This window comes from Streptomyces sp. NBC_01092 (assembly GCF_045039535.1).
Lineage (GTDB): Bacteria > Actinomycetota > Actinomycetes > Streptomycetales > Streptomycetaceae > Streptomyces.
On sequence record NZ_CP108659.1, the window covers coordinates 1,717,858 to 1,772,328 of the forward strand.

The 54,471-nt window shown below is 71.6% G+C and carries 57 protein-coding genes and 1 riboswitch (1 of these 58 only partly in view); of the genes, 32 read left to right on the forward strand and 25 right to left on the reverse strand.

The genetic code is table 11. The annotated features are described in order from the left end of the window. The first annotated feature begins 57 nt into the window (after positions 1–57). Together OG254_RS07445 and OG254_RS07450 are read left to right on the forward strand one after the other, a co-directional pair. The gene (locus OG254_RS07445; RefSeq protein ID WP_405578620.1) at positions 58–417 is read left to right on the forward strand and encodes a DUF779 domain-containing protein; all 360 of its coding nucleotides are present in this window, start codon (positions 58–60) and stop codon (positions 415–417) included. A gap of 76 nt (positions 418–493) precedes the next feature. Then, the gene (locus OG254_RS07450) at positions 494–1,729 is read left to right on the forward strand and encodes a phosphodiester glycosidase family protein (protein WP_405578623.1); all 1,236 of its coding nucleotides are present in this window, start codon (positions 494–496) and stop codon (positions 1,727–1,729) included. A gap of 3 nt (positions 1,730–1,732) precedes the next feature. On the opposite strand, the gene OG254_RS07455 is transcribed toward OG254_RS07450, so the two are convergent. From OG254_RS07455 to OG254_RS07480, 6 genes are all read right to left on the reverse strand, one after another. Next, positions 1,733–1,927 carry a hypothetical protein gene (locus tag OG254_RS07455; RefSeq protein WP_351194149.1) on the reverse strand — a complete coding sequence of 65 codons (195 nt, stop codon included), beginning with the start codon at positions 1,925–1,927 and terminating at the stop codon, positions 1,733–1,735. Positions 1,928–2,053: 126 nt separating this feature from the next. Beyond that, complete coding sequence (locus tag OG254_RS07460) at positions 2,054–2,917, reverse strand: phosphatidylinositol-specific phospholipase C/glycerophosphodiester phosphodiesterase family protein (protein ID WP_405578626.1); 864 nt, start codon at positions 2,915–2,917, stop codon at positions 2,054–2,056. 186 nt (positions 2,918–3,103) lie between these two features. After that, positions 3,104–4,180: an acyl-CoA dehydrogenase family protein gene (locus tag OG254_RS07465; protein ID WP_405578628.1), complete on the reverse strand. Its 1,077-nt coding sequence runs from the start codon at positions 4,178–4,180 to the stop codon at positions 3,104–3,106. Continuing rightward, a complete protein-coding gene (locus OG254_RS07470) occupies positions 4,177–5,361 on the reverse strand; it encodes an acyl-CoA dehydrogenase family protein (protein ID WP_405578630.1) in 1,185 nt (394 codons plus the stop codon). Before OG254_RS07470 ends, OG254_RS07465 begins: the two co-directional genes overlap by 4 nt. Then, positions 5,358–6,335, reverse strand: a complete 978-nt coding sequence (locus OG254_RS07475) for an NADPH:quinone oxidoreductase family protein (RefSeq protein WP_405578632.1) — start codon at positions 6,333–6,335, stop codon at positions 5,358–5,360. Before OG254_RS07475 ends, OG254_RS07470 begins: the two co-directional genes overlap by 4 nt. 89 nt (positions 6,336–6,424) lie before the next feature. Further along, entirely contained in the window at positions 6,425–7,015 is a 591-nt protein-coding gene (locus OG254_RS07480) for a helix-turn-helix domain-containing protein (protein ID WP_405578634.1), read from the reverse strand. A gap of 69 nt (positions 7,016–7,084) precedes the next feature. On the opposite strand from OG254_RS07480, the gene OG254_RS07485 reads away from it, so the two are divergent. From OG254_RS07485 to OG254_RS07505, 5 genes are all read left to right on the forward strand, one after another. After that, positions 7,085–8,020 (forward strand): NAD(P)/FAD-dependent oxidoreductase, encoded by a 936-nt coding sequence (locus tag OG254_RS07485; RefSeq protein ID WP_405578636.1) that lies wholly within the window; start codon positions 7,085–7,087, stop codon positions 8,018–8,020. A 125-nt stretch (positions 8,021–8,145) separates the two neighbouring features. Beyond that, on the forward strand, positions 8,146–9,684 hold the full coding sequence (locus tag OG254_RS07490) for an ATP-dependent DNA ligase (protein ID WP_405578638.1): 1,539 nt from the start codon (positions 8,146–8,148) through the stop codon (positions 9,682–9,684). Further along, positions 9,681–10,163, forward strand: a complete 483-nt coding sequence (locus OG254_RS07495) for an NUDIX domain-containing protein (protein WP_405578640.1) — start codon at positions 9,681–9,683, stop codon at positions 10,161–10,163. The genes OG254_RS07490 and OG254_RS07495 overlap by 4 nt, the downstream gene beginning before the upstream one ends. Before the next feature lie 76 nt (positions 10,164–10,239). After that, the gene (locus tag OG254_RS07500) at positions 10,240–11,634 is read left to right on the forward strand and encodes an NADP-dependent succinic semialdehyde dehydrogenase (protein ID WP_405578642.1); all 1,395 of its coding nucleotides are present in this window, start codon (positions 10,240–10,242) and stop codon (positions 11,632–11,634) included. A 25-nt stretch (positions 11,635–11,659) separates the two neighbouring features. Beyond that, positions 11,660–11,896, forward strand: coding sequence for a DUF6213 family protein (locus OG254_RS07505; RefSeq protein WP_030041549.1), 237 nt, complete (start codon positions 11,660–11,662; stop codon positions 11,894–11,896). Here the strand turns inward: OG254_RS07505 and OG254_RS07510 are convergent. Together OG254_RS07510 and OG254_RS07515 are read right to left on the reverse strand one after the other, a co-directional pair. Continuing rightward, positions 11,893–12,507 (reverse strand): transcriptional regulator, encoded by a 615-nt coding sequence (locus OG254_RS07510; RefSeq protein WP_405578645.1) that lies wholly within the window; start codon positions 12,505–12,507, stop codon positions 11,893–11,895. The two genes, OG254_RS07505 and OG254_RS07510, sit on opposite strands and share 4 nt — an antisense overlap. Before the next feature lie 110 nt (positions 12,508–12,617). After that, positions 12,618–13,847, reverse strand: coding sequence for an acyl-CoA dehydrogenase family protein (locus OG254_RS07515; protein ID WP_405578647.1), 1,230 nt, complete (start codon positions 13,845–13,847; stop codon positions 12,618–12,620). A 172-nt stretch (positions 13,848–14,019) separates the two neighbouring features. Between OG254_RS07515 and OG254_RS07520 the strand changes: the two genes are divergently transcribed. Further along, positions 14,020–14,664: a TetR family transcriptional regulator gene (locus tag OG254_RS07520; protein WP_405578649.1), complete on the forward strand. Its 645-nt coding sequence runs from the start codon at positions 14,020–14,022 to the stop codon at positions 14,662–14,664. Between the two features lie 8 nt (positions 14,665–14,672). On the opposite strand, the gene def is transcribed toward OG254_RS07520, so the two are convergent. Next, a complete protein-coding gene (gene def / locus OG254_RS07525; RefSeq protein ID WP_405578651.1) occupies positions 14,673–15,218 on the reverse strand; it encodes a peptide deformylase in 546 nt (181 codons plus the stop codon). A gap of 112 nt (positions 15,219–15,330) precedes the next feature. Here def and OG254_RS07530 point away from each other — a divergent pair, with 112 nt between their 5' ends. The 7 genes from OG254_RS07530 (at position 15,331) to OG254_RS07560 (ending at position 23,358) form a co-directional block, all read left to right on the forward strand. Further along, the gene (locus tag OG254_RS07530) at positions 15,331–16,569 is read left to right on the forward strand and encodes a MurT ligase domain-containing protein (RefSeq protein WP_405578653.1); all 1,239 of its coding nucleotides are present in this window, start codon (positions 15,331–15,333) and stop codon (positions 16,567–16,569) included. 34 nt (positions 16,570–16,603) lie between these two features. Further along, a complete protein-coding gene (locus tag OG254_RS07535; RefSeq protein ID WP_405578655.1) occupies positions 16,604–17,332 on the forward strand; it encodes a type 1 glutamine amidotransferase in 729 nt (242 codons plus the stop codon). Positions 17,333–17,520: 188 nt separating this feature from the next. After that, the gene (locus tag OG254_RS07540) at positions 17,521–18,546 is read left to right on the forward strand and encodes a 6-phosphofructokinase (protein ID WP_147997431.1); all 1,026 of its coding nucleotides are present in this window, start codon (positions 17,521–17,523) and stop codon (positions 18,544–18,546) included. 176 nt (positions 18,547–18,722) lie between these two features. Beyond that, on the forward strand, positions 18,723–19,673 hold the full coding sequence (locus OG254_RS07545; protein WP_405578659.1) for a cytochrome c oxidase assembly protein: 951 nt from the start codon (positions 18,723–18,725) through the stop codon (positions 19,671–19,673). A 175-nt stretch (positions 19,674–19,848) separates the two neighbouring features. Continuing rightward, positions 19,849–21,183 (forward strand): DUF6777 domain-containing protein, encoded by a 1,335-nt coding sequence (locus tag OG254_RS07550; protein ID WP_405578663.1) that lies wholly within the window; start codon positions 19,849–19,851, stop codon positions 21,181–21,183. A gap of 33 nt (positions 21,184–21,216) precedes the next feature. Then, complete coding sequence (locus tag OG254_RS07555) at positions 21,217–23,175, forward strand: protein kinase domain-containing protein (protein ID WP_405578665.1); 1,959 nt, start codon at positions 21,217–21,219, stop codon at positions 23,173–23,175. A gap of 45 nt (positions 23,176–23,220) precedes the next feature. Next, positions 23,221–23,358, forward strand: a complete 138-nt coding sequence (locus OG254_RS07560) for a hypothetical protein (protein ID WP_187284623.1) — start codon at positions 23,221–23,223, stop codon at positions 23,356–23,358. A gap of 3 nt (positions 23,359–23,361) precedes the next feature. Here the strand turns inward: OG254_RS07560 and OG254_RS07565 are convergent, their stop codons facing one another. From OG254_RS07565 to OG254_RS07580, 4 genes are read right to left on the reverse strand one after another with little or no spacing between them, the layout of a single operon-like run. Beyond that, positions 23,362–24,567: a sensor histidine kinase gene (locus OG254_RS07565; RefSeq protein WP_405578667.1), complete on the reverse strand. Its 1,206-nt coding sequence runs from the start codon at positions 24,565–24,567 to the stop codon at positions 23,362–23,364. 37 nt (positions 24,568–24,604) lie between these two features. Further along, positions 24,605–26,317 carry a cation acetate symporter gene (locus OG254_RS07570; RefSeq protein ID WP_405578669.1) on the reverse strand — a complete coding sequence of 571 codons (1,713 nt, stop codon included), beginning with the start codon at positions 26,315–26,317 and terminating at the stop codon, positions 24,605–24,607. 21 nt (positions 26,318–26,338) lie between these two features. Beyond that, positions 26,339–26,701, reverse strand: a complete 363-nt coding sequence (locus OG254_RS07575) for a hypothetical protein (RefSeq protein ID WP_405578671.1) — start codon at positions 26,699–26,701, stop codon at positions 26,339–26,341. A gap of 2 nt (positions 26,702–26,703) precedes the next feature. Then, positions 26,704–27,453, reverse strand: a complete 750-nt coding sequence (locus tag OG254_RS07580; RefSeq protein WP_405578676.1) for a LytR/AlgR family response regulator transcription factor — start codon at positions 27,451–27,453, stop codon at positions 26,704–26,706. Between the two features lie 88 nt (positions 27,454–27,541). Between OG254_RS07580 and OG254_RS07585 the strand changes: the two genes are divergently transcribed. From OG254_RS07585 to OG254_RS07610, 6 genes are all read left to right on the forward strand, one after another. Beyond that, positions 27,542–28,051, forward strand: coding sequence for an Lrp/AsnC family transcriptional regulator (locus OG254_RS07585; protein ID WP_351194114.1), 510 nt, complete (start codon positions 27,542–27,544; stop codon positions 28,049–28,051). 142 nt (positions 28,052–28,193) lie between these two features. Next, positions 28,194–29,006 (forward strand): dimethylargininase, encoded by an 813-nt coding sequence (gene ddaH, locus OG254_RS07590; protein ID WP_351194112.1) that lies wholly within the window; start codon positions 28,194–28,196, stop codon positions 29,004–29,006. Continuing rightward, the gene (gene rocD, locus OG254_RS07595) at positions 29,003–30,220 is read left to right on the forward strand and encodes an ornithine--oxo-acid transaminase (protein ID WP_405578680.1); all 1,218 of its coding nucleotides are present in this window, start codon (positions 29,003–29,005) and stop codon (positions 30,218–30,220) included. Before ddaH ends, rocD begins: the two co-directional genes overlap by 4 nt. Before the next feature lie 186 nt (positions 30,221–30,406). Beyond that, positions 30,407–32,881 (forward strand): SpoIIE family protein phosphatase, encoded by a 2,475-nt coding sequence (locus tag OG254_RS07600; protein ID WP_405578683.1) that lies wholly within the window; start codon positions 30,407–30,409, stop codon positions 32,879–32,881. 76 nt (positions 32,882–32,957) lie between these two features. Then, entirely contained in the window at positions 32,958–34,190 is a 1,233-nt protein-coding gene (locus OG254_RS07605) for a PP2C family protein-serine/threonine phosphatase (protein WP_405578686.1), read from the forward strand. A 322-nt stretch (positions 34,191–34,512) separates the two neighbouring features. Next, the gene (locus tag OG254_RS07610; RefSeq protein WP_147997417.1) at positions 34,513–35,250 is read left to right on the forward strand and encodes a 1-acyl-sn-glycerol-3-phosphate acyltransferase; all 738 of its coding nucleotides are present in this window, start codon (positions 34,513–34,515) and stop codon (positions 35,248–35,250) included. A gap of 25 nt (positions 35,251–35,275) precedes the next feature. On the opposite strand, the gene OG254_RS07615 is transcribed toward OG254_RS07610, so the two are convergent. The 7 genes from OG254_RS07615 to OG254_RS07645 form a co-directional block, all read right to left on the reverse strand. After that, positions 35,276–36,040, reverse strand: a complete 765-nt coding sequence (locus OG254_RS07615; RefSeq protein ID WP_405578688.1) for an urease accessory protein UreD — start codon at positions 36,038–36,040, stop codon at positions 35,276–35,278. Next, positions 36,037–36,714 carry an urease accessory protein UreG gene (ureG, locus tag OG254_RS07620; RefSeq protein ID WP_405578691.1) on the reverse strand — a complete coding sequence of 226 codons (678 nt, stop codon included), beginning with the start codon at positions 36,712–36,714 and terminating at the stop codon, positions 36,037–36,039. The genes OG254_RS07615 and ureG overlap by 4 nt, the downstream gene beginning before the upstream one ends. A gap of 170 nt (positions 36,715–36,884) precedes the next feature. Further along, positions 36,885–37,559, reverse strand: coding sequence for an urease accessory protein UreF (locus tag OG254_RS07625; RefSeq protein ID WP_405578694.1), 675 nt, complete (start codon positions 37,557–37,559; stop codon positions 36,885–36,887). A gap of 13 nt (positions 37,560–37,572) precedes the next feature. Then, on the reverse strand, positions 37,573–39,294 hold the full coding sequence (locus tag OG254_RS07630) for an urease subunit alpha (RefSeq protein WP_405578696.1): 1,722 nt from the start codon (positions 39,292–39,294) through the stop codon (positions 37,573–37,575). After that, entirely contained in the window at positions 39,287–39,598 is a 312-nt protein-coding gene (locus OG254_RS07635; RefSeq protein WP_405578699.1) for an urease subunit beta, read from the reverse strand. The genes OG254_RS07630 and OG254_RS07635 overlap by 8 nt, the downstream gene beginning before the upstream one ends. Before the next feature lie 11 nt (positions 39,599–39,609). Then, on the reverse strand, positions 39,610–39,912 hold the full coding sequence (locus tag OG254_RS07640) for an urease subunit gamma (protein ID WP_147997413.1): 303 nt from the start codon (positions 39,910–39,912) through the stop codon (positions 39,610–39,612). Positions 39,913–40,026: 114 nt separating this feature from the next. Continuing rightward, positions 40,027–40,674 (reverse strand): TetR/AcrR family transcriptional regulator, encoded by a 648-nt coding sequence (locus OG254_RS07645; protein ID WP_405578703.1) that lies wholly within the window; start codon positions 40,672–40,674, stop codon positions 40,027–40,029. Positions 40,675–40,782: 108 nt separating this feature from the next. On the opposite strand from OG254_RS07645, the gene OG254_RS07650 reads away from it, so the two are divergent. After that, positions 40,783–41,799, forward strand: coding sequence for an ABC transporter permease (locus OG254_RS07650; RefSeq protein WP_405578706.1), 1,017 nt, complete (start codon positions 40,783–40,785; stop codon positions 41,797–41,799). 81 nt (positions 41,800–41,880) lie between these two features. On the opposite strand, the gene OG254_RS07655 is transcribed toward OG254_RS07650, so the two are convergent. Continuing rightward, positions 41,881–42,159, reverse strand: a complete 279-nt coding sequence (locus OG254_RS07655; protein ID WP_405578709.1) for a type II toxin-antitoxin system Phd/YefM family antitoxin — start codon at positions 42,157–42,159, stop codon at positions 41,881–41,883. A gap of 69 nt (positions 42,160–42,228) precedes the next feature. Between OG254_RS07655 and OG254_RS07660 the strand changes: the two genes are divergently transcribed. From OG254_RS07660 to OG254_RS07670, 3 genes are all read left to right on the forward strand, one after another. After that, complete coding sequence (locus tag OG254_RS07660; RefSeq protein ID WP_405578711.1) at positions 42,229–42,864, forward strand: ATP-dependent Clp protease proteolytic subunit; 636 nt, start codon at positions 42,229–42,231, stop codon at positions 42,862–42,864. Between the two features lie 7 nt (positions 42,865–42,871). Then, positions 42,872–43,180, forward strand: coding sequence for a hypothetical protein (locus tag OG254_RS07665; RefSeq protein WP_405578714.1), 309 nt, complete (start codon positions 42,872–42,874; stop codon positions 43,178–43,180). A 342-nt stretch (positions 43,181–43,522) separates the two neighbouring features. Next, a riboswitch (cyclic di-AMP (ydaO/yuaA leader) is annotated at positions 43,523–43,732 on the forward strand. Between the two features lie 3 nt (positions 43,733–43,735). Continuing rightward, complete coding sequence (locus OG254_RS07670) at positions 43,736–44,209, forward strand: C40 family peptidase (RefSeq protein ID WP_351195544.1); 474 nt, start codon at positions 43,736–43,738, stop codon at positions 44,207–44,209. Positions 44,210–44,262: 53 nt separating this feature from the next. Here OG254_RS07670 and OG254_RS07675 read toward each other — a convergent pair whose 3' ends face one another. Next, complete coding sequence (locus tag OG254_RS07675) at positions 44,263–44,877, reverse strand: LysE family translocator (protein ID WP_405578717.1); 615 nt, start codon at positions 44,875–44,877, stop codon at positions 44,263–44,265. Between the two features lie 103 nt (positions 44,878–44,980). Here OG254_RS07675 and OG254_RS07680 point away from each other — a divergent pair, with 103 nt between their 5' ends. Further along, positions 44,981–45,907, forward strand: a complete 927-nt coding sequence (locus OG254_RS07680) for a LysR family transcriptional regulator (RefSeq protein ID WP_351195548.1) — start codon at positions 44,981–44,983, stop codon at positions 45,905–45,907. A 4-nt stretch (positions 45,908–45,911) separates the two neighbouring features. On the opposite strand, the gene OG254_RS07685 is transcribed toward OG254_RS07680, so the two are convergent. Continuing rightward, on the reverse strand, positions 45,912–46,370 hold the full coding sequence (locus OG254_RS07685) for an ATP-binding protein (protein ID WP_351195549.1): 459 nt from the start codon (positions 46,368–46,370) through the stop codon (positions 45,912–45,914). A gap of 213 nt (positions 46,371–46,583) precedes the next feature. Between OG254_RS07685 and OG254_RS07690 the strand changes: the two genes are divergently transcribed. Next, complete coding sequence (locus tag OG254_RS07690; protein ID WP_351195551.1) at positions 46,584–47,453, forward strand: helix-turn-helix transcriptional regulator; 870 nt, start codon at positions 46,584–46,586, stop codon at positions 47,451–47,453. Between the two features lie 9 nt (positions 47,454–47,462). After that, complete coding sequence (locus OG254_RS07695; RefSeq protein ID WP_405578720.1) at positions 47,463–47,699, forward strand: DUF397 domain-containing protein; 237 nt, start codon at positions 47,463–47,465, stop codon at positions 47,697–47,699. 71 nt (positions 47,700–47,770) lie between these two features. Here OG254_RS07695 and OG254_RS07700 read toward each other — a convergent pair whose 3' ends face one another. Continuing rightward, entirely contained in the window at positions 47,771–48,898 is a 1,128-nt protein-coding gene (locus OG254_RS07700) for an 8-amino-7-oxononanoate synthase (RefSeq protein WP_405578723.1), read from the reverse strand. A 146-nt stretch (positions 48,899–49,044) separates the two neighbouring features. On the opposite strand from OG254_RS07700, the gene bioB reads away from it, so the two are divergent. Genes bioB through OG254_RS07720 form a run of 4 tightly spaced genes read left to right on the forward strand, consistent with a single transcriptional unit; the run spans position 49,045 to position 52,851 of the window. Further along, positions 49,045–50,268 carry a biotin synthase BioB gene (bioB, locus tag OG254_RS07705; RefSeq protein WP_405578725.1) on the forward strand — a complete coding sequence of 408 codons (1,224 nt, stop codon included), beginning with the start codon at positions 49,045–49,047 and terminating at the stop codon, positions 50,266–50,268. Further along, positions 50,261–51,559, forward strand: coding sequence for an adenosylmethionine--8-amino-7-oxononanoate transaminase (locus OG254_RS07710; protein WP_405578728.1), 1,299 nt, complete (start codon positions 50,261–50,263; stop codon positions 51,557–51,559). The genes bioB and OG254_RS07710 overlap by 8 nt, the downstream gene beginning before the upstream one ends. A gap of 1 nt (position 51,560) precedes the next feature. Next, the gene (gene bioD, locus OG254_RS07715) at positions 51,561–52,277 is read left to right on the forward strand and encodes a dethiobiotin synthase (protein WP_405578730.1); all 717 of its coding nucleotides are present in this window, start codon (positions 51,561–51,563) and stop codon (positions 52,275–52,277) included. A 37-nt stretch (positions 52,278–52,314) separates the two neighbouring features. Then, positions 52,315–52,851, forward strand: coding sequence for a hypothetical protein (locus tag OG254_RS07720; protein ID WP_405578733.1), 537 nt, complete (start codon positions 52,315–52,317; stop codon positions 52,849–52,851). Here OG254_RS07720 and OG254_RS07725 read toward each other — a convergent pair. Beyond that, on the reverse strand, positions 52,848–54,471 hold the 3' portion of the coding sequence (locus OG254_RS07725; protein WP_405594883.1) for a LuxR C-terminal-related transcriptional regulator. It continues 650 nt past the right edge of the window; 1,624 of the gene's 2,274 nt are visible here — the last part of the coding sequence; its start codon lies off the right edge, out of view; it ends in the stop codon at positions 52,848–52,850. The two genes, OG254_RS07720 and OG254_RS07725, sit on opposite strands and share 4 nt — an antisense overlap.

Genomic DNA, 54,471 nt, shown 5'->3' on the forward strand with positions numbered 1-54,471 from the left:
GGGGTGGTCGCAGGGCTGCAACCCTCTCGCAACGTTCCTCGTGCTGCCCTTGCTGCCATGTATGAGGAGACCCCGCGCGTCGAACTCACCCCCGCGGCCGCCGACCTGTTGCGCCGTCTGCGCGCGACGCACGGCCCGCTGATGTTCCACCAGTCCGGCGGCTGCTGCGACGGGAGCGCGCCGATGTGCTACCCGGAGGGCGAGTTCCGCACGGGCAACTCGGACATCCTGCTCGCGGAGCTGTATGTCGAGGGGGTGACGGAGCCCGTGACGTTCTGGATGTCGCGCAGTCAGTACGAGGCGTGGAGCCACACCCGGCTGATCGTCGACGTGGTCGAGGGCCGGGGCAGCGGCTTCTCTCTGGAGGCACCCGAGGGGGTGCGTTTCCTCACCCGTTCTCGCGTCGTCGGCACCTAGAAACCCCTTTGGTCATCGCCGTCTGGTGCACTTCCCCCGAGTCCTGGGACATTTGACGAGACCTCAGGGGGAAATCGTGACGCTCCGTCAGAAACGATTCGCGTCAGCGAGAGCGGCCCTCACGCTGCTCACGGCACTCGGCGCGCTGGCCGGTGCGGCCCTGTCGGGGGCGGCACCGGCCGGCGCCGCGCAGGGCACTCCGATCGCGCCGGGTGTCACCTACGACGAGTTCGACATCGCGGCGGCGAAGGGCACGGCACACGCCCATGTGCTCACCGTCGACCTGCGCGATCCGCGCGTACGTCTCGATCTTCTGTACCCGGGAGCGGCGGCGGCGCGGGCCACCGTCTCCCAGCAGGCCACCGCACAGGGCGCGGTGGCCGGCGTGAACGGCGACTTCTTCAACATCAGCGAGACCCAGCACCCCGGCGTCGAGGCGACCGGCGCGAGCGTGGGACCGGTGATCGCGCGCAGCCGGGCGCTGAAGGCGGCGGTCCCGAACGGCCAGCGCTTCGGCCCCGCGCTGCCGCCCGGCACGAGCACCGAGGACGTGTTCGGCGTGGGCGTGGACCGCCGGGCCCGGCTGGACGACCTGAGCCTCGACGGCTCGATCCGCACGCCCGAGGGCCGCCTTCCGCTCGGCGGGCTCAACCAGTACGCGCTGCCGGTGGGCACCATCGGCGCGTTCACCTCCAAGTGGGGCAGCGTCTCCCGGGTGCGCGCGACCTGCGGCACGGACACGGACCGGGCGGCTCCGTGCAGCACGGACACCTATGAGGTGACGGTCCGGGGCGGGAAGGTCGTGTCGAGCGCCGACACCCCCGGCAGTGGCCCGATCGCCGCGGGCACCACCGTCCTGGTGGGCCGGGAGGCGGGCGCGCAGCAGCTGCGGAAGTTCTTCGCGGGCGAGCCGGTGACGGTGCGGCAGCGGCTGGTGGCGTCGTCGTCCCGGATCCCGTACCGCTTCGCCCTCGGCGGCTACCCGGTCCTCGACGACGGGCAGCCGCTTCCCGGCCTGGACAACAGGGCCTCGGCGGTGCGGACCGCCGTGGGCATCGCGGACCGCGGCCGGCGCCTGGTGCTGCTCGCGTTGGACGGCGCGCCCGAATACCGCACCGGCCTGACCATCGCGGAGGTCGCCTCCGTGATGCGGGACCTGGGTTCGGTCGACGCCTTCAGCCTGGACGGCGGCGGCTCCTCGACGCTGGTCGCGCGGGAGCCGGGAGCGGCAACGGTGTCCGTGCGCAACCACCCGTCCGACGGCAGGGAGCGCGCCGTGCCCAACGGCATCGGAGTCTTCTCGACCCCCTGACGGTCACGGTCTGAGGCTGCTCACGATGTCCGCCGTGGCCGTCAGACCGCTGCTGATGGTGGGCGCCATGCTCGTGCTGGCCAGGTAGAAGCCGAGCAGCAGACACACCAGCGCGTGGGTGATCTTCAGCCCGCCGTTGCGTACGAAGATCACCGCCAGGACGAACAGCAGCAACACCACAGAGATGGAAATGGCCATCGTCTAGCTCCTCCGCCACGCCGCCTTGCCCGGTTCAGGGCGTTCGGCCGCAAGTGTGGCGTAGCGGAGGGTTCGTCCGGGCGGCTGACCTGTACTCCGAACGAGTGGTGTATCCGCCAGGCGCGGCTAGACCGTCCGGTGGGCGTCGAGGAACGCCTCCAGACCGGCGAGATCATCGGTGTTGAGGAAGTCGACGTCGGCGGCGAGCAGCTCGCCCCACAGGGCGTCCCGCGCGGGGCCCGCCACGTCCGGGGTGGCCCAGAACCGCACCTTCTGTCCACGGGAGTGCGCCGCCTGGACGATGGTCCGCAGCTTCTGCCGCTCGGCGTCCGGGAAGGCGCCCACGCCGAGCCAGGTGAAGTTGAGCGTCCAGTTGTCGCTGATCAGCGGGACGAAGGAGGCGGGCGCGGAGGTGCCGAGGTCGGCGAGGCGGCCGTCGTAGAAGGCGCGGCGGACCTTCTGGGCCTCCATCGGCGCACGGGCGGCACGGTCGCCGGAGATCACGGCGGTCACCGGGCCCGCGTGCACCCGGCCGTGGGCGTACGTCGTGAACAGGTGCTTGTAGCGCCCCAGGTGCTTGTCGAGTTCGAGGTACGTCGAGGAGCCCTCGGTCTTGATGTCGATGAGCAGCTGGATCGGCTTGCGGTAGCCGCGGTAGACCGAACCGTGGTGGGCCTTCACGCGTGCGGCCAGCGGGTCGAGGTAGAGCGACTCCAGGGTGCGGCGGGGGTCGAGGTCCTCGGGGTCGTGGGCGACCAGGAGCTGGTCGCCGACCAGGTAGATGTCGGCTTCGAGGCTGCCGAAGCGGTGGTCGAGGGCGTCGAGGAGCGGACGCGGGTGCTCGTAGTCGTTGTGCGCGTGCGCCCGCCACAACGGGCGCTTGCCGTGCTTGCTCTGGCCTGCCAGCGCCTGGGTGGCGGGCAGGGCGACCGCGCCCGCGAGGGCGGCGCCGAGGGTGGTGAGGGCTCTGCGACGGGTGGTGAGGGCCATGCTCTGCCTCCCTGATAGGGCCGGATGGAACCGCTGCGAGTATGCGATTCCGAACGGCCCGAACAGCAGTGCCTGGGCGGGGAGTTGGCTGGACCGCCGTCCCTCGTTCACTTCCTCCGTGCAGCGCACACGAAAAAGCCCGCCCCAGGTGGGGCGGGCTTTTCGCGGGCTTCGCTCAGGTGTACGTCAGGGAGCGGCGAGGTCGACGAGTTCGGCCAGTGCCTCGCGGTGTGCGCCCGCGGTGCCGTAGGCGATCGAATCGGCCTTGGCCCGCTTCAGATACAGATGCGCCGGGTGCTCCCAGGTCATCCCGAGACCGCCGTGCAGCTGGACGGCCTCCTCGGCGGCGTGCACGGCGACCTGCGCCGCGTAGGCCTGGGCGACCGCGACCGCCACCTCGACGTCCTCGCCGGTCGCGAGCGCGTCGGCGGCGCCCCGGGCGGCAGCGCGCAGGTTGACGACCTCCAGCCAGAGCTGGGCGAGCCGGTGCTTGAGCGCCTGGAAGCCGCCGACGGGCCGGTTGAACTGCTTGCGTTCCTTCAGATAGCGGACCGTCTCGGTCAACGTCCATTCGGCGAGCCCGAATTGCTCGGAGGCGAGCAGTCCGGCGCCGGCACGCAGGGCGCGTCGCACGGCGGGCTCGGCATCCCCCAGCAGCCGGCCGGGCGCACCGTCCAGGGCGACCTTCGCGACGGGCCGCGTCAGGTCCAGGGACGCCTGCGCGGTGACGGTCACGGCGTCGGCGTCCACCGCGTACAGCCCGCCGTCGTCCGCGGGCACGAGCAGCACATCGGCGACGACCGCGTCCGCGATGCCGGTCAACTCCCCGTGCAGGGCGCCGTCCTGATGCCGTACGACCTTGTAGGCGCCGCCGGGAGGGACGTTCAGCGCGACGGCGAGCGCGCCGATGCGCCGCCCGGACGCCAGCTCGGACAACAGGCCCTCTTCGGCCTCGCAGGCCAACAGCGCCTCCGTGGCGACCACGGCACTCGTCAGGTAGGGCACGGGAGCGACCGCGCGGCCCAACTCCTCCAGCACCACGGCGACTTCGCGGTGTGTGGCGCCCTGGCCGCCCTTGCCCTCCGGGACCAGGAGCCCGGCCAGGCCCATGCCGTCGGCGAGCGCCTTCCACGCCTCCAGGTCGTGCGGGGTGTCCGACTCGGTGCGCGCGATGACTCCGGGCGCGTCGCAGTGGTCGGTGAGCAGGTCCCGTACGGCGGCCCGCAGCGCCTCTTCCTCCTCCGTGTACAACAAGTCGCTCATCGGGCCAGGTCCTTCCATGCGACGTCCTTGTCGGTGCGCGGCTCGGCGGGCAGGCCCAGGACGCGCTCGGCGACGATGTTCAGCAGGACCTCGCTGGTCCCGCCCTCGATGCTGTTGCCCTTGGAGCGCAGGTAGCGGTATCCGGCGTCGCGGCCGGTGAAGTCCACGAGCTCCGGGCGGCGCATGGTCCAGTCGTCGTACAACAGGCCCTCCTCGCCGCGCAGTTCGACCTCCAGGCCGCTGATCTCCTGGTTGAGCCGGGCGAAGGCGAGCTTCATGCCGGCGCCCTCGGGTCCCGGCTGGCCGGCGACGAGCTGCTGGCGCAGCCGCTCGGCGGTGAGACGGGAGACCTCGGACTCCACCCACAGCTTCAGCAGCCGCTGGTGCAGATCGTGGGTGCGCAGCTCGGGGCGCTCGCGCCAGGTCTTCGCGACCGGGCCGATCATGCCGCCTTCGCGGGGCAGCCGCATGCCGCCGATGGCGACGCGCTCGTTGTTGAGCGTGGTCTGCGCGACCTTCCAGCCGTCGCCGATCTCGCCGAGGCGACGCGAGTCCGGGATGCGGACGTCGGTCAGGAACACCTCGTTGAACTCGGCCTCACCGGTGATCTGGCGCAGCGGCCGCACCTCGACGCCGGGGTCGGTCATGTCGCACAGGAAGTAGGTGATGCCGGCGTGCTTGGGCACGTCCGGGTCGGTGCGGGCGATGAGGATGGCCCAGCGGGCGATGTGGGCGCTGGACGTCCACACCTTCTGCCCGTTGACGACCCATGCGTCGCCCTCCCTGACCGCCCGCGTGCCGAGCGCCGCGAGGTCGGATCCGGCGCCGGGCTCGCTGAAGAGCTGGCACCAGACCTCCTCGCCGGTCCACAGGGGCCGCAGAAAGCGCTGCTTCTGCTCCTCGGTGCCGTACTTGAGGATCGTCGGCGCGGCCATGCCCAGGCCGATGCCGATGCGCCGCGGCTCGTTGTCGGGGGCGCCCGCGGCCTCCAGTTCGGCGTCGACGACGGCCTGGAGCGAGCGCGGCACGCCGAGTCCGCCGAGGCCCTCGGGGTAGTGCACCCACGCGAGGCCGGCGTCGAAGCGGGCGCGCAGGAAGTCCAGGCGGTCGGTGCCGGCCGGCGGGTGGGCGGCCAGCAACTCGCCTGTGCGGCGCCGGAGTTCGGCTGCGTCGATCGTCATACGGTGGCTCCGTTCTCCAGCGACGGGACCACGGCGATACGGCCGGTGGTGACGCCGTCGGCCACCCGCTGCACGGCGGCCGCCGCCCCGCCCAGCGGGACGCGCTCGCTCACCAGCGGCTTGATGGCGCCCCGGGCGGCCAGCTCGGTGAGCTGCTCGTGGCAGTGCATGATCAGCTTCGGGTTCTTGGTGTTGTACAGGCCCCAGTGCAGGCCCAGGATCGAGTAGTTCTTCACCAGGGCGTGGTTGAGCGCCGGGCTGGGAATGCTGCCGCTCGCAAAGCCGACGACCACGATCCGGCCCTCGAAGGCGACGACCTTGGCGGACTGGGTGTAGGCCTCACCGCCGACGGGGTCGTAGATGACGTCGGCGCCCCGGCCGCCGGTGGCCTCCTTCACGGCCCCGATCACGTCCTCGGCGCGCCGGTCGATGACGACGTCGCAGCCCAGGTCCCTGGCCACGGCCGCCTTGTCGGCGCCGCCCACGACACCGATGACCCGCGCCCCGGCCGCCTTGCCGAGCTGCACGGCCGCGCTGCCGACCCCTCCTGCGGCAGCGTGGACCAGCAGCGTCTCCCCGGCTTCAAGACCGGCCCGGCGGTGCAGCCCGAACCAGCCGGTCTGGTAGCCGATGTGCAGGGCGGCGGCCTCGGCGTCGTCCAGCGCCTCGGGCGCGGGCAGGAGAGCGGCGGCGTCCGCGACGGCGTACTCGGCGAAGCCGCCGTACGGCAGCGCGGGGTTGGCGAGGACACGGCGCCCGTCCTCGGTCTCGCCGCAGATCTCCACGCCCGGCGTGAACGGCAGCGGCGGCCGGACCTGGTAGTGCCCCCGGCACATCAGCGCGTCCGGGAAGTTGATGTTCGCGGCGCGCACCCTCAGCAGGACCTGGCCGTCACCGGGCGTGGGCGTCTCGACGTCCTCCAGGCGCATCACCTCGCCCGGCTCGCCGTTCTCGTGCACTTGCCATGCCTGCATGCGGGGCCTCCACGGGGGACTGCTTCGTCTGACCGGGGTCGCTTCGCATACTAAGCGGTCGCTTGCCGATCAGGGAACAGTCAGATGCGTCACGACTGCTTGGGTCGCGCCCGCACATGCATACGCTCCCCCTGCGGCCCGAACAGACTGAGGAATTCCACCGGCCCCTCCCCCGTCGAGCCGAACCAGTGCGGAACCCGCGTGTCGAACTCGACGGCCTCCCCCGCGGTCAGCACGATGTCGTGATCGCCGAGGACCATCCTCAGCCTCCCCGCCATCACATACAGCCACTCATAGCCCTCATGGGTCCGCGGCTCCGGCTCGACACTCTCCTGCGGCACCAGGACCTTGAAGGCCTGCAGACCACCGGGCTGCCGGGTCAGCGGCCAGTACGTACGCCCGTGCCGCCTGATCGGCTCAGACCGTACCCGGGGATCGCGCACCGCGGGCGCGGCCACCAGTTCGTCCAGCGCCACCTCGTGCGCTCGCGCGATCGGCAGCAGCAGTTCGAGACTGGGCTTGCGCAGCCCCGACTCGAGCCTGGAGAGCGTGCTCACCGAGATGCCGGTCGCCTCGGACAGACCGGCCAGCGTCGCACCCCGCTCCTTGCGGATCCGCCGCAGCCGCGGACCGACCTCCGCGAGCACGGAGTCCATGTCGTCGTCACTCATGAAGACCATTGCAGTTTCGGCAAACACATTTGTCAATGCGGTAGCGGCCGCGCGACCGTCGCGGTGGAGGTGGTCACCATGACCGAGAAGAACACCGGCTCGTACGAAGTGATCGTCATCGGAGGCGGCCCTGCCGGCCTGTCCGCCGCCCTCGTCCTGGGCCGCGCCCGACGCCGCACACTGGTCGTGGACGCCGGCGAGCCGCGCAACGCGCCCGCCGCCCATATGCAGGGCTATCTGTCCCGGGACGGCATGCCGCCCGGCGAGTTGCTGGCCGTCGGACGGGAGGAGATCGCGCGCTACGGCGTCGAGCTGGTCAGGGACCGCGCGGTGGACGTCTCGCGGGGTACGGACTTCGCCGTCGCGCTGGCGAGTGGACGGCACGTGCACGCCCGGCGGCTCGTCATCGCCACCGGCCTCAAGGACGAGCTGCCGGAGGTCCCCGGCGTCGCCGAGCGCTTCGGCAGGGATGTGCTGCACTGCCCGTACTGCCACGGCTGGGAGGTCCGCGACCAGGCCTTCGGCGTGCTGGCGACCACCGCGCTGAGCGTGCACCAGGCGCTCATGGTGTCGCAGTGGTCGAAGGACGTGACCTTCTTCCTGCACGAGGTCGCCGAGTCGGACCTCTCCGACGACGACCTGCGCAGGCTGGCGGCGGCCGGCGTGAAGGTCGTCCCGGGTGGGGTGGCCGGCCTGGTGATCGAGGACGACCGCCTCACGGGCGTACGCCTGGCGGACGGGACGCTGCACGCACGCGAGGCGCTGTTCGTCGCACCACGCGCGGTACCGCAGACCGGCCTGCTGGAGAAACTCGGCGCCGACCTCCAGGAGACCCCCTTCGGGGCGTACCCGGTGGTCGACCCGACGGGCCTCACGTCCGTGCCGGGCGTCTGGGCGGTCGGCAACGCAATGGGCTTCTCCGAACAGGTCATCAACGCGGCGGCAGGCGGCTACCGCGCAGGGGCCTTCATCAACGGAGAGCTGCTCATGGCGGACCTCGACGCAACCCCCTAGGGGCGCGTGGCTGTATCGACGTGCGGCTCCGCCGCGTGGGCGCGACCAGCCACAACGGCGCCGCAGACGAAACACGACCCGTCTATCGGGGTGTAAACCAGCGGAGCGCGTCGCACGATGGCTGCATGCTGCTGACCCGGCTGGCCCAGGTGTCCCAGGAGGTCGCCGCGACCTCGGCGCGCTCCCGGAAGATCGCTCTGCTGGCGGAGCTCTTCCGGGACGCCGAGGCGGACGACGCCCCGATCGTCATCCCGTATCTGGCGGGCCGCCTGCCCCAGGGCCGGCTCGGCATCGGCTGGAAGGCGCTGAGCCGGCCGGTCCCGCCGGCCGCCGAGCCGACCCTCACCGTGCGCGAGGTGGACGCCCGTCTCACCGAACTCGGCAAGGTGTCCGGAACCGGCTCACAAGCCGAACGGGCGCGCCTGGTGGGCGAGTTGATGGGTGCGGCCACCGAGGACGAGCAGCGCTTCCTGTTCGGGCTGATCACCGGCGAGGTCAGGCAGGGCGCGCTGGACGCCGTGGCGGTGGAGGGCCTGGCCCAGGCGACCGGGGCGCCGCCGGCGGACGTACGGCGGGCGGTGATGCTCGCGGGCTCCCTCCAGGACGTCGCCCGGGCGCTCCTCGCGGACGGACCGGAGTCCCTGGCCCGCTTCCGGCTCACCGTGGGCCGCCCGGTCCTGCCGATGCTGGCGCACACCGCCACCTCGGTGTCCGAGGCGGTCGACAAGCTGGGCGCGTGCGCGGTCGAGGAGAAGCTGGACGGCATCCGCGTCCAGGTCCACCGCGAGGGCGACACGGTACGGCTGTACACCCGCACCCTCGACGACATCACCGACCGACTGCCCGAACTGACTGCCGCGGCCCTGGAATTGAGAGGGGAGCGCTTCATCCTGGACGGCGAGGTCATCGCCTTCGACGCCGCGGGCCGCCCCCGCTCGTTCCAGGAGACGGCGGGCCGCGTCGGCTCCCGCGCGGACGTGGCGACGGCGGCCAAGGAGGTCCCCGTCTCACCGGTCTTCTTCGACGCCCTGTCCGTCGACGGCCGAGACCTGCTCGACCTGCCGTTCACCGAACGCCACGCGGAGCTGGCCCGGCTGGTCCCCGAGCCGATGCGGGTGCGCCGCGCGCTGGTGTCCGGCCCCGAGGACCTCCCGCGGGCGGAGGCCTTCCTCGCCGAGACCCTGGAGCGCGGCCACGAGGGCGTGGTCGTCAAGGCCCTCGACGCCCCCTACAGCGCGGGCCGGCGCGGCGCTGCCTGGCTGAAGGTCAAGCCCGTCCACACCCTCGACCTGGTGGTGCTGGCCGCCGAATGGGGCCACGGCCGCCGGACCGGCAAGCTGTCCAACCTGCACCTCGGGGCGCGCACGGCGGACGGCGGTTTCGCGATGCTCGGCAAGACGTTCAAGGGCATGACGGACGCGATGCTGACCTGGCAGACCGAGCGCCTCCAGGAGCTCGCCGTGGAGAGCGGCGACTGGGTGGTGACGGTACGCCCCGAGCTGGTCGTCGAGGTCGCCTACGACGGCCTGCAGCGCTCCGCCCGTTACCCGGCCGGCGTAACCCTGCGCTTCGCCCGCGTGGTCCGCTACCGCGAGGACAAGCGGCCGGAGGAGGCCGACACGGTCGGGACCCTGCTCGCCGCCCACCCGGAGGTGAAGCCGTGACGCCGGCTGCCGAGAAGCGCGAGAAGCGGAGCGCGGGCCTGCTGCTCTTCCGCCACACCGATGACGGCCTGGAAGTGTTGCTCGGCCATATGGGCGGCCCGTTCTTCGCCAAGCGCGACGCCGGGGCGTGGACGGTCCCCAAGGGCGAGTACGAACCCGACGAGACCGCCTGGGACGCCGCTCGCCGCGAGTTCCAGGAGGAGCTGGGGCTGCCTGCGCCCGACGGGGAGGCCGTACCGCTCGGCGAGGTCAAGCAGTCGGGCGGCAAGATCGTCACGGTGTGGGCGATCGAGGCCGACCTCGACCCGGCGACGGTCGTCCCCGGCACCTTCCGGATGGAGTGGCCGCCGCGCTCGGGCCGCACCCAGGAGTTCCCGGAACTGGACCGGGTGCGCTGGCTGGCCGTCGACCGGGCGCGCGAGGTCATCGTCACGGCCCAGGCCGCGTTTCTCGACCGGCTGGCGGAGCACTCGGCCTGAGCAGCCGTGCACGCGTTGCGGTACCCACCGCCGCGCGGGAATCTCGAAGCATCAGTCCGCTTCCAGGAGGTCGGTCATGCCCATCGCGACGGTCAACCCTGCGAACGGCGAGACGCTCAAGACGTACGAGGCCATGGGCACCGAGGAGATCGAGCGCAGGCTCCAGCTCGCCGAGGCCACCTTCCGCACCTACCGGACGACGAGCTTCGTCGACCGCGGGCGTCTGCTGATCCAGGCCGCGAACCTCCTGGACGGCGATCAGGAGGACATCGCCCGGGTGATGACCACCGAGATGGGCAAGCCCATCAAGCAGGCCCGGGCGGAGGCCGCCAAGTGCGCCAAGGCGATGCGCTGGTACGCCGAACGCGCCGAGGGGCTGCTCGCCGACGAGGAGCCGGCCGACTCCGACGTGAAGGATTCGGGTGCCTCGCGCGTACGGGTGCGCTACCGCCCGCTCGGGCCGGTCCTCGCGGTCATGCCGTGGAACTTCCCGCTCTGGCAGGTGATGCGCTTCGCGGCGCCCGCTCTGATGTCGGGCAATGTCGGCCTGCTGAAGCACGCCTCGAACGTCCCCCAGACCGCCCTCTACATCGAGGACCTGTTCCACCGTGCGGGCTACACCGAGGGCTGCTTCCAGACGCTGCTGATCGGCGCCGGGCAGGTCGACGAGGTCCTGCGCGACGAACGTGTCAGGGCGGCGACCCTGACCGGCAGCGAGCCCGCGGGCCGGGCGGTCGCCTCCACCGCCGGGGAGATGATCAAGAAGACGGTGCTGGAACTGGGCGGCAGCGACCCGTACGTCGTCATGCCGTCGGCCGACATCGACCGCGCCGCGCGGATCGCGGTGACCGCGCGGGTGCAGAACAACGGGCAGTCGTGCATCGCCGCCAAACGGTTCATCGTGCACGCGGACGTCTACGACGCCTTCGCCGAACGCTTCGTCGAGGGCATGAAGGCGCTGGTGGTCGGCGACCCGATGCAGGAGGAGACGGAGGTCGGCCCGCTGTCGAGCGAGCAGGGCCGGGCGGACCTGGAGGAACTGGTCGACGATGCCACCCGCAGCGGCGCGACGGCCCTGTGCGGCGGCCACCGGCTGCGGCGGCCCGAGCTGCCCGGCTGGTACTACCCGCCCACGGTCCTCTCCGGCATCACCCGCGAGATGCGGATCCACCGGGAGGAGGCGTTCGGCCCGGTCGCCACGCTGTACCGGGCGGCCGATCTGGACGAGGCGGTACTGATCGCCAACGACTCACCCTTCGGACTGAGTTCGAACGTATGGACGCGCGACGAGGCCGAGGTCGACCGGTTCGTACACGACCTGGAGGCCGGAAGCGTGTATGTCAACGGGATGACGGCGTCGCATCCGGCGTTCCCGTTCGGCGGAGTGAAGCGGTCCGGATTCGGCCGTGAGCTGTCGGGGCACGGAATCCGCGAGTTCTGCAACATCACTACGGTTTGGCAGGGTGCGTGAGCGCCGCGCGGTTACGATCCCGGGTGTGAACCGCGAAGTTACTCTGCCGCTGATCGTCGATGACCGCGGGACCTTGCAGGTGGCTGCCGCCGATGTGAGCAAGCTGCTGCGTACGGTGGGTGGTCGGTGGCTGCACCTTGTCGAGGCCGGGGAGGACGGGCTCGATGAGGACACGGTGGCCGCGTTGACCATCGAGCTGGCGAAGCTTGCGGATCGTATTGATGTGGCGTGCATCGCGCACAGCAGTGGGAGTACGCCCTAGGGGGCTGAACCACGCAGCGTCGACCAGAACTGGTCCTCGTAGGTCTGGAGCAAGCGGGTGTAGTCCTGTGCGCGTGCCTCGTCGACCTGGCAGGCATCCCGCCCCTCCTGGATCGCGGCCGTCGCCGCCTGCTCCAGCTCTGCGGAAGGCTCCGCGAAGAAGTCGAAGAATGCACAGGCCTCGTCCGTGAAGCCGTAGTGGCTGCGCAGCGCCTCGGCGATCGTCGCGCAATAGCCGCCCCAGGCCGCGAAGTTGGCCGTGAGCGCGAGCACGGCCTCCGCGGGTGACGCATTGAGGGCAAGCCAGGCCACGTATGCGGGGTAGGCCTGGCAGCCGGGCAGGGGCTTGTACTCCCGGCTGCGGGCCTCGTCCACATCACATGCCTTCGCGAAGGCACCCAGTCGCTCCCCCGCCAGCACCTCGCCCTCGGCCAGCAGGGTGAAGAAGGCGGCGGATTCGGGGGCGCCGGTGGCCGCCCGTTGGGCCAGATGGAGGAAGGCGAGGCGGTCGGCGGGGATCACCCAGCCCTGTTCGAGGGCGAGGGCGGCGAGGGTGGTGGTGCGGTCGGCCTCGCCACGGGCGATGAGCGGTACGAGGGGATGGTCCGTCATCAGGTTCCTCCATCGATTCGGGTACGACAGCGCCCCGTAAGGGGCGCGGGGAACTGCGCGACCAGCCACCGACCACCCGCGGACCGCGTCGCGCAGAAGCCCCCACGGCGCTACCGAATGGGCATACCCGACAACGTACGGGCGATCACCAGCCGCTGGATCTCGCTCGTCCCCTCGAAGATCGTGTAGATCGCGCTGTCCCGGTGCATCCGCTCCACGGGGTACTCCCGCGTGTAGCCGTTGCCGCCCAGGATCTGTATCGCCTGAGCCGTGACCTTCTTCGCCGTCTCGCTCGCGAACAGCTTCGACATCGACCCCTCGGCGGCCTTGAACGGCTTGCCGTTGACCGCCATCCAGGAGGCCCGCCACACCAGCAGCCGTGCCGCGTCGACCTGCGTCGCCATCTCGGCCAGCTGGAACGCCACACCCTGGTTGTCGATGATCGGCCGCCCGAACTGCTCACGCGTCATCGCGTAGTCCAGGGCGACTTCGTACGCGGCACGGGCCGTACCGACGGCCATCGCGCCAACGGCCGGCCGCGAAGCCTCGAACGTGGCCATCGCCGCGTTCTTCACCCGCTCGCCGCCGCCCGCCTTGGCCCGCTCGCGGGCCCGCGCCAGCCGCTCGTCCAGCTTCTGCTTGCCGCCCAGCAGGCAGGAGCCCGGCACGCGCACGTGGTCCAGGACGACCTCGGCGGTGTGCGAGGCGCGGATGCCGTGCTTCTTGAACTTCTGGCCCTGGGACAGGCCCGGCGTGCTCGGCGGGATGATGAAGGACGCGTGGCCCTTGGAGCCGAGATCCGGGTCGACGACCGCGACGACCACGTGGACGTTGGCGATGCCGCCATTGGTCGCCCAGGTCTTCGTGCCGTTGATCACCCACTCGTCCTTGGCCTCGTCGTAGACGGCACGCGTGCGCATCGAGGCCACGTCGGACCCGGCGTCGGGCTCGGAGGAGCAGAACGCGGCGAGCTTGACGTCATTGGCGTCGCCGTACATCTGCGGCACCCACGTACCGATCTGCTCCTCGGTGCCGTTGGCGAGGACGCCGACGGCGGCGAGACCGGTGCCGACGATCGACAGGGCGATGCCCGCGTCGCCCCAGAACAGCTCCTCCATCGCCATGGGGATGCCGAGGCCGGTCTGGTCGAAGTACTGCTGGGCGTAGAAGTCGAGTGAGTAGATGCCGACCTTGGCGGCCTCCTGGATGACCGGCCAGGGAGTCTCCTCACGCTCGTCCCATTCGGCGGCCGCGGGGCGGATCACATCGGCGGCGAAGCCGTGCAGCCAGTCCCGGACCTCCTTCTGTTCGTCGTTGAGCTCCATGGTGAACTCGGCCATGTCCCCTCCAGCGGCGGTACGTGTGCGTGTTACTAGCGGTAACCCTAGTTTGTTACTCGCTAGTAGATAAAGTCAACTCCCGATGACTCATCGACAGCCCATTCGATGGAGGGAGCATGGTGAGTGTTACTTTGCGCAGGCGTCATCGATAGAGCACGGGTGGGGAGAGCGAATGGACACCACACAGCGGACCGATCAGCAACGATCCGCCGACCGCCGTCGGCGCGAGCTGCTGGAGGCCGCGGACCGGGTGGTGCTGCGCGACGGACCACAGGCCTCGATGAACGCCATCGCGGCGGAAGCGGGCATTACGAAGCCGATTCTGTACCGGCACTTCGGCGACAAGGGCGGACTTTACGCGGCGTTGGCCACGCGGCACACCGACGCTCTGCTGGACTCGCTCAGGGCGGCGTTGGATGCCCCCGCGGACCGGCGTGAGCGGGTCGAGGCCACGTTGGACACGTATCTCGCGGCGATCGAGGCCCGCCCTCAGGTGTACCGGTTCCTGATGCATCCGGCGGAGGGCGGGCAGACGGCGGACCAAGGGTTCGACGTCGGCAAGCATTCCGTGCCGTTGCTCCGCAGGATGGGCGAGGAGCTGGCCACGGTGATCGAGGAGCGGTTGGATCTCGGCCCCGGTGGTCAGCAGCTGGCCCGGGTGTGGGGGCACGGCATCGTCGGCATGATGCATGCGGCCGGGGACTGGTGGCTGGGGGAACGGCCGTGTTCGCGCGCCGAGTTGGTGCGGAGTCTGGCCGACCTGTTGTGGGGTCGCCTCGCGGCGGCGGGCGACAAGATCGGGGGTCCGGGGTTCTGACCCCTGGGTCACTCCGGCCGGTGCCAGGAGGCTCGGGTCACCTGGCGCATCAGGCGTCTGTGGCGCCAGCCCGTTACACGGTCCGCGTACACGCCGCCGTCCAAGTGGTCGCACTCGTGCTGGAGGCAGCGGGCGAAGAAACCCGTGCCGTGGATCGTGACCGGCTCCCCCGCCATCGTGAAGCCCTCGACCACCGCGTGGTCGTAGCGCTCCGTCCCCGCCTCCAGGCCCGGCAGGGACAGGCAGCCCTCCGGGCCGCGGAGCACGATCCCGTCCGTCTCCACCAAGCGGGGGTTCACCACATGGCCGAGGTGCCGGACCTCCTCGTCGTCGGGGCAGTCGAACACGAAGACCCGCAGCGACTCCCCCACCTGGTTGGCGGCGAGGCCCACGCCCTGCGCGGCGTACATCGTCGCGAACAAGTCGTCCACGAGCGTCGCCAGTTCCGGACCGAAGTCGGTGACCTGCTCGCAGGGTGCGTGGAGTACCGGGTTTCCGAGCAGAGTGAGGGGCCGGACACGTCCATGAGTGCCCGGAATGGAGACGTTGCGCATGGCGGCAAGGGTACGGCGATTCGGGAGTGCGAATGGATCTCGATAGGCTGACCACCACCACGTTGCCGTAGGGCTTCAGGCACGGCGCGTACGCAAGGAGGATCGAGAACTGATGGCAGGCAACTCGGACCCGCTCACGCCGCGGGCCAAGATCGCCGTGACCGCGGGCAAGGCGGTCGCGGCGGCATCACGCGCCGCAGGGCGCGGCAGCGGTTCGGTGATCGGCGGCCGGGTGGCGCTCAAACTCGACCCCGACCTCCTCGCCCGGCTCGCCCAGAACCTGGACGTCGTCCTGGTCTCGGCGACGAACGGCAAGACCACGACGACCCGGCTGATCGCGGAGGCCCTGCGGGCCGCCGGGCCGGTCGTCTCCAACGCCCTCGGCGCCAACATGCCCGCGGGCATCACCTCGGCGCTGGCCGGCGGCTCTGAGGCGCGCTATGGCGTCATCGAGGTCGACGAGAAGTACCTCGCCGGGGTCGCCCGGGACACCGACCCGAAGTGCATCGCGCTGCTCAACCTCTCGCGCGACCAGCTGGACCGGGCCGCCGAGACCCGCATGCTCGCGGAGAACTGGCGCGAGGGGCTGGCGGGTTCGAAGGCCGTGATCGTGGCCAACGCGGACGACCCGCTGGTCGTGTGGGCCGCCTCGTCGTCGCCCAACGTGATCTGGGTGGCCGCCGGGCAGATGTGGAAGGACGACGCCTGGTCGTGCCCGTCGTGCGGTGGCGTGATGCAGCGTCCGGGCGACGACTGGTTCTGCGGTGAGTGCGGATTCCGGCGGCCGACGCCGAGCTGGGCGCTGTCCGGGGACCATGTCCTCGATCCGCACGGCTCCGCCTGGCCCATTCATCTGCAGTTGCCCGGGCGCGCCAACCAGGCCAACGCCACCTCCTCGGCGGCCGTCGCCGCCGTGTTCGGGGTGCCGCCGCAGGTCGCCCTGGAGCGCATGTACCAGGTGCAGGCCGTGGCCGGGCGCTATGACGTCGTGCAGTTCGAGGGGCGGGATCTGCGGCTGCTGCTGGCCAAGAACCCGGCCGGCTGGCTGGAGACGTTCTCCCTGATCGATCCGCCGCCGACCCCGGTGATCCTTTCCGTCAACGCCCGTGGCGCCGACGGCACCGACACCTCGTGGCTGTGGGACGTCGACTACACGCGGCTGTCCGGGCACCCGATCTGTGTCATCGGTGACCGCAAGCTCGACCTCGCGGTGCGGCTGGAGGTCGCGAACCAGCAGTTCCAGGTCTGCGACAACCTCGACCAGGCCGTGCAGGCGAGCCCGCCGGGCCGGATCGAGGTCATCGCCAACTACACCGCGTTCCAGGACCTGCGCCGCCGCGTCGGCAACTGACGTGCCCCGACGTACTCACAAGGACAGTGACTTCATGAGCGACAACAGTCTGCGGGTCGTCTGGATCTACCCCGACCTGCTCAGCACCTACGGCGACCAGGGCAACGTCCTCGTCGTGGAGCGCCGGGCCCGGCAGCGCGGCCTCGACGTGGCCCGCCTCGACGTCCGCAGCGACCAGCCGATCCCGACCTCCGGCGACATCTACCTGATCGGCGGCGGCGAGGACCGCCCGCAGCGGCTCGCGGCCGAGCGGCTGCGACGGGACGGCGGTCTGCAGCGGGCCGTGGAGAACGGCGCCATCGTGTTCTCGGTCTGTGCCGGGTACCAGATCCTCGGGCACGAGTTCATCAACGACCTCGGTCAGCGCGAGCCCGGTCTCGGGCTGATCGACGTGGTGTCCGTGCGCGGCGAGGGCGAACGGTGCGTCGGTGACGTGCTCGCCGACATCGACCCGCGCCTCGGACTGCCGCCGCTGACCGGCTTCGAGAACCACCAGGGCGTCACCCACCTCGGCCCGACCGCCCGCCCCTTCGCCCAGGTCCGCCTCGGCAACGGCAACGGCACGGGTGACGGCACGGAGGGCGCGTACAACGAAACCGTCTTCGGTACGTACATGCACGGCCCGGTGCTCGCGCGCAACCCGCAGATCGCCGACCTGCTGCTGAAGCTGGCGCTCGACGTGAACGCGCTGCCGCCGACCGACGACCGCTGGTACGAGGCGCTGCGCAACGAGCGCATCACGTCCGCGCAGCAGCCCGCCTGACGCCCGTACACCTGGTTTCCAGTCTGCCGTCACCAGCCCGTCTGACGGTGCGTCCGCACAGGTGAGCGGGGTCGTCCAGCAGGCGGACGCATGGTTCGGCCCCGCCCCCCTGTGCCGCTAGGGTGGCGGGGATTCGAGCCGGACAGCGTGGTCCGGTCCCGGCCCACGTGGAGAAGGTTTTTCGGGCTATGCGCATTGGTGTCCTCACGTCCGGCGGCGACTGCCCCGGCCTGAACGCCGTCATCCGGTCCGTCGTGCACCGCGCCGTCGTCGACCACGGCGACGAGGTCATCGGCTTCCGGGACGGCTGGAAGGGCCTCCTGGAGTGCGACTACCTCAAGCTCGACCTCGACGCGGTGGGCGGCATCCTCGCCCGCGGCGGCACGATCCTCGGCTCCTCCCGGGTCCAGCCCTCCCATCTGCGGGACGGTGTGGAGCGGGCCAAGGGCCATGTCGAGGAGCTCGGCCTCGACGCGATCATCCCGATCGGCGGTGAGGGCACACTCAAGGCGGCCCGGCTGATGTCGGACAGTGGCCTGCCCGTGGTGGGTGTGCCGAAGACCATCGACAACGACATCGCTGTCACCGACGTCACCTTCGGCTTCGACACGGCGGTGACCGTGGCGACCGAGGCCCTGGACCGGCTCAAGACCACCGCCGAGTCCCACCAGCGTGTCCTGGTGGTCGAGGTCATGGGCCGGCACACCGGCTGGATCGCGCTGCACTCGGGCATGGCGGCCGGCGCGCACGCCGTCGTCGTACCGGAACGGCCCTTCGACATCGAGGAGTTGACCCGCGTCGTCGGGCAGCGGTTCGAGGCGGGCAAGCGCTTCGCGATCGTCGTCGCCGCCGAGGGCGCCAAGCCGCGGCCCGGTTCCATGGCGTTCGACGAGGGCGGCAAGGACATCTACGGGCACGAGCGGTTCGCCGGGATCGCCCGTCAGCTGTCGATCGAGCTGGAGGAGCGGCTCGGCAAGGAAGCGCGGCCGGTGATTCTCGGGCACGTGCAGCGCGGTGGGACGCCTACCGCGTACGACCGGGTGCTGGCCACGCGGTTCGGGTGGCATGCGGTGGAGGCCGTGCACCGTGGGGAGTTCGGTCATATGACGGCTCTCCAGGGGACGGACATCGTGATGGTGCCGCTGGCGGAGGCCGTGGAGACGCTGAAGACGGTTCCGGCGGATCGGTACGACGAGGCGGAGTGCGTGCTGTAGGGGCCTCGCCGTAGGAGGTTCTGTCTCGTTGCCAGGTGCGGGTGCTTCGTGGCTTGTCGCGCAGTTCCCCGCGCCCCTGGGTCAGCTGTCCTACCCCCGGTCACAAAGGTGGCCGGGGGTAGTTCTAATCTGGGGCGGACAGACTTGCACAACCCCCACGAAACAGGAGCCGACGGATGGAGCACAGCGGGCACGGCATGATGATGGATCTGCCGCCGTTCACGCTGGGGCGGGGCCTTTCCTGGTCCGCGGACCCGTTCTTTCTCGTCGCCTGTCTTGCGGGACTCGCGCTTTATGCGTGGGGCGTCATTCGGCTGCGGCGGCGCGGGGACAAGTGGCCTGTGGGGCGCACCGTCTCTTATGTCGTGGGCGTGCTGAGCGTGATGCTCGTCATGTGTACCGGGCTGAATGACTACGGAATGGTCATGTTCAGCGTGCACATGGTGCAGCACATGGTGATCAGCATGCTGTCGCCGATCCTGATTCTGCTGGGGGCGCCCGCCACGCTGGCACTGCGCGCGCTGCCGCCGGCCGGGCGGGGGCGCAAGGGGCCGCGGGAATTGCTGCTGGCCCTGCTGCACAGCTGGTACATGCGGATCATCACGCATCCGGCGTTCACCATTCCGCTGTTCATCGCCAGCCTTTACGCGCTGTACTTCACGCCTCTCTTCGACTTCCTGATGGGCTCCAAGACGGGGCACATCGCGATGATGGTGCACTTCCTCGCCGTGGGCGTGGTGTTCTTCTGGCCGATCATCGGCGTGGATCCCGGTCCGCATCGGCCCGGGTATCTGATGCGGATGCTGGAGCTGTTCGCCGGTATGCCGTTCCACGCGTTCTTCGGCATCGCGTTGATGATGGCGTCGCAGCCCATGGTCGAGACGTTCAAGAACCCGCCCGCCTCGCTCGGTATCGACGCCCTCTCCGACCAGAACGCGGCCGGCGGTATCGCCTGGGCGTTCAGTGAGATTCCGTCCGTGCTGGTGCTGATCGCGCTGCTGTTCCAGTGGTACGGCTCCGAGCAGCGGCAGGCCAAGCGCAAGGACCGGGCCGCGGACCGCGACGGCGACAAGGAACTCGAGGCGTACAACGCCTATTTGGCCTCATTGAACGCACGCGGGAACTGAGGACACCGAAAGGCTTCGCCTTTCAGTAGCATGAAGCGCGTCGGGGGAACCGCCGGGGGGAGCGGTAATGGCGTTTCGTGTTTTCGTACACAGGTCCGGGAAATCGGTGATTCGGAGGATCGCCGTCCTGTTGGTCCTCGTTCTGGCGCTCAGTGCGTGCGATCGGGACACACCGATGTTCCTGGTGAAGGCCGTCGCCGCGGGAGTTCCCTCGCTGGCGCCCTTCTTCGAGGAGAACCAGGGGCTCGGACGGGACGACGCGCAGGTCACGGCGCAGACGGCGCACGGCGGTCTTCAACAGGGGGACACTCCGGGGCTGTACGGGGGGTCCAAGCAGCCGACGGTCTGTGATGTCGCACGGCTCAAGGAGTTCCTCACCGATCCCGCCAATGACCGCAAGGCACAGGCGTGGGCAGCCGCGCTCTCCATTACCACGGACGGGATTCCGGGATATCTCGATCGCCTCACACCGGTTCTCCTGCGCCACGACACTCTCGTGAAGAACCACGACTACAAAAAGGGAAAAGCCACCCCCTTCAACGCGCTGCTCCAGACGGGAATCGCGATTCTCGTCGACCAGCAGGGTCTTCCCGCGGTGAAGTGTTCGTGCGGAAATCCACTGCGGCCCTTCGAGGGTGACACGACCCGGATAAAGGTCGAGTTCGACGACCGCAACGACGAGTGGAAGGGCTACGACAAGTCCTCCGTGGTGGCCGTGCGGCCCGCGACGCGGAAAGTGGAGCGGCTCGCCCTCGTCGACGTCCATGAACCGGACCGGGGCATCACCCGTCCCGTCGGCACCACCGGCGAGGACGACACCGCCTTCGACACACGCGAGCGGCATGCGGTGCCGAACCTCGCCGGGGCGACGTTCGGGCAGGCGAGCCGGCGGCTGGCCGACAACGGGCTGGCGGTCGCCTTCGCCGGCGGCGGGCTGCCGCCGGACGACGCCCGGGTGACGGCGTCGGATCCGCCGGCCGGGAGCGAGTTGCGGTTCGGGGAGTACGTGACGTTGAGCGTGGCCGGGGGGAGTTCCGGTGGGTCGCCGTCCGACGGGACGACGCCCGCTCCCCCGGGCTCGGGGTCGTCCCCGACGACGCGGGATCCGTCGGCCACGACGCCGACGTCGCCCACGGCCTCGTCGCCGTCCGGCCCGACTCCACCGACCTCGTCCTCCGGATCCGGGGGCCCCGGGCCGGGCAGCTCCGGCCCCAGCAGCCCTGGCCCAAGCAGCGCCGGCCCTACCAGTTCCGGCCCCACCAGTTCCGGTCCCACCAGCGCCAAGCCGCCCAGCTCACCGCCGCCCCCGTCGACGACGTCCCCCACGACGAGCTCAGCGCCCCCTCCCGCGTCCCCTCCCCCGTCCCCGTCCAGCTCACCACCGCAGACCACCAGCGCGCCCCCGACGAGCGCCCCGGTCACCAGCAGCGCGCCGCCGCCCGCGAGCAGCGGGCCCGCCACCGGCACGCCGGGGACTGACGGCCCCTCCACCGCAACCGCCCCCGCCTAGCAACCGCGCACCCGCAGAACCGGGAGTCACCGGATGCCTTCAGGATCACCGACGTCGGGAGTGGGCCGGGTCATCGCCGGCCGCTATCTGCTGCTGAACCGGCTCGGCAGCGGTGGCATGGGCCATGTCTGGCTCGCCCACGACCAGAGACTCGCCTGCGAGGTCGCGCTCAAGGAGATCGTGTTCCGGGACCCGGCCGAGGCCAACGAGCGCGAGGCGCGGGTGGCCCGTGCCCGTGCCGAGGCCCGGCACGCGGCGGGGCTGCGCGGGCATCCACATGTGGTGACCGTGCACGACGTGCTGGAGCACGACGGGCTGCCGTGGATCGTCATGGAGTACGTGGAGGGCGCCGTCAACCTGCGCGACCTGGTCGCCCGGCGCGGCCCGCTGGCGCCCGCCGAGTGCGCCCGCATCGGGCTCGCCGTGCTGGACGCGCTGACCGCGGGGCACGAGCGGGGCGTCATGCACCGGGACGTGAAACCGGCGAACATCCTGCTGGCGCCGGACCGCACCGGGGCGCCGTACGGACGGGTGCTGCTCACCGACTACGGCATCTCGGTGCAGCCGGACACCGGTGAGACGCGGTACACGCTGGCGTCGGTGCTCGTGGGCACGTCGGGCTATCTGGCGCCGGAGCGGGTCACGGGCGGGGCGCCCACGCCGGCCACCGATCTGTTCTCGCTGGGCTGCACGCTGTACCACGGCGTCGAGGGCCGGGGTCCCTTCGACCGAGAGTCGCATCTGGCGGAGCTGACCGCGGTGGTCATGGAGGAGCCCCGGGCGGCCGGGCGGGCCGGGGCGCTGGGTCCCGTCCTGTGGGCGCTGCTGGAGAAGGACCCGGCGCGGCGGATGCCGGCCGCGCAGGCGGAGGCGGCACTGTCACGGATCGTGACTCCGGAGGCCGACGCGTACGCACGGACGCAGACCGACGTCGGTTCGCAGCCGCACTGGGGTGGTGCGCCGCCTCCGGGACCCGTGCCCGACGTGGCGGGGTTCGGCTCGCTGCCCGTGTCCGGTCGGCCGGGCGGCGCCCACGGCTTCAGTCCCCCGTCCGGACGCCCGGACGTACCGCCACCGGGCCCGGGCCCGGCGAGCGGACCGCCCTCCGGTTCGCTGCCCCCGCCTCCCGGTGGACCGGTGGGCTTCGGTTCCGGGCCGGGGGAAGGGCAGCGGACCCGCCCCCGCGTCCTCCACGCGGTCCTCGCCGGCCTGCTCGGGCTGGCACTCGCGGGCACCGGCGTCTGGTACGCCATGTCCCGGCAGTCGGACACCGGCGGGACGCAGCGGCCGTACGGCAGCGCCGTAGGACTCGGTGATCCGCTGGAGGACGGGGACTGTGTGCTCGCCGACTGGTCCGGCACAGCCGCCTTCAAGGGCACGCCGCGGCTGAGTCTGGACGCCAGTTGCGGACAGAAGGCTCCCGACGGGCAGGTGGTCGCGTTCGTCGCGTCCGCGTCCGCCGCCGAGGCGCGGCAGGACGGGCCCGCGGCGTGCGAGGAGCGGACCGAGGAGCTTCGCGGGCGGCTCGCGGACGTCCGCAGCTTCGCCGTCGTACCGACCGAGGAGGGGTTCGAGGCGGCCGGGCGGCGTACGGCCTGTCTGGTGCTGGGCGCGCACGGACCGGTGTACGGGCCCTTGGGCGAGCATCGCAGGCCGGGGGTGGCCTTCGCGGACACGGCGACCATGCAGCGGCGGGACTGTCTGGACGTGCGCTCCCACCGGGACGCCCGTCTGGTGTCCTGCGCGGGGCGGCACGACGAGCAGGTGCTCGGGTTCACCCGGTTGGGCGCCGACGTCACGATGAGCGAGGCGCGCACCGAGTCCGACGCCGCGTGTGCCCGTCAGGTGCCGCCGCGCGACTACGGATTCGATCCTTCCGTGTACACGGCGGGCTCCTGGACGAGCGAGGGGGCCTGGAAGAACGGCACCCATTTCGTCGTGTGCACCGTCCGGAAGCAGAACGGGGGCACCATGGAGGGGGACGAACCCTAGGAGGGTGTTGCGATGCCCGGTTCTACGGACGGTTCTACGAAGGCAATGGGAGTGCTCACCCTGGGCGGCCTCGTCGTGGTGACGGCCTACACGGTGGCGCTCGGGAGCAATGGCTGGCTGTGGTTCGGGTGGGTGGTGCTGGGTCTGATCACGCTGGGGATGGTGGCCAGTCGCGGCAGCTGAGCCTCACTCCCGGGTGAGTCGCCCGGCGGAGTGCACGCCCGGCTGGTACTTCGGCAGCCGGGCGGTCACCTTCATGCCCGCGCCCGGGGCGGTCTCGATGACGAGGCCGTAGTTGTCGCCGTAGACCTGGCGGAGCCGGTCGTCGACGTTCGACAGTCCGATGCCGCCCGACGGGCTGTCCTCGCCCGCGAGGATGCGGCGCAGCAGGACGGGGTCCATTCCGGCGCCGTCGTCCTCGATGACGACGAGGGCCTCGGCGCCCGCGTCCTGTGCGGTGATCTGGATCTGGCACTTGTCGGCCTTGCCCTCCAGGCCGTGCTTGACCGCGTTCTCGACGAGCGGCTGCAGGCACAGGAAGGGCAGGGCGACCGGCAGCACCTCGGGGGCGATCTGGAGGGTCACCGAGAGACGGTCACCGAAGCGGGCCCGCACCAGCGCCAAGTAGTGGTCGATGGCGTGGAGTTCGTCGGCGAGGGTGGTGAAGTCGCCGTGCCTGCGGAAGGAGTAGCGGGTGAAGTCGGCGAACTCCAGGAGCAGTTCGCGGGCGCGCTCGGGGTCGGTGCGCACGAAGCTGGCTATCACCGCGAGCGAGTTGAAGATGAAGTGCGGGGAGATCTGGGCCCGCAGTGCCTTGATCTCCGCCTCGATCAGCCGGGTGCGGGACCGGTCGAGGTCGGCCAGCTCCAGCTGCACGGAGACCCAGCGGGCCACCTCGCCGGCCGCCCGCACCAGTACCGCCGACTCGCGGGGCGCGCAGGCGACGAGGGCGCCGTGGACACGGTCGTCGACGGTGAGCGGGGCGACGACGGCCCAGCGCACCGGGCAGTCGGGGGCGCCGCAGGTGAGCGGGAAGGCCTCGCCGCGGCCCGACTCCAGGGGGCCTGCGAGGAGTTGCATGATCTCCGTACGGTGATGGCCGCCCACCCCGTCCCAGACGAGGACGTCCTTCTCGTCCGTCAGGCACAGCGCGTCGGTGCCGAGGAGCGAGCGCAGCCGGCGGGCGGACTTGCGGGCGGTCTCCTCGGTGAGTCCGGCGCGCAGCGGGGGCGCGGCGAGGGAGGCGGTGTGCAGGGTCTCGAAGGTGGCGTGCTCGACGGGGGTGCCGAGGTCGCCGAGGTTCTGGGGGCGGGCGGTGCGCCGGCCGAGCCAGAAGCCGGCGGCGAGCAGCGGCAGGATCGCCACGCACAGGCCGGCGAGGAATCCGCTCATGCCGGCACCGCCTCACGCCGTCCGGCGATGTGACGCCTCATGCCTTCGCCTCCGTCCGCAGTTCCTCCGGCAGATGGAACCGGGCCAGGATCGCCGCTGTTCCGGGCGGCACCCGGCTCGGGGTGGCCAGGGACACCACGATCATGGTGAGGAAGGCCAGCGGCACCGACCAGAGCGCGGGCCAGGCGAGCAGCGCGTGCAGGGCGCCGGAGCCCGGGAAGCCGGCCATCGTCGCCGCGACGGCGAGCAGCGCGGAGCCGCCGCCCACCAGCATCCCGGCGGCGGCGCCGGGCGGGGTGAGCCGGTGCCACCAGATGCCGAGGACGAGCAGCGGGCAGAAGGAGGACGCCGACACGGCGAAGGCGAGGCCCACCGCGTCGGCCACCGGCAGTCCGCCGACCAGGGCGCTCGCGGCGAGCGGGACGGCCATGGCGAGGACGGTGCCGAGCCGGAAGTGCCGGACGCCGCGGGACGGGAGGACGTCCTGGGTGAGCACGCCCGCGACGGCCATGGTCAGGCCCGATGCCGTGGACAGGAACGCGGCGAAGGCGCCGCCGGCGACCAGCGCGCCGAGCAGGTCGCCGCCGAGGCCGCCGATCATGCGGTCGGGCAGCAGGAGTGCGGCCGCGTCGGCGTCGCCGGTGAGGGTGAGTTCGGGGGCGTACAGGCGGCCGAGGGCGCCGTAGATCGGGGGCAGCAGGTAGAAGGCGCCGATCAGGCCGAGCACGGCGACCGTGGTGCGGCGGGCGGCGACGCCGTGCGGGCTGGTGTAGAAGCGGACGACGACGTGCGGCAGGCCCATGGTGCCGAGGAAGGTGGCGAGGATCAGTCCGTACGTGGCGTACAGCGGGCGCTCGCCGCGGCTTTCGGCCTGCGAGGGGGACAGGCCGCCGCTCGCGCTGCGGTCACGTTCGGGGACCTCGGCGCCCTTGGCGAAGGTCAGACGGGTGCCGGCCTCGATGTGATGGGTGCCGGCGGGGAGTTCGAGCTTGTCGTCCTCGTGGCTGCGGCCGTCGATGGCGCCGGTCGCGGTGACGGCGAGCGGCCGGTCGAGCTTCAGCTTGATGCTGTCGTCGACGCGCACGACGCTCTGTTCGCGGAAGGTCGCCGGTTCGTCGAAGGCCCGGCGGGGGGCGCCGTCGCCCTGCCAGGCGAGGATCAGGAAGAGGGCGGGGACGAGCAGGGCGGTCAGCTTGAGCCAGTACTGGAAGGCCTGCACGAAGGTGATGGAGCGCATGCCGCCCGCGGCGACGATGGCGACCACGACGACCGCCACGATCAGTCCGCCGAGCGAGTCGGGGGCGCCCGTCAGGACGGTGAGCGTCAGTCCGGCGCCCTGGAGTTGGGGCAGCAGATACAGCCAGCCGGTGCCGACGACGAACGCGCCCGCCAGTCGTCGCACGGCCTGGGAGGACAGGCGGGCCTCGGCGAAGTCGGGGAGGGTGTAGGCGCCGGAGCGGCGCAGCGGGGCCGCGACGAACAGCAGCAGGACGAGATATCCGGCGGTGTAGCCGACCGGGTACCAGAGCATGTCGGGACCCTGCACGAGGACCAGGCCGGCGATGCCGAGGAAGGAGGCGGCGGAGAGGTACTCGCCGCTGATCGCGGCCGCGTTGAGGCGGGGACCGACGGTGCGGGAGGCGACGTAGAAGTCGGAGGTGGTGCGGGATATGCGCAGGCCGAAGGCGCCGACGAGGACGGTCGCGAGGACGACGAGGGCGACGGCGGGGACGGCGTAGCTGTAGTTCACGGTCGCATCGGTTCCTCGGGCTCAGCGGTCTTCGACGAGACGGACGAAGTCCCGCTCGTTGCGTTCGGCGCGCCGCACATACCAGCGGGCGAGGAGGACCAGGGGGGCGTAGAGGCAGAAGCCGAGGACCAGCCATTCCAGGCCGCGGGCGTCCGGCATGGCGGCGAACAGCAGCGGCAGGGGGCCGATGAGCAGGCCGAGGACCGCGAGCACGGCCAGGCCGGCGCGGAGCTGGGTGCGCATCAGCGACCGTACGTAGGTGTGGCCGAGGGTCGTCTGCTCGTCGATCTCGGTGCGGGGGCGGTAGTAGCCGGAGGCGGGGCGGCTGCGGCGCGGCGGGCCGGTGACGACGACACGGCGCTCGGTGGGGTCCTGGTTCGGCACGGCTACGGCCTCCTCATCAGCAGATCGCGCAGCTCGCGTGCGTGGCGGCGGCTGACCTGGAGTTCCTCGGCGCCGACCATGACGCTGACGGTGCCCGCGTCCAGGCGGAGTTCGCCGATGTGGCGCAGGGCGACGAGATGGCGGCGGTGGATGCGGACGAAGCCGCGGGAGCGCCAGCGCTCCTCCAGGGTCGACAGGGGGATGCGGACGAGGTGGCTGCCCTTGTCGGTGTGCAGGCGGGCGTAGTCGCCCTGGGCCTCGACGTGGGTGATGTCCTCGACGGAGACGAAGCGGGTCACGCCGCCCAGCTCGACCGGGATGTGGTCGGGGTCGGGTTCGCTCACGGGTATTCGGGGGCCGGCGTCGCGGAGCTCGGCGGCGCGGCGGACGGCTTCCGCGAGGCGCTCCTTGCGCACGGGCTTGAGGACGTAGTCGACGGCCTTGAGGTCGAAGGCCTGGACGGCGAAGTCCTCGTGGGCGGTGACGAACACGACGAGCGGCGGCTTGGCGAGGCCGGTGAGCAGCCGGGCGAGGTCCAGGCCGTCCAGGCCGGGCATGTTGATGTCGAGGAAGACGACGTCGATCGACTCCGGGCCGTGAGGTCCCGACTCCAGGGCGCGGTTGATGCGGCGCAGCGCCTCGGTCGCGTCGCCGGCGCCCTCCGCGCTGCCGACGCGCGGGTCGGCGTTCAGGAGGTAGAGCAGCTCCTCCAGCGAGGGGCGTTCGTCGTCGACAGCCAGGGCGCGCAGCATGAACGGGAGTGTAAGAGCAATGGGCACGCCTGGACATGTGCTCTGCGTTGACGTCTGCGCTGGGTGCCGTGCCGCTTACAGTGCCCTCATGAACAGCGGCGCGGCCCCCTTCGACGACCTCGACCGGAAGATCATCACGGCTCTGATGGCGAACGCCAGGACGAGTTTCGCCGAGATCGGCACGAGCGTCGGACTGTCGGCCACGGCGGTGAAGCGGCGCGTGGACCGGCTGCGCGAGACGGGCGTGATCACCGGGTTCACGGCCACGGTCAAGCCGTACGCGCTGGGCTGGCGTACGGAGGCGTACGTCGAGGTGTACTGCGAGGGCGCGGCGCCGCCGCGGCGGCTGGCGGAGGTGGTCCGCAACCATCCGGAGATCACCGCGGCGATGACGGTGACCGGGGGCGCGGACGCGCTGCTGCATGTGCGGGCGCGGGACGTGGAGCACTTCGAGGAGGTGCTGGAGCGCATTCGCGTCGAGCCGTTCATCCGGAAGACGATCAGCGTGATGGTGCTGTCCCATCTGATCCCGGAGAGTCCGGAGGCGGGTGCCACCCAGGCCATTCAGGAGGAGGACTCCGGGTCCTGGGGGTGGTGACGCATCAGTCGTGCGTCTGCGCGGCCAAAGACGCAGCGTTCCTGCGTGGACACGCAATTCTTGTTTCTTGTCGCTCGTGGGCGTCGCTTCCTACCTTTGAATCAATCCTTATCGACACCGTAGGAAGCGGAGGAACCCCTCTGTGCCCGAAACCCGTGTGCCGCGCCGGCGGCGCTTCCTGGTCTGCGAACCCAGACACTTCGCCGTGCAGTACGCGATCAACCCCTGGATGCAGCCCGACGTCCAGGTCGACGTCGACCTGGCCCGGGAGCAGTGGCAGTCGCTGATCCGCGCCTACCGCACCCATGGCCACGCGGTCGACACGCTGGAGCCGGTCGCCGGTCTCCCCGACATGGTGTTCGCCGCGAACTCCGCGGTCGTCGTCGGCGGCCGTGTCTTCGGCTCCCTCTTCCACGCGCCCGAGCGCCGCCCCGAGTCCACGCACTACGAGACGTGGTTCAAGACGGCGGGCTTCGACGTGTACCGGCCCGAGTCCGTGTGCGAGGGCGAGGGCGACCTGGTGTGGACGGGCCGCTATGTGCTCGCCGGCACCGGCTTTCGCACCACGCGTGAGGCGCACCGTGAGGTGCAGGAGTTCTTCGGTCACCCGGTGATCAGCCTGACGCTGGTGGACCCGTACTTCTACCACCTGGACACGGCGCTGTTCGTGCTCGACGACGACAACATCGCCTACTACCCGGAGGCGTTCTCAGCGGGCAGCCGTGAGGTGCTCGCGCGGCTGTATCCGGACGCGGTGCACGCGACCCGCGACGACGCGGCGGCCTTCGGCCTGAACTCCGTCTCCGACGGCCGTCATGTCTTCATCGCGCCCCAGGCCGAGGCCCTCGCCGCCCGGCTGGACGAGCGCGGCTATGTCCCCGTCCCCGTCGACCTGTCGGAGTTCCGCAAGGCCGGCGGCGGCATCAAGTGCTGCACCCAGGAGATCCGCTCATGACAGCGCCCGCGCAGACCCGTCTCTCCGCCGATCTGATCCGCGCCGAGGAACCCGTCCTGGCGCACAACTACCACCCGCTGCCGGTGGTCATCTCCCGTGCCGAGGGCACCTGGGTGGAGGACGTGGAGGGCCGCCGCTACCTCGACATGCTGGCCGGCTACTCGGCCCTGAACTTCGGCCACCGCCACCCGACGCTGATCGAGGCGGCGCACGCGCAGCTCGACCGGCTGACGCTGACCTCCCGCGCCTTCCACAACGACAAGCTGGCCGGGTTCGCCGAGCGGCTCGCCGCGTTGACGGGCCTGGACATGGTGCTGCCGATGAACACGGGCGCCGAGGCCGTGGAGAGCGGCATCAAGGTGGCCCGCAAGTGGGCGTACGAGGTGAAGGGCGTCCCGGCCGATCAGGCGACGATCGTGGTGGCCGCGGACAACTTCCACGGCCGTACGACGACGATCGTGTCCTTCTCCACGGACGAGACCGCGCGGCAGGGCTTCGGTCCCTTCACGCCGGGCTTCCGGATCGTGCCGTACAACGACCTGGCGGCGCTGGAGGCGGCCGTCGACGACACGACGGCGGCGGTGCTGCTTGAGCCCATCCAGGGCGAGGCGGGCGTGCTCATCCCGGACCAGGGCTATCTGGCCGGGGTGCGCGAGCTGACCAGCCGCAAGGGCTGCCTGTTCATCGCGGACGAGATCCAGTCGGGCCTCGGCCGCACGGGCCGGACGCTCGCCGTCGAGCACGAGTCGGTGGTGCCGGACCTGCTGCTGCTCGGCAAGGCGCTGGGCGGCGGCATCGTGCCGGTGTCGGCGGTGGTGGGCCGCCGGGAGGTGCTCGGCGTGCTGCGGCCGGGCGAGCACGGCTCGACGTTCGGCGGCAATCCGCTGGCCGCCGCGGTCGGCATGGCGGTGGTCGAGCTGCTGGAGACGGGCGAGTTCCAGCGCCGGGCCGCCGAGCTGGGCGTGGTCCTGCGCGGCGGTCTGTCGGCGCTGCTCGGCAAGGGCGTCGTCGGCTTCCGCGCGCGGGGTCTGTGGGCGGGCGTCGACGTCGACCCGGCGGTCGGCACGGGCCGCGAGATCAGCGAGCGCCTGATGCGCGAGGGAGTCCTGGTGAAGGACACCCACGGCTCCACGATCCGTCTCGCTCCCCCGCTGACGATCACTGCAGAGGAGCTGACGGAGGCGCTGGGGGCGCTGGAGAAGGTCCTGGGGTAAGAGCCCGACGCCCGGCAGCCCGGTTCCCCGCGCGCGTGGGGGCCGGGCTGTCGGCGTCCGGTGCGAGCGCCCCGCTCACCCCTGCCCCGCACACGCGCGGCCCTCCACAAAGAGGCAGGTGTGAGCGGAAGGGTGAAGATGGGGACAAGAGGTGGTAGACCGCTCTCAGCGACAGAGAGGTCGGCCGTGGGCACTTACGAGGAGCAGGGCGTTGCCCGGCAGTGGTTCGACGTGGCGGACGCCGCGGCTCTGCTGCTCGACGCGCAGGGGCGGGTGACCGGCTGGACCAGGGATGCGCAGCGGCTGCTGAAGTACTCCGCCGCCGAGGTGGTGGGCGGGAAGGCCGGGAACCTGTTGGCGCCCGAGGACGCCTTGCGGGTGCCCGATCTCGGGCGGCGGTGCCGCAGGGACGGCGGCTGGTCGGGACTGCTGACGGCGGCGCGCAGGGGCGGTGAGCAGGTCAGGGTCATGGTGCGGGTCACCTCGGCCCAGGAGGCGCCCGGGCCGTCACGCTGGCTGGTGCTGCTGTCCGAGATGGCCGACGCCCCGGGCTGGGCGATGAGCCGGCCCGTACTGGAGCAGATGGTCAGCGGGTCCCCCGTCGGGATAGCGATCGTGGACACGGATCTGCGGTACGTGTGGTCGAACGCCGCCCTGGAGCAGTTCGGCGGCGGCCCGGCGAGGACGCGGCTGGGGAGGCGGCTGGCGGACGTGCAACCGGGTCTGAACTCCCGGTCGATCGAGGCGCAGATGCGTCATGTCCTGGAGACCGGTGAGCCGGTGGTGGGCTACGAGCACGTGGGTCTGGTGCGGTCCGCGCCGCACCGGGAGACGGCGCACATGATGTCGTTCACCCGGCTCGAGGACGAACACGGCCACCCGATGGGCGTCTACTACACCGTCGTCGACGTCAGCGAGCGGCATCGCGCCCGGCAGCGCCTCGACCTGCTCGACCGGGCCGGCGAGCACATCGGCCGCAGCCTGGACATCATGCAGACCGCGCAGGAGCTGTCCGACGTGGTGGTCCCGACGTTCGCCGACTTCGTCTCCGTGGACCTGCTGGAACCGGTGCTGGCGGGCGCCGAGCTCAGCGCCGGGCCGCCGGTCGACCCGACCGACGTACCGCTGCGCCGCGCAGGGCAGCAGTCGGTGCACGAGAACGCGCCGGAGGCGACCTTCGCCGTCGGTGACGTGGCCTCCTATGTCGCCGGATCCCCGCCGATCCGGGTGCTGACGACGGGCCTGCCCTGGCGTGAGGCGCGTCTCGACCCGCTCGCCAAGGACTGGGCCACCGGGATATCCGGCGGCCGGGCGGCGACCTTCCTGGAGCTGGGGCTGCACAGCGTGATGATCGTGCCGATCCGCGCGCGGGGTGTCATTCTCGGCGTCACCACCTTCTTCCGGCACCGCCGCCAGGACGCCTTCGACGAGGACGACCTGACCCTGGCCGAGGACCTGGTCTCACGCGCGGCCGTCTGCGTCGACAACGCCCGCCGCTACACCCGCGAGCGCGACGCCGCGCTGGTCCTGCAGCGCAGCCTGCTCCCGCACCGGCTGCCCGAGCAGGACGCGGTGGAGGTCGCCGCCTGCTACCGCCCGGCCGACGAGCTGACCGGCCTCGGCGGCGACTGGTACGACCTGATCACGCTGTCCGGCGGGCGCGTCGCGCTGGTGGTGGGCGAGGTGCCCGGGCACGGCATCGACGCCGCCGCGGCGATGGGACGGCTGCGGACCGCCGTACGGACCCTCGCCGCGCTGGATCTGCCGCCCGAGGAGGTGCTCGCCCACCTCGACGACCTGGTCGCGCGGTCGGCCCGCGAGGAGGGCGTCGAGTCGGGCACGGAGGAGGACGCGATCGCCCAGTCGGTGGGGTCGGGATGCCTGTACGTCGTCTACGACCCGGTCGACGGGCAGTGCACCATGGCGGCCGCGGGGCATCCGGCGCCCGCTGTCGTGCTGCCCGACGGCGAGGTCTCGTTCGTGGATCTTCCGCAGGGAGCGCCGCTCGGGGTGGGCGGCCCCCCGTTCGAGGCGGTCGAGCTGGCCCTGGCGCCCGGGAGCACGCTCGCCCTGCACACCGACGGGCTGCTGGCGCGGGGCGAGGACGACTGGTCCGTGGACACCGACCGGGACCGGTTGCGGCGGGCTCTGGAGCGGCCTACGGACACGCTCGACGTGCAGTGCCGGGCCGTGGTGGACGCCCTGGTGCCGGCCCGCCCGTACGACGACGTGGCCCTGCTGATGGCCCGCACCCGGGTGCTCGGCACCGAGCAGGTCGCCGACTGGGACCTGCCCGCGGACCCGGCGGCCGTCGCCGACGCCCGTAAGACGGCCGCCCGGATGCTGGCGGAGTGGGGCCTGGACGAGCTGGCGTTCACGACGGAACTGGTGGTCAGCGAGCTGGTCACCAACGCGATCCGGTACGCCGCCGGTCCCATCCGGGTGCGCCTGATCAGGGAGCGCGCGCTGGTCTGCGAGGTCTTCGACGGCGGCGCGACCGCCCCGCACCTGCGCCATCCGCGCACCACGGACGAGGGCGGCCGCGGGCTGCTGCTGGTGTCCCAGTTCACCCAGCGCTGGGGCACCCGCTTCGTCCCCGAGGGGAAGATCATCTGGGCCGAGCAGCCCCTCACGGATCCCTCGCTCCAACCTGACGAATAGGCACAGCTGTAGCACATCGAGAGATACGCCGCACGGCGTGGAAAACGGGTCAGATCCCGGTGGTGAGGCGGGAGCCATGAAAGAGACGGCGGTCGACTACAAGGCGATCTTCCAAGGCCTGCCCGGGATGGTGGCGCTGCTGACCCCGGAGCTGGTCTACGTCGATGCCAACGCGGACTTCCAGCGCCTGTCGGGCCGCACCCGCGCGGAGCTGGTGGGCCGGTACCTCTTCGACGTCTTCCCCGACAACCCCACCGACGACACCGCCACCGGTATGCGCAACCTCCAGGCGTCGCTGCTGCGCGTGGTGGCCACCGGCGAGCGCGACGCCATGGCGCTGCAGCGCTACGACGTCGAGGATCCGATGCGCCCCGGCGAGTGGGAGGAGCGCTACTGGAGCCCGGTCAACGCGCCGATCCTCGGCCCCGACGGGAAGGTGGCGCTCTTGGTGCACCGGGTGGAGGAGGTCACCGAACTCATCCGCCTGCGCGGCGCCACGGCCGGCAACAGCCGGGCGCGGGTCCTGGAGGCCGAGCTGTACACGCGGGCCCGGGAGCTCCAGGAGGTCAACGAACGGCTGCGGCAGTCCCACGCCCGCGAGCGCCAGGTGGCCCTCACCCTGCAGGAGGCGATGCTGCCGCCGCGCCGGCAGGTGCGCACCCGCCGGGCCGCCGTGCGCTACCGGCCCGCGCTCGGCGCGCTGAACGTGTGCGGTGACTGGTACGACCTCGTCGACCTGGTCGGCGGCAACCGCATCGGCGTCTCCGTGGGCGACGTGGTCGGGCACGGCCTGGAAGCGGCCGGCGTGATGGGCCAGCTGCGCAGCGCGCTCAGCGCCGCCTCCCGAGTCGCCGACGGCCCCGCCCAGGCGCTGGACGTCCTGGGCCGCTACGCCCATGTCGTCGACGGCGCCGAATCGGCCACCGCGGTCACGACGTTCATCGACTTCGACGCCCGCACCGTCACCTACAGCAGCGCGGGCCATCCGCCGCCCGCCCTGGTCCATCCCGACGGCCGGGTGGAGTTCCTCGACCAGGCCACGGACCCGCCGCTGGACGCACGCCCCGATCCGGTCCCGAGACCGCAGGCGGTCACCGCCTACACCGACGGCGCCACCCTCGCTCTGTACACGGACGGCCTGGTCGAACGCCGTCGCGAGGACATCGACACCGGACTGGCCCGCCTCGCCGACTCCCTCGTCCGCCATCGCACCGACGACCCGGAGAACCTCGCCGACGCCGTCCTGCTGGAGCTGCTGCCGCCGGGCGGCGCGACCGACGACACGGCGCTGATCATCGTCCGTCTGTGACGGGCCGGCAGAGGCGACGGCACCCGGCAAGGACGGGTCACCTGCCACCCGGCGATCGTGATCACGCCAAACCCGGCCATCGGCTTGCCGGGCACCCGTTCCGGACACCAGGCTGGTCAGGCGGTTCTCCCCACCCGCAAACGACGCCGCCAACCATCTGCCTGACACCCAGTCAGGAGGGTCGGCATGAGCCGGAACAGGTCCGGCCCGGCCCGGTTCCGGCGGCTCACCCCTGCGCCTACACTGGCAGCCCCACGGCACGCTGGTTGACCTGCCAGAACGCGGCGGCCCGAGCTGATTCCCCCGAGTGAGGAGCGCCCCTTTGTTCTACTACGTCCTCAAATACGTGTTGCTGGGACCGCTGCTGAGACTGGTCTTCCGGCCCCGGATCGAAGGTCTTGAGCACGTACCGGCCACGGGCGCGGCCATCGTCGCCGGCAACCACCTCTCGTTCTCCGACCACTTCCTGATGCCGGCCATCCTCAAGCGGCGTATCACCTTCCTGGCCAAGAAGGAGTACTTCACCGGCCCGGGCATCAGGGGCCGCCTCACCGCGGCGTTCTTCCGCAGCGCCGGCCAGATCCCGGTCGACCGCACCGGCAAGGAGGCGGGCCAGGCCGCGATCCGCGAGGGGCTCGGAGTGCTGAGCAAGGACGAACTCCTCGGCATCTACCCCGAGGGCACCCGCTCGCACGACGGCCGCCTCTACAAGGGCAAGGTCGGTGTCGCCGTGATGGCACTCAAGGCCGAGGTCCCGGTCATCCCCTGCGCGATGATCGGCACGTTCGAGGCCCAGCCGCCCGGCAAGGTCATCCCCAACCTCCACCCGGTGAAGATCCGCTTCGGCAAGCCCCTCGACTTCTCCCGCTACGCCGGCATGGAGAACGAGAAGGCGATCCTGCGCGCCATCACCGACGAGATCATGTACGCGATCCTGACGCTGTCCGAGCAGGAGTACGTCGACCAGTACGCCGCTGTCGTCAAGGCCGAGGAGGCCGAGGCAGCCAAGGCGGCCAAGGTGGACAAGCAGCGCAAGTTCCCCAGGCTGCCCATCAGTTGACGTGGGCGGACCGCGACGCCGGCGCTCAGCCGAGGAGGTCGAGCGCCTCGTCGAGCAGCCGGCGCAGGCGCAGCGCGTCCGCCGCCACCGCGCTCACCAGGACGGCGGGCCCGGCGAGGGGCAGCACAGCGGAGTTCTCCCCCAGCACCCGGGCCGCCACCGGAGCGTGACCGAACTCGGGGCGTACGACGACGAGTTGCCCGACGGCCCGAAACCCGCCGAGCCCGGCGGGCCCGTCCCAGCCACCCGGCGCACCGGGCCCGTAGGCCAGCTCCTGGTCCAGCACCACGCGCCCCGCGACCCGCAAGCGGATCCGGCTCGCGAGTCGCCCGGGCTGCTCCCCCACCCGCCCGAGAACCTGCTCCTCACGCAGCACGAGCCGCCCCGCCGCACCCACGTCGACGTGGGTCGTGACCTGCAGATCGCTCCCCCGCGCCGAGATCAACTGCTCGGGCAGCCAGTGCAGTTCACCCCCGTCCGCCACGGACAGCCGTACGTCGTAGCGGGCCTCGCCCTTGCTCTGTCCCGGCAGCGCGATCGTGGCGGCCGCCGACCCGACACGCAGCCGGGCGCCGTCGGCCACGTCCGCCTCGACGGTGAAGTGGTCACCGCCGAGCGGCCCGCTCATCGCACCGACGAGCACGACCCGCGCCTCGTCTGCGCTGCCCCGGGTCCGGCGCAGCGCCAGCGGCCCGTCGCCGTCGAGCACGGGCAGCGACGTACCGCCCCGCCCGTCGTCCCGGGCGCCGATCCGCGCGTGCGCCCGCACCCCACCGACCGTGGTCGTCATGCCGTCCACGCCACGAGCCGCTCCCGCACCCACGCGGCGACGTCGGCAACCCCGGGCTCGCTCCGCAACGACTGGAAGACGACGGGCAGTTCGGCCCGCTGCGCCTTGGCGTCGGCCGCCATGCGCGCCAGGTCGGAGCCGACGTACGGCGCGAGGTCGGTCTTGTTGACGACGAGCAGGTCGGCGGTGGTCACCCCCGGCCCGCCCTTGCGCGGAATGTCGTCACCCCCGGCCACGTCGATCACGAAGATCTGCGCGTCGACGAGCCCCTTGGAGAAGGTGGCGGTGAGGTTGTCCCCGCCGGACTCGACGAGGATGAGGTCGAGCGGCCCGACCTCGTCCTCCAGGTCCTCGACGGCTTCCAGGTTCGCGGAGATGTCGTCCCGGATCGCGGTGTGCGGACACGCCCCCGTCTCCACGGCGGTGATCCGCTCAGGCGGCAACACGGCCTCCCGCAGCAGGAACTCGGCGTCCTCACGCGTGTAGATGTCGTTGGTGACGACGGCGAGAGACAACTTCGCACGCAGCGCCCGGCACAGCGCGGCAACGGTGGCGGTCTTCCCGGACCCGACGGGCCCCCCGAGCCCGATACGCAGCGCACGCCGGGACCCATCGGCACGGCGAGCGTCGGCACTGAGGGCGGAGGGGCCGTCGTGGGAGTGGTCGAGGTGCATGGTCGGCTCCTAATGATGCGGTATTCCAGCCCCTCTGGGGGTCCCCCCTGCTCGACGAGCTTGGGGGAGTTTGAGGAGCGGGGTCCAGGGGGCGGAGCCCCCTGGCTGGGGTCGAAGGGGCGGAGCCCCTGGGGATGGGAATGGGTAGGGGCGGCGGGGGCGAAAATCCCTCAGGACGCAAACAACCGCACGGCCCAAGCCGCATGCACCTCCGCCCCGATCTCCAGCAACGGCCCGGACCCCGCAGGCAACTCGTCGACCCCACCCCCGACGACACGCCGAGCCCCCTCCACCGCCCGATCCACCACCCGGTCCAACTCCGGCGCCAACCGCGCCAGCACCCCCGTGGCGTCGAACGGATCAAGACTCAGCAACCGCACCGCCGCACTCGCCGGCCCACTCACACTCTCGTAAGCCGCGCAGTAGGCCGCCTCCACGGCCCCCAACCCCGCAGCCCGAGCGACGACCCCCAGCACAACCGGCTGATGCGCCCCCTTGGGAAACCGCCGAGCCAGCTCATCCAGCTCACCGGACGGCCACGTGGCCCGAGCGGCCCTCATCAACTGCCGTCCCAACTTGCGCGCGGCCACCCGCAACGCTGGCGACGGCGTACGGGCGTCAGCCGCCTCGTCCAACGCTCCGGCATCGACCCCGACCGCGGCCGCCGCGGCGAGCGAGGCCGCGACCAGCCCCGCCGTATGCAACCGCCCCCGGCAGAAGTCCTCCAGGCTCGCGGCCCCGGAGATCCGCCCCGCCTTGACGGCCGCCTCCGCCCCGCCGGAGTGCGCGTGCCCTCCGGCGGGAAAGCGGCCGTCGGCAAGGACGAGAAGTGCTGCCCGTGACATGGGAACCCAGCTTTCAGAACAGGAAGTACCGCTGGGCCATGGGCAGTTCGGCGGCAGGAGTGGCTTCCACCAGCTCCCCGTCGATGTGCACGGCGAAGCTGTCGGGATCGATCCGCACGTCGGGCCGCGCGTCGTTCTCCAACATGTCGGCCTTGGTGACCCCGCGCGTCGACTCGATCGCCACGAACCGCTTGCCGAGCTGGAGCCGCTCCGGCAGCCCGTCCTCGATCGCGAGCGGGGCGACGAAGTTGACCGAGTTCGAGGCAGGCGCCCGCCCGATGGCGCCGAACATCGGCCGGGGCAGGATCGGCTGCGGCGTCGGGATGGACGCGTTGGCGTCGCCCATCTGCGCGTAGGCGATCTGCCCGCCCTTGATGACGAGTTGCGGCTTGACCCCGAAGAACGCCGGCTCCCACAGCACCAGGTCGGCGAGCTTGCCGCGCTCCACGGAGCCGATCTCCCGGCCGAGGCCCTGCGCGAGTGCGGGGTTGATCGTGTACTTGGCGACATACCGCCGTACCCGCCGGTTGTCGGCCCGCCCGTCCCCCGGCAGCGCACCGCGCCGCCGCTTCATCACATGGGCGGTCTGCCAGGTCCGCATGACGACCTCGCCGACGCGCCCCATGGCCTGCGAGTCCGACGAGATGATCGAGATCGCGCCGAGGTCGTGGAGTATGTCCTCGGCGCCGATCGTCGACGGCCGGATCCGCGACTCGGCGAAGGCGAGGTCCTCGGGCACCGCCGCGTTGAGGTGGTGGCACACCATCAGCATGTCGAGGTGTTCCTCGGCGGTGTTGACGGTGAACGGCCGGGTCGGGTTGGTCGAGCTGGGCAGCACGTGCGGCTCGGAGACGACGCTCATGATGTCCGGCGCGTGCCCGCCGCCCGCGCCCTCGGCGTGGTAGGCGTGGATGCCGCGTCCGGCGATGGCGGCCAGCGTGTCACCGACGAAGCCGGCCTCGTTCAGCGTGTCCGTGTGGATGGCGATCTGGATGCCGGTCTGGTCGGCGACGGTCAGCGAGGCGTCGATGGCGGCCGGGGTGGTGCCCCAGTCCTCGTGCAGCTTGAGGCCGAGCGCGCCGCCGCGGATCTGGGACAGCATCGCCTCGTGGGAGACGGTGTTGCCCTTGCCCAGCAGGCCGAAGTTGACGGGGTGGCCCTCCATCGCCTCCAGCATCCGGGCCAGATGCCAGGGGCCGGGCGTCACGGTGGTCGCCTTGGAGCCCTCGGCGGGTCCGGTGCCGCCGCCGACCAGCGTGGTGATGCCCGAGGCGAGCGCCTCGTCGGCGATCTGGGGGCAGATGAAGTGGACGTGCGCGTCGATGGCGCCGGCGGTGAGGATCCGCCCGTTGCCCGCGATGATCTCGGTCTCGGGGCCGATGACGAGGTCCGGGTGCACCGCGTCCATGGTGTCGGGGTTGCCCGCCTTGCCGATGCCCGTGATCCGGCCGTCACGGATGCCGACGTCGGCCTTGACGATGCCCCAGTGGTCGATGATCACGACGCCGGTGATGACGGTGTCCGGGGTGCCTTCGGCGCGCGTGGCCCGGGACTGTCCCATGGACTCGCGGATGACCTTGCCACCGCCGAACACGGCCTCGTCCCCGGCGAGTCCGGGCCCGCCGGAACGGTCCTCCTCGATCTCGACCAGCAGGTCGGTGTCGGCGAGCCGGATACGGTCACCGGTCGTCGGGCCGAACAGGTCGGCGTACGCGGCACGGGAGAGCTCAGGCATCGAGGGCACCTCCGGTCTCCCCGCGCAGTCCGGGCACGACACGCGCGCCGGTGAGCGGGACGAGTTCGACGTCGACGGGGATGCCGGGCTCGAAGCGCACGGCGGTGCCGGCGGCGACGTTGAGCCGCTTGCCGCGGGCGGCGTCACGGTCGAAGTCCAGACCGGGGTTGGCCTCGGCGAAGTGGTAGTGGGAGCCGACCTGGACGGGCCGGTCGGCGGCGTTGAGGACGGTCAGCCGGGTGACCTCACGGCCCTGGTTGTACGCAATCGGGCCGTCGGCGAGCAGGATCTCTCCGGGAATCATCGAGGCCTCCTTCACACGATCGGGTCGTGGACGGTGACGAGCTTCGTGCCGTCCGGGAAGGTCGCCTCGACCTGGACGTCGTGGATCATCTCGGGGATGCCGTCCATGACGTCGTCGCGGGTGAGCAGCTTGCGTCCGGAGGACATGAGCTCGGCGACCGTACGGCCGTCACGGGCGCCTTCGAGGATGTGCGAGGTGATGAGCGCGACCGCCTCGGGGTGGTTGAGCTTCAGCCCGCGGGCCCGGCGCTTCTCGGCGACGTCCGCCGCCACGTGGATGAGCAGCCGCTCTTGCTCGTGCGGGGTCAGTTGCACGTCCCACCTCACAGTCCTCGCTCCGGACCGTGCGGGGCCCGGTTGCCGCTGGCCACGGGGCAATGTCCCTGGTGGCATGGATCGGCACGCTAGTTGGACCGCGTTTCAGGCAAGTTAACCAAGCTGTGACCCATCGGTTACGGCGCGGTCGTCGCCCATGCTCATCAGGGCCCGCAGACCGTCCTGGAGGACCTCGACCGGGGCCCCTCCGAACAGGGCCTGCTGGGCGATGAACCCCTGCACGGTGGCGATCATGGTGCGCGCCACATGGTCCGCGGGGATGTCCGGCGACATCATCCCGGCGTCCTGATACGCCTCGACGGCCCGCCCCCAGGCCTCCCGCAAGGTCGTGTACACCTCGGCCAGGACGGCGGCCAGCTCCTCGTTCCGCACGGTCTCCGCCCAGACCTGCATGATCAGCGGCGGCAGGACCGATTCCCCCTCCTCACTGAGGGACGAGTACACGTTGAGCGTCCGGCCCAGGACCGCTCCCACCAGACGGTCCGGCGGCGGGGGCGGACTCTGCCGGACGACGTCCTCGAAGGAGGCGCGGATCTCGCCGAGCACGTCCTTGACGATCGCGGCGATCAGCTCGTCCTTCCCGCTGAAGTAGCGGTACACGGCCCCGGCCGAGAGATCGACCTCCTTCAGCACGTCCTGCATGGACGTGGCGTGAAAGCCGTTGCGCGCGAAGAGGCGCGCGGCGCCGTTGAGGATCTGCCGGCGGCGGGCGTCTAGGTGTTCCTGGGATACGCGGGCCATGGTCCCAAAGTAAAACGAACATTCCTTCTTGACAAGGAGCGCCATCCGCCGCACGGTGGGGAGCACAGTAAAACGAACGATCCTTCTTTTTAGAGCTTTGGAGACTCCATGTCCGCCCCCTCCGCTACACCGCCCGGGAACACCGCACCCCGGCGCCTGATCGCGGTCGTCGTCCTCGTCCCCCTCCTCGCCGCCCTCGCCCTGTGGGCGTTCGCCTGGCCTGCCGCCCGCACCGCCCCGCGCGATCTGCCGCTCGGCGTGGCCGGGCCGACCGCCGCCGCGGCCCAGGTGGAGCAACAACTGAGCCGGCACGAGGGCGCCTTCGACATCCACCGCTACGCCGACGAGGCCGCCGCCCGGGACGCCATCGAGGACCGGACCGTATACGGCGCGGTCGTCGTGACGCCCCAGGGCCCGGAGCTGCTGACCGCGTCGGCGGCGAGCCCGGCCGTCGCCCAGTTGCTCCAGCAGGCGGTGGGGCAACAGGCCGCTGCCGAGGGCACCCAGGTCAAGACCGTCGACGTGGTGCCCGCCCCCGCGAACGACCCGCGTGGCGCGGCCCTGAACTCCAGCGTCCTGCCGCTCGCGCTGGCCGGCATGGCGGCGGGTGCGGCGGTGACGCTGCTCGGGCTGCGCGGCATCCGCGCGGTGGGAGCCCTGGTCGGCGTCGCCGCTCTGATCGGCCTGGTCGCGGCGTCGATCGCGCACAGCTGGCTGGGGGTGCTCTCCGGCGACTGGTGGGCGGAGGCCGGCGTGCTCGGGCTGACGACACTGGCCGTGAGCGCGGCCGTCGCGGGGCTCGCCGCCCTCGTCGGCACCGCCGGTGTCGGCATCATGGCGGCCACGATCATGCTGATCGGCAACCCCTTCTCCGGGGCGGCCTCGGCACCTCAGATGCTGCCGGAGCCGGCCGGCGCGATCGGCCAGTGGCTGCCGCCTGGCGCAGGCACGACCCTGCTGCGCTCGGTGTCCTTCTTCGACGGCGCGGCGGCCACCGGCCCGGCGCTGACGCTGGCCTGGTGGGCGGCGCTGGGCCTCGGCGCCGTACTGCTGGGGGCTGCGCTCAAGGCACGCGGGACGAGCACCGAGCCCGCGACCGACCGGGAGCTTGCCACCGTCGGCTGACCGTCCGGGCACACCGAACCGACCGTGCACCCCCGCTGTAGCGGACGGGGGTGCACGGTCTTGTCGTATCCGAAGCCGGTGCTAGGAGGGGTTCGAGCCCCGGTGCTCCGCGGTGATGCCGAAGCGCTGCCGTTCGCGGGGAGCGGACGCGACCTCGCGGACGCCGGCCACCGCGCTGATCACCTGGTCCTCGACGGGGGCGTCGAGGGCGTCGAGTCGCTCCAGGTCAGCGGCGGAGACAAGGGCGACGAGGGGCTTTCCGTGGCGCGTCACGAGGACGCGCTCACCGCCGTACACCACGCGGTTGATGAGGTCGGCGAGCTCAGCCCTGGCTTGCGTCACCGGAATCTCGTAGGCCATGCTCCCCACATTACGTCATGTACGTCCTGTACATTTTTTCCAGGCACCCCGGCAAGGGAGGCGCGAGCCATGACCCGACCGTCCGCCCGCTACGTACTGCCCGAGTTCACCGAACGCACGAGTTCAGGCGTCAGGACGCAGGATCCGTACTCGAAGCTGATGGAGGAGCGGATCGTCTTTCTCGGCACGCCGATCGACGACACGTCGGCGAACGACGTGATGGCCCAGTTCATGTACCTGGAGCACAAGGACCCCGACCAGGACATCTCGCTGTACATCAATTCGCCCGGCGGCTCGTTCAGTGCGATGTCGGCGATCTACGACACGATGCAGTTCGTCGCCTGTGACGTGGAGACGATCTGCCTGGGCCAGGCTGCCTCGGCCGGCGCCGTGCTGCTGGCGGCGGGCACCCCGGGCAAGCGGTTCGCGCTGCCGGGGGCCCGGGTGGTGATCCATCAGCCGGCGCTGCCCGAGCCGGTCGAGGGGCAGGCGAGCGATCTGGCGATCCAGGCGGACGAACTGACGCGGGTTCGCACCCGCCTGGAGGAGATGCTCGCCCGGCACACCGGGCGCGCTCGCGAGCAAGTGGCCGCCGACATCGAGCGGGACAAGATCCTGAACGCCCAAGAGGCGCTGGAATACGGGCTGGTGGACCGGATCGTCCCGAGCCGCAAGGCCACGCTCGCTCCGCCGACGGGACGGTGACCGGCCGGTGCTTCCACCCGAGTTGCCTCCGCTGCCCGCACTGACCCGTGCGGAGGGCGAGTTGATCGACCGTTATCTCGACGTGGTGGACCTGCTCGGCCGGATCAACCCGGCGCAGGAAGGCGATACCTATCGAGGACTGCGTGCCGCGCAGGCGCTCGTGAGCAGAGCGGCCGAGCTACGGGACGCGCTGGCGCTGATGCACCAGCGGGGCGAGACGGAGCTGCACGCTCACACGCTGGCGCGTGCGTTGCGCGTGCTGGACGGAGAGCGCCGCACGGCTCGTGTCACGGTGCCCCCGCGCTCCGACAGTTGACGACGCGTACGACCCGGATTCCGGACGCCCCGACCCACTGACGAGGCGTCCGGAGCTGAGCCGAAACGGACCAAACGGCGTACCCCCGTTCGGCGTAGCCAGTTCTACTTTTGTACGCCCGTCAGGGTTGCGCAACGGACATGACCCCCAGGCGGAATCAGGCACTCCATCCCTGGTCCGGGACTCCTCGACCCCCTGGACACCCCCTCGAACACGGCGGTACCCACCCGAACGGGTGAGTGGTGAGTAACACCACAAACCCCCGATTCCGTTGGGTATTTCGTTCATTCGTGCGTCAAGATCCCTGACTGACGACAAGCCCCCGCCGCAGCGGCGGGGCGGTCCGGGCGGACGCCGAGTCCTGCCGCCTCCCGGATGACCGGTCGACGGAGTGGATCGGCAGGAGTGGAGGACCCGAGCAAGACGGGTCGCCGGAGCGGACGTTCGTTCGATCCGAGCAACCCTTGGGGTGAAGCCGCGGCAACGCGGCCGGGCAACTTCGCCAGCCCGAATCCGACAGGTCATCCTTCACAGGCGGCTGACGAAGGGTTGCGCATGACTGCGCTCAATCGTGTCCCGTCGCTCATGGTCCGCGCCGGTACGGCCTCGGCCATGACCCTCGCCGCTGTGGGCGGCTCGATCGTGGCGCCCGGCCTCGCCTCGGAGGCGGAGGCCGCCACGCCGGCGTCGAAGGCACTTCAGATCGCGGCCTCGAAGAAGGGCTCCCCGTACAGGTGGGGCGCCACGGGGCCGAACCGGTTCGACTGCTCCGGGCTCACGCTGTACTCGTACAAGAAGGCGGGCAAGAAGCTGCCCCGCACGGCGGCCCAGCAGTACAACAAGACGCGCCACATCTCCGCCAAGAACCGCAAGGCCGGGGACCTGGTGTTCTTCCACTCGGGGTCGTACGTCTACCACGTCGGCATCTACGCCGGGAAGGGAAAGCTCTGGCACTCCCCGAAGACCGGGGACGTCGTGAAGCTCCAGAAGATCTGGACGAGGAGCGTCTGGTACGGCCGGGTCAAGTGACCTTCCCGGGGGCGGTGGCGGCGGCCTGACCCGCCGTCACCGTTCCCGGGGCCTCAGACGGCCATCAGCGGCCCCGCGAGGAGAGCCGCGCCGAAGGCCGTCAGCGCCGCGCCGGTGGCGAGCGTGACCGCACGAGCGGCCCGCGGCCGGCGCAGCCACCTGCCGAGCCGGTCCACCAGCAGGGCGACCACCTGGAACCACACCAGCGCGATCGCCAGCACGATCAGGGCGAGCAGCAGCGTCCTGGGCATCGCGGGAGAGCCCGCGGGCACGAACTGAGGCAGCACGCTGAGGAACGTGAGGGACGCCTTCGGGTTGAGGGCGTTGGTCACGAAGCCCTGCCGCAGCGGCCGCGCGGTGGACTCCTCCCGCGTGTCCACCACTTCGGTGTGCCGCTGCCGCAGCGTCTGGATGCCCAGGTACAACACGTAGACGCCGCCCACCACTTGGAGCGCGCCGAACAGCGCCGGTACGGCGGCCAGGACCGCGGCGACGCCCACCACCGCCAGCGTCACATGCACCAGCAGCCCCGCCCCGATCCCGAGCGCGCAGGCGGAGCCGGCCCGGCGCGAGACGAGGGCGTTGCGTACGACGACGGTGAAGTCGGCCCCGGGTATGGCGACGAGGCCGGCGGAGACCCCGGTGAAGGCGATGAGCTGAGCGTCCATGCCACCCAGCGTGCCGCGCGGAAGCCTTCAGCAGGTATGTCGAATATCCTGGGAAGCCATAAAGCATTGCTTAAGGCTGAGGTTCAGACAGACAGGGGCCCGCATGTTCGACCCGATCCGGCTCGCCGCCCTGGTGGCGGTCGCTGAGGCGGGTTCGATCACCCGGGCCGCCGAGCGGCTCGGCTACACCACGCCCGCGCTCTCCCAGCAGCTGGCCAAGCTGGAGCGCGAGGCGGGCACGGCCCTGCTGGTACGGCACCACCGCGGGGCGCGGCTCACGGGTGCGGGCGAGCTGCTGGTGGCCCGGGCGCGGCGGGTGCTCGACGAGCTCGACCGGGCCCGGCACGAGCTGGCCCTGCTGACCGGCCTGTCCGGCGGCACGCTGCGGCTCGGCACCTTCCAGACGGCCGGCATCCATCTGCTGCCGCCGGCCCTCAGCGCGTTCCGCCGGGCGCATCCGGACGTGGAGCTGACGGTCGCCGACTACGAGCCGTCGGCCGGGGTCGCCGCGGTGGCGGCGGGCGAGGTCGACCTGGCGCTGACCCACACCTACGAGCCGGGGGAACCGACCGCGCTGCCCGCCTCCGTCGGCATCGAGGCGATCCTCGTCGAGGAGCTCGTCCTGGTGTCTGCTCCGGGCCACGTCCTCACGAGCGGCGCCGCACGGCTGCCGCTGGCCGAGCTCGCCGGGCAGCCCCTGATCAGCATGGCGCCGGACGCTCCGGCCCGGCGGGGTGTGGAGGCGGCGCTGGCCAGGGCGGGGGCCACGCCGTCAGTGCTGGTGCCGACGCCTGGCTATCTCCTGGTGTGCGCGCTGGCCAGTGCGGGGCTGGGGGTCGCGGTCGTACCGGAGATGGTGGCGCGCACGTCGGTCACACCGGTCGGGGTGCGCGCGCTGGAAGGCGGGCAGTTGCGCCGTACGGTCTCGGTCGCCCATCGCGTCGACGAGGCGGCTCCCGCCGCGGACGCCTTCCGGGCCCTGCTGCGCGGCACCTTCGGCCGCTCGTCGGGACAGCCGCAGCAGGCCTGAGGGGCTACGGCTCCTGCGGGGCGGCGGCGGCGACCGGAGCGGCAGGCACGGTCCACGGCAGTTCGATGGAGACGGTCTTGCCGCCCTCGCGGGTCGGGCGCACTCTCAGCTTGCCGCCGCACTCCGCGGTCAGCCAGCGGATGATGACCATCCCGCGTCCATTGTCCTGCTGCACGGCGGCCGGGAGGCGTTTGGGGAAGCGGGGGTGGCTGTCGGTGACGCCGATGCGCAGGTGTTCGTCACGGTCGAGCACGAGGTCCACCGTGAAGGTGGGTGACTGGCCCAGGGTGTGCTGTACGGCGTTGGTGGTGAGTTCGGAGACGATCAGGCGGATGGTGTCGGCGATTTCCGTGTCGGGCGGCAGTCCCCACTCGGCGAGGGTGGTGAGCACATAGGCCCGGGCCGCGCAGACCGAAGCGGGATCGCTCGGCAGAGTGACGGATGCTTCCAGATGATCTGCCATGGCGACGTCGTCCCTTTCCCAACGGGAGCGCAGTCCGACACGGGGCGGATGGTTCGAGTACGGTCCCGGACTGGTGCTTCGTCGCCAGACTGCCATTACCAGGCCCGTCAGAGTGCCGATCCACCAAGATATGCATATATCTGTCGCTCGATGCGGTGAACTCTGCGACGGCAGAGCGTATTTGGGTGGCTCGGTTGGAGTAAGGAGTAGCCCATGCAGCACGGTCCCGCGGTGCGCCGCCGGAAACTGGGCGCGGAACTGCGCGCGTTGCGCACCGGGGCGGGGCTCACCAGCGGTGAGGCGGCCCGGCTGGCGGGCTGGCACCAGTCCAAGGTGAGCCGGATCGAAACCGGCGCCAGCGGGGTGAAACCGGCCGATGTGCGGTTACTGCTCGACGTCTACGGCGTAGAGGATGCCCAACTGCGGGAGTTACTGCTGGTATTGGCGGGCTCCGACGAGAGTGGCGGCCGCCATCACTGGTGGCACGCGTACCGCGGAGTGCTGCCGCCGACGTACCGGGACTTCATCAGCCTGGAGTCCCAGGCGAGCGCGATGCGTACGTTGGAGACGTCCGTGGTGCCCGGGCTGCTCCAGACGCCCGAGTACGCCCGGGCGGTGACCCGGGTCGCGGTGGGCGGGCTCGACCCGGACGCCGACGAACGCCTCGACGCGCTGGTCGCGGTACGTCTGGCCAGGCAGGACGTGCTGCGGGGGGATCCGCCGCTGAGGCTGAGCGCGGTACTGGACGAGGCGGTGCTGCGGCGGGAGATCGGCGGGCCCGAGGTGATGGCGGGGCAGCTGAACCGGCTGATGGAGGCGGCGCGACTGCCCCAGGTCCGCCTTCAGGTGCTGCCGTTCAAGGCCGGCGAGCATGTCGGCATCACCGGCCCTTTCGTTATCTTCTCATTTTCGAGCACTTCTGATCTGGATGTGGTTGTTCTCGACCACTTGACGAGTAGCCTCTATCTCGAACGGAAAGAAGACCTCCAGGCCTACACGGAGGCCTTCAACGCCCTTCGGATCCACGCCCTTTCGCCCGAGGAATCGTTGGATTACATCGCCGCGTTAGGTGGCGGCGCGTAAGGAGGCACCATGACAGCACCGCCTCGGAACATCACGTCGAGTACCGAACTGCCAGGTGCACGCTGGCTGCGCAGCAGCTACAGCACCGGGGCGAACAACTGCGTCGAGACGGCACAGCCGCACTCCGGTCCCTGGACCGGGCTGTTCGCCGTACGCGACTCCAAGGATCCGGCCGGCCCCGCGCTGCTCTTCTCCCCCGAGAGCTGGGCGGGTTTCACGGCCGCGTTCCAGTCCCGCCGGCCCTGACCGCTCCGATCAACTCTGATCGGTTCTGATCAGTTCCATCCGATGTGCGGACAGGGCCGTGTCACGCCGACTCATGGTCGTGTCTCGCCGATCACTCGTACAGCGCGCTCGATCTCGCCCTCGGAGAGGTCCGCACGGGCGGTCAGCCTCAGCCGTGAGATGCCGTCGGGGACGGAGGGAGGACGGAAACAACCCACGGCGAGGCCCGCCGCACGGCACTCGGCCGCCCACTGCACGGCCCCCTCCGGGGACGGGGCGCGCACGGAGACGACCGCGGCGTCCGGACGTACCGCCTCCAGACCCGCGGCGGTCAGGCGGGCGTGGAGTTCGCGTGCCACCGCATGCGCCCGCGCCGCCCGCTCCGGTTCGCGGCGCAGCAACCCCAGCGCCGCCAGGGCCGCGCCCGCCGGCGCGGGGGCGAGACCCGTGTCGAAGATGAACGTCCGGGCGGTGTTGACCAAGTGCTCGATCACCCGGGCGGGGCCGAGGACGGCGCCGCCCTGGCTGCCGAGCGACTTGGACAGCGTGACCGTGACGACGACGTCGTCGGCGCCCGCGAGCCCCGCCGCGTGCGGGGCGCCGCGGCCGCCGTCGCCCAGTACGCCCAGGCCGTGGGCGTCGTCGACCAGCAGTCCCGCGCCGCGCTCTCTGCACGCCTCGGCGTACTCGGCCAGCGGGGCCGCGTCGCCGTCGACCGAGAAGACCGTGTCGGACACGACGACCGCCGTGCCCTCGTGCGTGTGCAGCGCCTTGCGCACCGCCTCCGGATCGGAGTGCGCGACGACCTGTGTCGTGCCGCGGGCCAGCCGGCAGCCGTCGATCAGCGAGGCGTGGTTGCCGGCGTCCGACACGATCAGCGAGCCGTGCGGCGCGAGGGCCGTGACCGCGGCGAGGTTGGCCGCGTAGCCGGACGACAGGACCAGCGCCGCCTCGAAGCCGCAGAAGTCGGCCAGCTCGCGCTCCAGCTCGGCATGCAGCTGCGTGGTGCCCGTGACGAGCCGGGAGCCGGTCGCGCCGCCGCCCCAGGTCCGCGCGGCCCGCGCCGCGCCCTCGGTGACCTCGGGGTGGCGGGCCAGGCCCAGGTAGTCGTTGCTCGCGAGATCGAGGAGCGGTGAGTCGGCCGGGCGGGGGCGCAGCGTCCGCAGGAGTCCGGCGCGGCGGCGCAGCTCCGCCTGCTCGTCGATCCAGCCGAACGCCATGGCTCCTCCGGGCTTTTGTAGGCAGTGCACAGACACTAGCCGCACGACCCGCCGCCCACGGTGTGGCAATACCCACACATCGAAGTGACAGGGTTGTGCAAACTCACCTTGGCTCGGACGGCCTCCGTACGTCAGGATCAGCTCCCATGGACCTGCTGAACACGCTGGTGGACAAGGGGCTTCGGCGCGAGCTGCCGACCCGCGAGGAAGCCTTGGCCGTCCTCGCCACTTCCGACGACGACCTGCTCGATGTGGTGGCCGCGGCCGGCAAGGTACGCCGGCAGTGGTTCGGCCGACGGGTGAAACTCAACTATCTCGTCAACCTGAAGTCGGGCCTGTGCCCCGAGGACTGCTCGTACTGTTCGCAGCGCCTCGGCTCCACCACCGGCATCCTGAAGTACACCTGGCTCAAGCCGGACGAGGCCTCCAAGGCGGCGGCCGCCGGATTGGCGGGTGGCGCCAAGCGGGTGTGCCTGGTGGCGTCCGGGCGCGGCCCGACCGACCGTGACGTGGCCCGGGTCTCCGAGACCATCAAGACGATCAAGGACCAGAACGAGGGCGTCGAGGTGTGCGCCTGCCTCGGCCTGCTGTCCGACGGACAGGCGGAGCGGCTGCGCGACGCGGGCGCGGACGCCTACAACCACAACCTCAACACCTCCGAGGGCACCTACGCCGACATCACGACGACGCACACGTACGCCGACCGCGTCGACACCGTGCAGAAGGCGCACGCGGCCGGGCTGTCCGCCTGCTCCGGTCTCATCGCGGGCATGGGCGAGAGCGACGAGGACCTGGTCGACGTCGTGTACTCGCTGCGCGAGCTGGACCCGGACTCGGTGCCCGTGAACTTCCTGATCCCGGTCGAGGGCACCCCGCTGGGCAAGGAGTGGAACCTCACCCCGCAGCGCTGCCTGCGGATCCTGGCGATGGTGCGGTTCGTGTGCCCGGACGTCGAGGTCCGCATCGCCGGTGGCCGCGAGGTCCACCTGCGCACGATGCAGCCGCTCGCCCTGCACCTGGCCAACTCGATCTTCCTCGGCGACTACCTGACCACCGAGGGCCAGGCGGGCAAGGCCGACCTGGAGATGATCGCCGACGCCGGCTTCGAGGTGGAGGGCACCGACCAGGTGACGCTGCCGGAGCACCGGACGGAGACGGCCGCGGGTGGGTGCGGGTCGCACGAGAGCGCGGGCTGTGGTTCCCACGCGGGCGCGGGTTGCGGTTCCCACGAGGGAGCCGGGTGCGGGTCGCACGAGGGTGCCGGTGTGTGCGGTACGGCCGCTGCCGCCGTCCCGGCCGGCGAGGCGCGCACCGACCTGGTCGCCGTACGCCGCCGGGGCGCCGGAACGGACCTCGCGCCCAATGCCTGAGCCGCGCCCCGCGCCCGGCCCGACCGTGCCGGAGCTGCTGGAACTCGACCGGCGGCATGTGTGGCATCCGTACGGCCCGATGCCCGGCCGGGTCGAACCGCTCGTCGTGGAGTCGGCGAGCGGCGTGCGGCTGAGGCTCGCCGACGGCTCGGGCGAACTGGTCGACGGCATGTCGTCCTGGTGGTCGGCGATCCACGGCTACAACCACCCGGTGCTCAACGAGGCCGCGCGCGAGCAGCTGACGCGGATGAGCCATGTGATGTTCGGCGGGCTCACGCACGAGCCCGCCGTACGCCTGGCGAAGCTCCTTGTCGACATGTCACCCGACGGCCTGGAGCATGTGTTCCTCGCCGACTCCGGGTCGGTGTCGGTCGAGGTCGCGGTCAAGATGTGCCTGCAGTACTGGCGTTCGCTGGGCCGTCCGGGCAAGCAGCGGCTGCTGACCTGGCGCGGCGGCTACCACGGCGACACCTGGCAGCCGATGTCGGTGTGCGACCCCGAGGGCGGGATGCACGAGCTGTGGACCGGGGTGCTCCAGCGCCAGGTGTTCGCGGACCCGCCGCCGGCCGAGTACGAGGAGTCGTACGCCGATCAGCTGCGGTCGCTGATCGGGCGGCATGCCGACGAACTGGCGGCGGTGATCGTCGAGCCGGTCGTGCAGGGCGCGGGCGGGATGCGGTTCCACTCCCCCGCGTATCTGCGGGTGCTGCGCGAGGCGTGCGACGCGCACGACGTGCTGCTGGTGTGCGACGAGATCGCGACCGGTTTCGGGCGCACGGGCGCGCTGTTCGCGGCGGAGCACGCTGCGGTGACACCGGACGTGATGTGCCTGGGCAAGGCGCTGACCGGCGGCTATATGACGATGGCCGCGACGCTGTGCACCTCCCGCGTGGCCGACGGGATCTCGCGGGGCGAGGTGCCGGTGCTGGCGCACGGTCCGACCTTCATGGGCAATCCGCTGGCGGCCGCGGTCGCCTGCGCCTCGATCGAGCTGCTGCTCGGGCAGGACTGGCTGGCCGAGGTCAAGCGGATCGAGTCGGGGCTGCGGGAGGGGCTGGCGCCCGCGACGGACATTCCGGGCGTGAAGGACGTGCGCGTCCTCGGTGCCATCGGGGTCGTCCAGCTGGACCACGAGGTGGACATGCGGGCGGCGACGGCGGCCGCCGTGCGTGAGGGCGTGTGGCTGCGGCCGTTCCGCGACCTCGTCTACACGATGCCGCCGTACGTCACGGGCGACGCGGACGTCGCGCGGATCGCCGGCGCGGTGTGCGCGGCGGCGCGGGAGGGCTGACATGCCGGTACTGGTGATCACTGGCACGGGCACGGAGGTCGGCAAGACCGTCACGACGGCCGCCGTCGCGGCGGCGGCGCGGGGCGCGGGCCGGTCGGTGGCCGTACTGAAGGCCGCGCAGACGGGCGTACGGCCCGACGAGAGCGGTGACGCGCAGGAGGTCGCGCGGCTCGCGGGTGCGGTGACGACGGCCGAACTCGCGCGCTATCCCGACCCGTTGGCCCCGGCGACGGCCGCGCGCCGGGCCGGCCGGACGCCGGTCCGCCCGCACGAGATCGCCGAGGCCGCCGCCAAGCTGGCCACCGAGCACGACCTGGTGCTGGTGGAGGGGGCGGGCGGTCTGCTCGTCCGCTTCGACGAGGCGGGCGGCACGCTGGCGGACGCGGCCGAGCTGATGGCGGCGCCGGTCCTGGTGGTGGCGTCGGCGGGCCTGGGCACGCTGAACACGACGGAGCTGACGGCACGTGAACTGCGCCGCCGTCAGCTGGACTTGCTCGGGGTGGTGATCGGTAGCTGGCCCGAGGCACCGGATCTGGCGTCGCGTTGCAATGTCGCGGATCTGCCGGAGGTGGCGGGGGCGCCGCTGCTGGGTGCGGTGCCTGCGGGGGCGGGGGCGCTGACGCCCGCCGACTTCCGTACGGCGGCGCCGGGTTGGCTGGCACCGCGGTTGTTCGGGACATGGGACGCGGAGGGGTTTCGGGGACGGGAGACGCCCTGAGGCCGGAGTGTCGGACCCGCGTGCCATGCTCAGGATCATGGTCAACGCGGACGCTGCAGAAGACTTGAACGACGACGAGGCACCTCCCCCGCCGGCGACGCCCACGACGCCCGCCGAGTGGGACGCCCTGATCGCGGAGTGGGACGAGATCCGGCAGGGCTACTCCCTCGGCGACGCCCGGGGGACGGTCCTGGCGTGTGCGCGAAACCTGGAGGCGAGCGTGGCGGCCGACGGACCGGACACGGCGCTGTGGACCTTCGGGCTGGTACTCATCGGCCCGTACGTGATCCACGCCGACCCGGACGCGGCGGCCGAGGCCCGCGTGCTGAAGGCGATGGCCGCAGTCGAGCGTGCTCTCGGGCAGGCGGACTGTGCGCATGAGGAGCATCCGTGCGACGAGATGCCGGAAGACGACGAGCTGGACAACCTTCTGCACGTGCTGGAGATGCTGGCCCGTCCGGAAGGGGACGCCGCCGAGGAGTCGGACAACCGGTTCGAGAGCCGGACGACACGGGAGATCTGGGCCTGCCCGCGCAATGTCGCCGGGTTCGCCCGTGAGTTCTCCCAGGTCTAGGGGGCCGCACTGGCGTCGCTCGCATCGCTCTCGGCGATGAGCCGCACCAGTTCGATGCGGGAGCGGATGCCCAGGCGGGTGAAGACGCCTCGCAGGTGGTGGTCGATCGTGCGCGGGCTGAGGGCCAGGCGGACGGCGATCTCACGGTTGGTGGCGCCCTCGGCCGCCATACGGGCGACCAGGAGCTGCTGGGCCGTGAGGCGGGCGGTCGGTGTGTCGGGGGCGGTCCGCGCAGGGGCGGCCGGGGTGCCCAGGGCGCGCAGCTCGGTGCGGGCCTGGGTCGCGCAGTGCGGGGCACCGAAGGAGTCGAACGCCTCCAGGGCGCTGTGCAGACGGTCGCGTGCCTCCGTACGGTGGCGCAGTCGGCGCAGCGCGCTGCCGAACAGCAGCTCCGTGCGGGCGCGTTCGAAGTCGCGGGTGCCGTGGGAGTGCAGGTCGAGCGCCGTGCGGTAGTGGTCCACGGCCTCGGCGCCGGGGGCGAGCAGGGCCCGGCAGCGGGCGCTGAGGGCCAGGTCGTCCGGGCTGCGTACGGCGGCGGCCCAGCGGTGGTAGTCGGCGTGCGCCACGCGCGCGACCCGGGTGTCGCCGGTGCGGACGGCTGCCTCCACGTAGTGCGGGGTGGCCAGATGGCGGATCGCCCGATGACCGTGCCCGGGGCCGAATCCGGCGAGGGCGCGCAGCCGGGCGGCCGCGGCGGCGAAACGGCCGCTGCTCAGATCGAGGAAGGCGAGCGCCCACTGTGCGAGGGCGGCGGGCAGGCCCAAGCCACGGGCGAGGGCGTACGACCGTGCCGTCGCGGCGCGCTCGCGGCAGACCTCGGTGTCCGCGGTGAGCGCCGCGAACATGGCGAGGGCGGCCTGGAGATGGCAGGCGCCGTTGTCCTGGCCCGTGGCGTGGGCCTGCCACAGCGCGTCCGTCGCGGCGGCCTCGCCGGCCCGGGGGCGTCCGGTCCAGAAGTCGGCGTACGCGCGGAACTCCATCGCCTGCGGCACGGCCACGGGCGTGCCCCGCGCCCGGGCGGAGGCGGCCGCGCGTACGGTCGCGGTGGCCGCGCGGGTGTGGTCGCCGAGCAGCAGGGCGGCGATCGCGGCGTGGATCAGGACGGTGGGGTCACCGCCGGGACCGCACCGCCCGGCCGCCGACTTCAGCAGGTCGCGAGCGTCCGCGTACCGCCCGTCGAACGCGGCCACCAGCCCACCCAACGTGCCGGGCGCCGCGACACCCAGCCGATCGGCGACCCGGGCGGCATCGCGCAGGCGGCGGACATCTCCGGTGTAGATGGCGGCCTCCGTGGCACGGGCGAGGAGGTGGGTGGCGGGGGTGGGCGAAGCGATGGAGGTTGATGCGGTGGGGGCGGGGGTGAAGGAGGCGGCGGAGGCATCCCCCGACTGCAAGCCAGAAGCGGCAGAAGCCACCCCCGTCAACAGCGCGTCGAACGCCTCCGTCGCGTTCCCCGCCCGCAGGGCCAGCACCCCGCTCAGCTCGTCGTCCGGAGCCGTCGCCGCCAGCCTGCGTGCGCGGTCGCCGTCGCCCGATCGCCAGGCGTACGCGGCGGCACGGGCCACCAGACGGCCCTGCTCGCCGGGGTCGGGGCACAGGGCGGCGGCCCGTTCCGTCAGG

Excerpts from the sequence above, each read along its gene's own strand:
- OG254_RS07445 (WP_405578620.1), top strand. The coding sequence starts at position 58 with ATGTATGAGGAGACCCCGCGCGTCGAACTCACCCCCGCGGCCGCCGAC.
- OG254_RS07455 (WP_351194149.1), bottom strand. The coding sequence starts at position 1,927 with ATGGCCATTTCCATCTCTGTGGTGTTGCTGCTGTTCGTCCTGGCGGTG.
- OG254_RS07460 (WP_405578626.1), bottom strand. The coding sequence starts at position 2,917 with ATGGCCCTCACCACCCGTCGCAGAGCCCTCACCACCCTCGGCGCCGCC.
- OG254_RS07465 (WP_405578628.1), bottom strand. The coding sequence starts at position 4,180 with ATGAGCGACTTGTTGTACACGGAGGAGGAAGAGGCGCTGCGGGCCGCC.
- OG254_RS07470 (WP_405578630.1), bottom strand. The coding sequence starts at position 5,361 with ATGACGATCGACGCAGCCGAACTCCGGCGCCGCACAGGCGAGTTGCTG.
- OG254_RS07475 (WP_405578632.1), bottom strand. The coding sequence starts at position 6,335 with ATGCAGGCATGGCAAGTGCACGAGAACGGCGAGCCGGGCGAGGTGATG.
- OG254_RS07480 (WP_405578634.1), bottom strand. The coding sequence starts at position 7,015 with ATGGTCTTCATGAGTGACGACGACATGGACTCCGTGCTCGCGGAGGTC.
- OG254_RS07485 (WP_405578636.1), top strand. The coding sequence starts at position 7,085 with ATGACCGAGAAGAACACCGGCTCGTACGAAGTGATCGTCATCGGAGGC.
- OG254_RS07490 (WP_405578638.1), top strand. The coding sequence starts at position 8,146 with ATGCTGCTGACCCGGCTGGCCCAGGTGTCCCAGGAGGTCGCCGCGACC.
- OG254_RS07500 (WP_405578642.1), top strand. The coding sequence starts at position 10,240 with ATGCCCATCGCGACGGTCAACCCTGCGAACGGCGAGACGCTCAAGACG.
- OG254_RS07510 (WP_405578645.1), bottom strand. The coding sequence starts at position 12,507 with ATGACGGACCATCCCCTCGTACCGCTCATCGCCCGTGGCGAGGCCGAC.
- OG254_RS07515 (WP_405578647.1), bottom strand. The coding sequence starts at position 13,847 with ATGGCCGAGTTCACCATGGAGCTCAACGACGAACAGAAGGAGGTCCGG.
- OG254_RS07520 (WP_405578649.1), top strand. The coding sequence starts at position 14,020 with ATGGACACCACACAGCGGACCGATCAGCAACGATCCGCCGACCGCCGT.
- def (WP_405578651.1), bottom strand. The coding sequence starts at position 15,218 with ATGCGCAACGTCTCCATTCCGGGCACTCATGGACGTGTCCGGCCCCTC.
- OG254_RS07530 (WP_405578653.1), top strand. The coding sequence starts at position 15,331 with ATGGCAGGCAACTCGGACCCGCTCACGCCGCGGGCCAAGATCGCCGTG.
- OG254_RS07535 (WP_405578655.1), top strand. The coding sequence starts at position 16,604 with ATGAGCGACAACAGTCTGCGGGTCGTCTGGATCTACCCCGACCTGCTC.
- OG254_RS07540 (WP_147997431.1), top strand. The coding sequence starts at position 17,521 with ATGCGCATTGGTGTCCTCACGTCCGGCGGCGACTGCCCCGGCCTGAAC.
- OG254_RS07545 (WP_405578659.1), top strand. The coding sequence starts at position 18,723 with ATGGAGCACAGCGGGCACGGCATGATGATGGATCTGCCGCCGTTCACG.
- OG254_RS07550 (WP_405578663.1), top strand. The coding sequence starts at position 19,849 with ATGTTCCTGGTGAAGGCCGTCGCCGCGGGAGTTCCCTCGCTGGCGCCC.
- OG254_RS07555 (WP_405578665.1), top strand. The coding sequence starts at position 21,217 with ATGCCTTCAGGATCACCGACGTCGGGAGTGGGCCGGGTCATCGCCGGC.
- OG254_RS07560 (WP_187284623.1), top strand. The coding sequence starts at position 23,221 with ATGGGAGTGCTCACCCTGGGCGGCCTCGTCGTGGTGACGGCCTACACG.
- OG254_RS07565 (WP_405578667.1), bottom strand. The coding sequence starts at position 24,567 with ATGAGCGGATTCCTCGCCGGCCTGTGCGTGGCGATCCTGCCGCTGCTC.
- OG254_RS07580 (WP_405578676.1), bottom strand. The coding sequence starts at position 27,453 with ATGCTGCGCGCCCTGGCTGTCGACGACGAACGCCCCTCGCTGGAGGAG.
- OG254_RS07585 (WP_351194114.1), top strand. The coding sequence starts at position 27,542 with ATGAACAGCGGCGCGGCCCCCTTCGACGACCTCGACCGGAAGATCATC.
- rocD (WP_405578680.1), top strand. The coding sequence starts at position 29,003 with ATGACAGCGCCCGCGCAGACCCGTCTCTCCGCCGATCTGATCCGCGCC.
- OG254_RS07605 (WP_405578686.1), top strand. The coding sequence starts at position 32,958 with ATGAAAGAGACGGCGGTCGACTACAAGGCGATCTTCCAAGGCCTGCCC.
- OG254_RS07615 (WP_405578688.1), bottom strand. The coding sequence starts at position 36,040 with ATGACGACCACGGTCGGTGGGGTGCGGGCGCACGCGCGGATCGGCGCC.
- ureG (WP_405578691.1), bottom strand. The coding sequence starts at position 36,714 with ATGCACCTCGACCACTCCCACGACGGCCCCTCCGCCCTCAGTGCCGAC.
- OG254_RS07625 (WP_405578694.1), bottom strand. The coding sequence starts at position 37,559 with ATGTCACGGGCAGCACTTCTCGTCCTTGCCGACGGCCGCTTTCCCGCC.
- OG254_RS07630 (WP_405578696.1), bottom strand. The coding sequence starts at position 39,294 with ATGCCTGAGCTCTCCCGTGCCGCGTACGCCGACCTGTTCGGCCCGACG.
- OG254_RS07635 (WP_405578699.1), bottom strand. The coding sequence starts at position 39,598 with ATGATTCCCGGAGAGATCCTGCTCGCCGACGGCCCGATTGCGTACAAC.
- OG254_RS07645 (WP_405578703.1), bottom strand. The coding sequence starts at position 40,674 with ATGGCCCGCGTATCCCAGGAACACCTAGACGCCCGCCGCCGGCAGATC.
- OG254_RS07650 (WP_405578706.1), top strand. The coding sequence starts at position 40,783 with ATGTCCGCCCCCTCCGCTACACCGCCCGGGAACACCGCACCCCGGCGC.
- OG254_RS07655 (WP_405578709.1), bottom strand. The coding sequence starts at position 42,159 with ATGGCCTACGAGATTCCGGTGACGCAAGCCAGGGCTGAGCTCGCCGAC.
- OG254_RS07660 (WP_405578711.1), top strand. The coding sequence starts at position 42,229 with ATGACCCGACCGTCCGCCCGCTACGTACTGCCCGAGTTCACCGAACGC.
- OG254_RS07670 (WP_351195544.1), top strand. The coding sequence starts at position 43,736 with ATGACTGCGCTCAATCGTGTCCCGTCGCTCATGGTCCGCGCCGGTACG.
- OG254_RS07675 (WP_405578717.1), bottom strand. The coding sequence starts at position 44,877 with ATGGACGCTCAGCTCATCGCCTTCACCGGGGTCTCCGCCGGCCTCGTC.
- OG254_RS07680 (WP_351195548.1), top strand. The coding sequence starts at position 44,981 with ATGTTCGACCCGATCCGGCTCGCCGCCCTGGTGGCGGTCGCTGAGGCG.
- OG254_RS07685 (WP_351195549.1), bottom strand. The coding sequence starts at position 46,370 with ATGGCAGATCATCTGGAAGCATCCGTCACTCTGCCGAGCGATCCCGCT.
- OG254_RS07690 (WP_351195551.1), top strand. The coding sequence starts at position 46,584 with ATGCAGCACGGTCCCGCGGTGCGCCGCCGGAAACTGGGCGCGGAACTG.
- OG254_RS07695 (WP_405578720.1), top strand. The coding sequence starts at position 47,463 with ATGACAGCACCGCCTCGGAACATCACGTCGAGTACCGAACTGCCAGGT.
- OG254_RS07700 (WP_405578723.1), bottom strand. The coding sequence starts at position 48,898 with ATGGCGTTCGGCTGGATCGACGAGCAGGCGGAGCTGCGCCGCCGCGCC.
- bioB (WP_405578725.1), top strand. The coding sequence starts at position 49,045 with ATGGACCTGCTGAACACGCTGGTGGACAAGGGGCTTCGGCGCGAGCTG.
- OG254_RS07710 (WP_405578728.1), top strand. The coding sequence starts at position 50,261 with ATGCCTGAGCCGCGCCCCGCGCCCGGCCCGACCGTGCCGGAGCTGCTG.
- bioD (WP_405578730.1), top strand. The coding sequence starts at position 51,561 with ATGCCGGTACTGGTGATCACTGGCACGGGCACGGAGGTCGGCAAGACC.
- OG254_RS07720 (WP_405578733.1), top strand. The coding sequence starts at position 52,315 with ATGGTCAACGCGGACGCTGCAGAAGACTTGAACGACGACGAGGCACCT.